The sequence below is a fragment of the Stieleria bergensis genome, from assembly GCA_007745635.1.
Classification (GTDB): Bacteria; Planctomycetota; Planctomycetia; order Pirellulales; family Pirellulaceae; genus Stieleria; species Stieleria bergensis.
This window is the reverse complement of sequence record CP036272.1, coordinates 4798130-4842374: the sequence shown is the minus strand read 5'-3', so window position 1 is coordinate 4842374 and position 44245 is coordinate 4798130. Positions and strand designations below refer to the sequence as shown.

Here is a 44245-nt window from a genome sequence, read left to right as displayed (position 1 = left end):
ACGCCACCCGTATCCAGATCAACGATTTCGCGCCCGAATCAAGGCAGGAGCCGTATGAGACAACACTCAAGTACGGATCTGTGCGGGGGGCGGCCGGAAACGGCCGTTCCTACCGTGACTTCCGTTGTGGCTGTTTGCGGTTGGCGTTGCCAACCACTTCACCCTCACCTCGCTTAGGCTCGACTCTCCCGCAAGCGGGAGAGTTCAATCAACGAATGGCCAACGGCTCTCCGATCAGCAACACTCTCCCGCAAGCGGGAGAGTTCAGTCAACGAATGGCCGACGGTTCTCCGATCAACAACAGCCTCCCGCAAGCGGGAGAGTGCAGTCAACGAATTTTTCCATCAGCAACACCCTCGCGTTTGCGGGAGGGATCGGTGGGCGAGTGATGGGGCGTGGCATTTTTTGGCGCTTCGAAGCGCGCACGAAAAAACCCGCTTTGGAAGGCGACGATCCAAAGCGGGCTTTCGTGATGTTTGGTGGTGAATCTGAAGTAAACTTCGTTGTTGAGTCGAGTTGCGAGATCACTTCCACGGATTCGGAAGACTCTGTCACCAGTGTCTCCCTATTCTAAGAATCCTTAGAAAGGAGGTGATCCAGCCGCAGGTTCCCCTACGGCTACCTTGTTACGACTTAGTCCCAATCGTCGAGCTGACCTTAGGCGCCTGCGTCAGTAAACTGTACGCTCAGCGACTTCGGGCCCTCCCAACTTTCGTGGCTTGACGGGCGGTGTGTACAAGGCTCAGGAACACATTCACCGTAGTATGCTGACCTACGATTACTAGCGATTCCGGCTTCATGCAGGCGAGTTGCAGCCTGCAATCCGAACTGAGGCACGGTTTTTGGGATTTGCTCCACCTCGCGGCTTTGCTTCTCTTTGTCCGTGCCATTGTAGGACGTGTGCAGCCCTAGACATAAAGGCCATGAGGACTTGACGTCATCCCCACCTTCCTCCGGTTTGACACCGGCAGTCTCTCTAGAGTCCCCGGCATTACCCGCTGGCAACTAGAGATAAGGGTTTCGCTCGTTAAGGGACTTAACCCGACATCTCACGACACGAGCTGACGACAGCCATGCAGCACCTGTGCAAGAGCTCCCCGAAGGGCACTCTCTACTTTCATAGAGACTCTCAAGCATGTCAAATCTAGGATAAGGTTCTTCGCGTATCCTCGAATTAAGCCACATCCTCCACCGCTTGTGTGAGCCCCCGTCAATTCCTTTGAGTTTCAGCCTTGCGACCATACTCCCCAGGCGGAACACTTAACGCTTTCGCTACGGCCGAGAGGATGTGGAAGTCCCCTCAACCCAGTGTTCATCGTTTACGGCTAGGACTACCGGGGTATCTAATCCCGTTCGCTACCCTAGCTTTCGTGCCTCAGCGTCAGTAAAGACCCAGTGTCGCGCCTTCGCCACCGGTGTTCCCTATGATATCAACGCATTTCACCGCTCCACCATAAGTTCCCGACACCCCTGTCTTCCTCAAGCCTGACGGTTTGAAACGCAATTCCACGGTTGAGCCGTGGGCTTTCACATCTCACCTGCCAGGCCGCCTACGCACGCTTTAAGCCCAGTGATACCGAATAACGTTTGGACGGTTCGTCTTACCGCGGCTGCTGGCACGAACTTAGCCCGTCCTTCCTCTGAAGATCGGTCAGGGCCTGCTCTTCACAGGCCTTTCCTCCCAACTGACAGCGGTTTACAACCCGAAGGCCTTCATCCCGCACGCGGCGTCGCTCGGTCAGACTTTCGTCCATTGCCGAAGATTCTCGACTGCAGCCACCCGTAGGTGTCTGGGCAGTGTCTCAGTCCCAGTGAGCCGGGCCATGCTCTCACACCCGGTAACCATCGCAGCCTTGGTAGGCCATTACCCCACCAACAAGCTAATAGTACGCGGTCCGATCCACAGGCGGAATCACACCATTTGATCCAAAGATATTATCCAGTATTACTGCCGGTTTCCCAACGCTATCCTGGTCCTCTGGGTACGTAACCACGCGTTACTCTCCCTTTCGCCGCTGTCCGTCTCTTAGCAAGCTAATTGACTTCTCGCACGACTTGCATGCCTAATCCACGCCGCCAACGTTCATTCTGAGCCAGGATCAAACCCTTCAATTTTGTATCGATTCACAACCGCCGCCGAAGCGATGGCTGGAGAAATCAAAGTTAAAACCGAAAGCTTAATTCTGCTCCGGGCCGCATCGGTTACGCGGCCCAGCGATTCGCCATTTTTCGCTGAAGTGAGTTAACACTCCAGCAAAGCGATCTCGCTACTGCTGAACTCAACAAATAATTCACCACCAAATTGTCAATGATCGGTTACACGCGGGACAGAGTTGTTTTGAAGCAACGTTTGTCATTTGTGTGGGCGGGATTGTTGCGGCCATCACGTTCTTCGTCAACTGGCTTTGAGAAGAAATTCCAGAAAACCTTCTGCGAAGCTTCTTCGCTTGCTTGGGGCTGCTGGCTGCTTGCGGTCGAAGTCCCGTGTTTTGCTTGACTTTAGCGCACAAGAGGCGGTTGGAACGCTGGCGGATTTCTTCCTCGGCGTGTCCTGAAACGCTGCCGATTGTCCGGTGAGGTTCGAAAGTGATCCAACCTGTTAGGTGCGTTTGCCGCTTGGTGTCCGCAGTGTTAACAGTGCGACTTGCGGTGGGCAGTTGATTCGCATCAGGTGATTGCCGTGCAAACCGCGTGAGACCTGCATGGTTGTCGGGGCTAGGTAAAACGAACCCGATGCAAAGCGACTGCCGTGAACACTGGGGCTGAGCAGCGGCCCGACCAGCGGCAGTCTCCCCTGGCCGCCGTGAGTGTGTCCGGCCAGCATCAGCGTGAAGGCATGTTGGCGAGCCCAGCGGATTTGGTCCGGGCTATGGCTTAACAGCAGCCGAAACTTTACACGCTCTCGCTGTGCTTGGTCGATCTCGACACGCGGGAACTGGTCGATCTCGACACGCGGGAACCAGGGAGACTCATTGCCAGCCAGCAAACTGGGGACGTCACGCAAGTCAACGCAGGTGGCCGACTTGCCAAGGTCTTGCCAGCCGAGCGTTTCCATTTGTTGACGGACTTCATCAGGATGCGAAACACGTGTGTCGTGGTTGCCAAGGACGAAGTAACACCCATCGCGCGCACTGGCATCGCCAAAGATCTTGGGTAGCCACTGAATCGTTTCTTGGCAGTCAACGATGTCTCCGGTTAAGGCAAACATGTCTGGCGCGGCAGACAGCGCTTGCTCCATCGCTAGCCGCGAATAGGGCCAATCAATGTCACCGGTTAGGTGGATGTCACTGAGATGTGCAATGCGGTAGCCATCGAGTGCCTCTGGCAATCCGGCAACGGGTAGCTCGATTTCTTCGACGGACAGCTTCAGCACTTGATTGAGCGGCAAGCCCGTTACCCAGTTGGCGAACCCATTGCGAGGCAGTTTTTCCGAGCAATGATCGCGCGCATCCAATAGACGTCCCCTGACTTTGATCTTGACGTGGTTGATGCCAAACAGCGGGCGATAGATCAGCCAAGGAATCCCCAGCAGCGGAACACTTGCCAAGCACAGGCTGCCGTAAATTCGAAGAATCACCGGCAGTTGAGCCCAGTCGGTGCTCTGCTGGACGATCCCCAAGAGAGGTTGCCAATAAAGTGCCAGGACCAGCGGTGGCAGCAGGACCGCGTTGGCAAACGCGGCTTTAACCATGCGTTTAATGCGTTTTCGAGGCCAGCCTAAGCAGTTGAGCCGATTGTAGAACGCTAAGTGGATCCCGTAGTGCCCCACCCAGGCAAGCAGCAAGATCGTTAGAGCAGTCGGGTCAATCATCGATGGAATCAGCCATCAGAATCGCTTGTGAATCGGTTGGTGTGACGTTGTTTCAGCAGGCGAGGCTCATGCCGGGAGCCCCCTCCGTTTCAACGTCACAGCGTTTTGGGAGTGATCAAGGCGGAGAGCTGACACTGGCTCATGGGCCCAAATCCAATCAACGGGTTTTGCGGAGCGACTGCGCTGGGCTCCACTCTTTGCACGTCCGGCTGGGGGCCGGCCACCTCGAACACCGCAATGGCTGCTGTCGGCATCCCAATCCGTTGCCCGGCGAGCTGGCTGGCTAAGATGGAGACGCCCGGATTATGGCACAGAATCATCACTTTCAGGGCATCACCAGCATGCGCTTGCAAACACTGTAGCATGGTTTCAGGACTGGATAGGTAAAGTTCGTCCAGATAGATAATCCTGGTTTCATCGGGCCAATGATCGGCCATCCGTTCAATGGTTTGTTGGGTGCGAAGAGCATTGGAGCTTAAGACCAGGTCGGGTTGCAGCTCATTTTCGGCCAGCCAGTTTGCCATTGGCGGACAATCACCTCGGCCGCGAGCATTGAGAGGCCGCTGGTGATCTGACAGCGTGCCGTCGCTATGGTCGCTTTTAGCATGCCGCATCAATATCAAGCGTGATTGCATGGTGTGTGGTTTCTTCACAAGAGGTGGGGCTTGGAACCGGTTGGCTGCATTGTAGGTTGCTGGAAAACGGCTGCAGGAGGCTTGGTCCAATGGAAACACTTGGATTGTCAGATTGGGGGCTGCCTGTTCCGGTGAAGCCTCCGCCAAGCGTCTGGGGTGCAGCCGCATGTCCCTTCATGCGGCCTGTTGGACGCTTTTGAAAACACGCCTTACAAACATCCGGTCGGTCAGGAAATCCATCCCGCTTGGGGTTCAGTCGCCCGGCGAGTCCTTTATGCTAGAAGACGCAGCAGCCCAGCCCCGGAGGCGATGTATACCTGCGAGAATCGAATCTGGGCTCCATTGGCTTGGCTGCGTTTGGTGGCTGGTTTGATCGCGACGGTTAGGTGCTGAGCTTAGAAACCGATCTTGCCAGTGCACAAATCCTGGCGCACGAATCAATCTTTCTCGGTTTAGAGCAGTTGTCTGTGACTCCATCGGATCCCAAATCATTGTCTTCCAAGACTGAACATCAGGCTTCAGCCGCAACGTCCTTGCCGCCTTGGCAGCTGGCCGGACGCGATCATTTGTGGATGCCCTACTGCCAAATGAAGACAGCGCCGCAACCGGTTGCCGTTGAACACGCCCAGGGTGTGCGGTTGCACTTGGCCGACGGGCGAACCTTGATCGATGGTTTGGCTTCCTGGTGGTCGGCTTGCCATGGTTATAGCCACCCGGACATCGTTGCTGCGATGACCGAACAACTGCAGCGGATGTCACATGTCATGTTCGGTGGCGTGCATCACGAGCCTGCTGCGGTATTGGCCGCTGGCCTCGCGGAGTTATTGCCGGGGGACTTGAATCGGGTCTTCCTGATTGATTCGGGATCGGTGGCGGTGGAGCTGGCGATGAAGATGGCCATCCAGTATCACCTCAACCGTGGTCAAACGGGACGCACGCGATTTGTCAGTTTTGCCAATGCCTATCACGGTGACACCACCGGCGCGATGTCGCTTTGCGATCCCAATCGCAGCATGCACGCTCACTTTGCCGGCGGGTTGCTCCAGCAGATCAGTGTCGCATTACCACAAGACGTTGATTCGCTCGGTTCCTTTGAAGACTTACTGCAGCAGCGTGGCCAGCAGATCGCTGCGGTCTTTATCGAACCACTGGTTCAAGGTGCCGGCGGCATGCGGTTTCACTCAGCCGATGTCTTGCGTGGCATTGCTGAACTTTGCAAACGCGATGGAATTCTGCTGGTTGCCGACGAGCTTGCCACCGGGTTTGGTCGAACGGGGACGATGTTTGCGATCGAGCAAGCCGACATTGTTCCAGACATCATTTGTCTAGGGAAAGCGCTGACTGCGGGCATGGTCGGAATGGCGGCTACCGTTGCGACAGAAGAAGTCTTCGCAGCCTTTTGGTGTGATGATCCTGCCGCCGCTCTCATGCACGGGCCAACCTTCATGGCCAACCCACTGGCCTGCGCGGCAGCCAACGCATCGCTGCAGCTCTTCCGAGATGGTGGCGTGCTGCGCCGCGTGACTGAGATCGAACGCACACTGCAGCAGCAGTTGGCTTGTTGTGCTGATCTGGACCCGGTGGTCGAGGTGCGCGTGAAGGGGGCGATCGGTGCGATTCAAGTGGACAAGCTCGTGCATCTCGATCGGTTGCGGCAGGCATTCATCGATCGCGGTGTGTGGCTGCGCCCGTTTGGGGACTGTATCTACACGACGCCGCCCTTGGTGATCGACGATGAAGACCTGCTGACGTTGTGCCGCGTGATCTGCGAGGTCGTCGCTGAGTGGGCAACTTGGCCCCGGTCGTAAGCGATCGCTCTGGCGACTGTAAGCTGGCTGCAGTGATTCGGCTGCAGTGATTCGGCTGCAGTGATTCGGCAGGCGGCCTCTGCAAACTCTCTGCGTCACGCATAGGGCGCTGTGTGCCTGCCTTGTGTCCAGCCAAAGTCTGTCGCATGGTCGGGCAAATTCTCCATTCGCGGCTGGTTTCTTTGGTCGGGTCGTTGTGACGGTGGTCCGCATCAAGGATACTGTGGAGCTCAAGAGAAACAGGTGCTGGAAGAACAGGCCGCTTGATTTGACTGATTTTTGCTGGGTTCGCGCCAGCGGACTGTCTGTTTGGACGCCGTCTTCATCGGACATTACGTTTCTTCTTGTTCCCCCTTCCCGATGGCCTTTTATAAAGTGGACAACTTGATATGAAACTCTCTCAGTCACTGTTGCGATCGGCGTTGGCGCTTGCTGCGCTGGTGACCGCAACCAGTGTTCCTTCCTTTGCGATCGCCGAAACGGGCGTCAACGAATTGAGTGAAGCTGAAAGTCGCAGCGGATGGAAACTGTTGTTTGATGGCAAGACGTTTGACGGCTGGCGTAACTACCAAAAAGACTCAGTCAGCGATGGCTGGAAAGTCGATGACGGTGCGTTGGTGCGTTACAAAGGCGGCGCTGGCGACATCATCAGTAAAGAAACGTTTGGCGCCTTCGAATTGCTGCTGGACTTCAAAATCAGTCCCGAAGGCAATAGTGGCTTGATGTTCCACGTCACCGAGGACAATTCAACTCCGTGGCGAAGCGGGCCAGAGATTCAGATCCAAGACAATGTTGACGGCCATGATCCACAGCTTGCCGGCTGGTTGTATCAGCTGTACAAGCCCGGCAAGAATCCGGATGGTTCGATCGTTGATGCCATCCGTCCTGCCGGTCAATGGAATCAGATCTATCTGCGCATCGCGCCACAAGGCTGCGAAGTTTGTGTCAACGGTGTTCGCTATTACACCTTCAGCAAGGGCAGCAAGGACTGGAAAGAACGTGTCGCGAAGAGCAAGTTCGCCAAGTTCAAAGGCTTTGGTGAAGCCACCGAAGGACACATCTGTCTACAAGATCATGGCAACCTGGTCAGCTTTCGTAACATCAAAGTTCGCCGCATTGCCGAAGACGGCAGCGTTCCACAGCCCATCGATGGCAACCTGGAAATGAACGGGCAGCTCGCGTTTCCTGCTCTTAAGTGGGAAGGCTGGGAAGGGGTCGACGACGAGGGACGCATCCGCAAGTTGCGCTTGATGGAACTGACGTATGCGAACGATGGAACCAATCGCTTGTTTGCCGCCGCGCAATCCGGCGAGATTTGGACGTTCGAAAACAAAGCCGATGTCACCGAAAGCCATCTGTTCTTGGACTTGCAAGAAAAGGTCCAGAACTTTTCGAGTCGCGGTGCGAACGAGGAAGGTTTGCTCGGGCTCGCGATGCACCCTGAATACAAAAAGAACGGCAAGTTCTACGTCTATTACACCGACGCACAGAAAACTCGGTCGATTCTCAGCGAGTTTACCGTCAGTGACGATGATTCGAATGCTGCTGATCCCAGCAGCGAACGGGTCATCATGACCATCGATCAGCCGTATAAAAATCACAACGGTGGCGTGATCGAATTCGGTCCTGATGGTTACTTGTACATCGGTTTAGGGGACGGAGGGTTGCGTAACGACCCTGCGGGCAACGGGCAAAACTTGTCCACCTTGCTCGGTTCGGTCCTCCGGATCGATGTCGATTCTCCAACGGCTGCATTGCCGTATGGGATTCCTGCGGACAACCCGTTTGTTGGTCAGGACAACGCTCGTCCAGAGATCTACGCCTATGGCATTCGCAACCCTTGGCGGATGGCGTTTGACAAAAAGACCGGCAAGCTTTGGTTGGGTGACGTTGGCCAAGAGCTGTGGGAAGAAGTCAATCTGATCACCAAGGGCGGCAACTTTGGCTGGAGCACCCGCGAGGGCACCAACAGCTTTAGCAATGGTACCGCTCCAGAAGGTGTTTCCGATCCGATTGATCCGGTTTGGCAATACGATCATCGCATCGGTCGTTCGATCACCGGTGGCCGGGTCTACCGAAGCTCACGCATCCCAGAGCTCAACGGAGCTTACTTGTACGCTGATTATGTCAGCGGCGTCGTTTGGGCCTTGAAGGTCGACGAGAAGACCGGCAAAGCGGTCAAGAATGTGCAAGTGCTGCCTAAGGGCGTTTCTGTTTTGGCTTTCGGTGAAGACCAATCTGGCGAAGTCTTCTATCTGGTTGAAAGCCCCGCCGGTAAATGCATTTACCGCATCGCTGAATAGTCGGCACCCCTCGCGATCACCGGATCAGCCCACAGTGGCTGATCCGGAAAAGGGAAAATGTCGTCGGTTGGAATCATGGCCTCAGTGTCATTCTGCTTCGATCCAACTGGTCGCCTCTGCCCGCTTGCTGTGATCGAAGTACTGAATCTTGGCGGTGGTGAAGGGCTTGCAAAACGCTGCCATGCCTGCTTCCCATTTCGATTCGCCAACGATCGCTACGCGCTCAATGTCGTGCCAGTGCTTGAAATCGAATTTGATGTCTTGCCAAAGGGCTCCCGCGGTCCAGCCGTGGAAGTCATGCATTTCAAACAGAATGCGAACCTTTCCATGTTCTTTGATCTGTTCGTCGACCAACGGGGAAAACATTTCATATTCGGCCTTGGTCAATTTTCCTGTCACTTTGACGTGAACATTCTTGCCGGCAGAGACGACTTCCAGTGCTTGAACCACGGTATGCTCCTAAATGAATGGCGAGTGAGGGCTGGTTTTAGCGAGATGGCTTGGTGACATGCTTGTCGCCAGATGCTCTCGCGCAGGCAACGAGGCTTTCGTATGCAACATGGCTTGTCGCCATGAATAGGCAATCTGCCAAGTGCCTCTGTAGGGTACACACTCAGCAAGTCGCACCGGATGTGACGGGCAAGCGAGGTCGGGCTCTTGCTTGCACCACTGATTTGCCTGCAATTGCGTTGTTTCTGGGCCATTGGTGCGTGCAAGCACAGCACGCTACGAATTCAGAAGCATGCACGCTACGAATTCAGTACGAGCAAGCGGATCACCGATTCGCTCGGGTGTTGCGGTTGGACTGATCGGGACGACCTGAGAATCAACATACAAGCCACATGGCGGTTATAATGCCGCTTGGAATCCTTTACCGCTGTGTAAAGGAATGTGGTTGTTTTAAGCAACGATTGTTGCTCTCGTGTTTCGTGGTGATGGAGATTTCGATGCGAATGGGTTCCGCTGTTGTTGGCCGTCGCCTGGTGATGCTTGCCGTGGCCTGTGCTTGGATTTTCTGCAGTGCTGCAGTGGGTGTGGCTCAGGATTCCAGCGCCGCCGCCGATCGTGCCGCTCCTGTTAAAGTCATGAGCTTTAACATTCGCTATGGAGCGGCAAACGACGGTGAGAATCGCTGGTCCAAACGATCTTACTTGGTGGCTGAAACCATCACACTGTTTGGTCCAGATTTGCTCGGTGGCCAGGAGGTATTGAAGTTTCAGGCTCAGTTTCTGAAGCAGTTGTTGCCCGAGTTTGGATTCCACGGCGTTGGCCGTGAAGACGGAACTGAGAAAGGCGAGTTTGTTCCGTTGCTCTATCGGAAGTCTCGATTCGATCTCGTTGACGCGGGCCATTTCTGGCTGAGCGAGACTCCGGAAGTCGCTGGCAGCAAGAGCTGGGATTCCTCGCTGCCAAGAATGGCATCATGGGTCAAGCTAAGTGATAAGCAAGACGCTGGGAAGCAACTTGTGTTTATCAATACCCACTTTGATCACCGCGGCAAGCAAGCGCGATTGGAGTCGGCGAAGCTGATTCGAGAACGTGCTGATCAGTTTGTGGCCGACGGCCTGCCAGTGATCATTACCGGCGACTTTAATACGACTGAAGATCTAACACCGTATGAGGCGCTGACCGGTGCTGGAGCGGATGGTTTCGTCGATTCCTACCGTGCAGCTCACCCGGTTCGGCAGAGTGACGAGGCGTCGTCCAGTCGCTGGACGGGTCATCGCGATGGCTCTCGGATCGATTGGGTGCTACACAGCCCTGACTTCGTGACCTTGCAGTCGTCGATCAATTACACCAATGAGGAAGGCCGCTATCCATCGGATCACTATCCCGTCCAGGCGGTGTTGCGTTTGAACCGCTAGACGTTTCTGTAGGATCGGTGGAGATCGCTTTGAACGCTTTGGCCGATTGGGCACTGCCGAGGTCACTTCTGGCCGCTGTAACCTTTGCTCATGGCAGAGGGTGACTGGCAGAGGGTGACTGCGTTGTCCCATCTGTTCGCGAGACAACGCGAAACGTGTGGGGCGAATCTTCAGACCGCCCTGCGTTAGCTCAGCATTAACCCTGCGTTAGCTCAGCATTAGCCCTGCGTTAGCTCAGCATTAGCCCTGCGTTAGCTCAGCATTAGCCCTGCGTTGGGCGTCGTCGCCGGCGGATCTCAGGTCGACCGATTCCGCCTCGGAGCTTACCGTCATCGCCTTCGAAGGCGGTCTTGCCAACGACCATGTCAAAGTCCACGCTCAGTTCCCCCAGCTTGGAATCTTTGATGGGTTTAAAATCGCCCATCACTGATTCAACGGCTTTGGGGTCACGCACACTTCTGAGCACTCCATCTTTGGCGTTGAGTTCATGACCCTTGATGAACAATTGCGTGGTCAGGATGCGGTGGCCGTTGACGCTGACTCCCACGTGAATGTGAGGCGTTCGTCCTGGATAGGGGACAGGTTTGATGGTTCGGAAATAATAGTGCCCCTTGGCGTCCGTCAAGAACCGACCGTATCCCTGAAAGTTCTTGTCTTGATTGGCGCGATTTTTCTTGTCACCTGAATGCAAGTAGACCGCGTTGTTATCGACTTGCCAAATTTCGACAAAGGCATTGCGGATTGGATTGCCGCTGGAGTTCAAGACACGTCCGCTGATGTGAGTGATTTCACCCACCGCCGGCGTCAGGCTTTCGTTGATAATCAGCAGATCGTTGTCCGTGTCCAGCGGCAGCTTGTCCGGGTAAAACGGTCCCTCGGTGAACCGTGGCGTTTCCAGCATTTCTGCAAACACACCCGGAGCCGCCAGCCCGGCGGCTGCGCAGGTGGATCCCGTTTGCAGCAGTTGTCGTCGTGTCAAAATGGACTTGAAGTTGGACATCAGTGGGCGTTCCTAAAAAGGGAAGCGTGGCGAGCCATCACGCCTTCCGCAGCCAAACGCACGGCCCGTCAGGTCAGTTGGACCCGTCAGGTCAGGTAGATTAAATCCTGTGCTGTGTCGTTGCAGTGGAATGACGGTTCGGCTCAAAGTGAAAAGACTTGGCCATGCTGGAAACACAAGCGGTTCCCAATTCCTTCAGTATAGTGCCGCAAGCACCGCCCAGTGTGGGTGATCAACTCAGGCAATTGTCAGTTTCTGGTCGAACGAGTGCATGGGGCCGCGCTAATCAAGTGCCGTGAAAGCCCTGGACGGTCCAGGACTCGCCGCTTTGCGTTGAAATTGCGATTGTGATGCCCAGCGGCCAGCCCGCTGATGCATTGATTCTGAAAGCGTGTTCGGCGGAGAACATTTTCCATGGAGCGGGTGTGGTCGGCCTGAACGGTGCTGTTAGTGAGGTCGCATCTGCAGGCTTCCGCGGGCGAAGTGCGGGTGTCAGTGGGGCGTTGCGTGAAGCGGAGTGCTTAAGACGGCATACAGCTGATCGCAGGTTGCCCGGCGTGGGTTATTGGAAAGTCGCTCGGCGTTGGCGCTTTGTGCAATGCCCATGAAGTCATCGGGCGAGCAGATTTCATGCAGCGCGGGGCAGTGAATTTGTGACAGGAGATTGCTGATCACGGCACAGGCGGTTTGAACATCCTTGGCGCCCAGAATGTTGATCACTCTTGAAATGCGCTGGCTAACGGCAGTTGCGCCGCGCGGATCCATGCAGTCTTCGCTTGTGACTGCCGCGTTGAATGCCAACAGAGGTGCCAGTGTGACTGCGACGGCCAGTCCATGTGGCACGCCAAAGCGAGATGTCAGTGCATAGGACAGCGCGTGTGGAGCGGTGGTCTTGGTGATGTTGATCGCTTTGCCCGCCAGATGAGACGCCCGGCACATCGCTTGTCGAACCTCTGGAGTGGGAGCGTTGGTGGCGGGTACAAGATTCGCAAACGCAAGTGTGGCCGCTTCGCTGGCATCGTGAAGCGATTCCTCTGTTGCGGCGACGGACCAAATGGATTCAATCGCCTGACACAAAGCGTCCAGGCCAGTGGCAGCAGTCATGCCAGGCGGCAGGCTTTCGGTCAGAGTGGGGTCGACGACCGCGTAGTTTGGTAGCAGACTGGGATGCGCCACCGAGTGCTTTTCGCCATCCACATAAACGACCGCAAAGTGTGTCGCTTCGCTGCCCGTTCCAGCGGTCGTTGGAATCGCCATCAAGGGCTGGCCGGTCGCTTGAATCGTCGCCTGCCCGGTGGCAAGCTCACGAGCCGAGTGTGATTGCACAGCGAGCCGTCCAATCAGTTTGGCGAGGTCAATCGCCGTTCCGCCACCAAGGGCGATCACAAAATCGGCATCGCTGTTTCGATACGCTTCAATGCCGCGCTCAACATCCTGCAGTTTCGGATTCACTTCAAACTTCGTCAATCGCGTCGTTGCCCGCTGGCTGAGCAAAGGTTCAAGAACCATGTCCGCGCCGGACGCCGCGTAGGCTGTTTCGTCGAGGACCACAAAGGGGCGTTCGACTCGCAGCGACTCCAGCACCGCGCCAACTTCGCGGAGCGACTCGATCAAGGGCTCTTGGGGGGCGGGCAAGATGATGCTCCGAAAACGTTCGATGGTTTTTGCTGGGGGGACTTCGGGTTGATCAGTTGATGAGGGTACACTAAAGTTGACTCAGAATCAACTTTCGCCTTCAGGCAATCGCTGGCGAAGGCCGTGCACTAAACGCCCGTGTTTTGCCCAGGTAGCTGTTTGGGCAGGTCCCCGGTCGTCACTGGGCCATCACTTGGCCAGTGCCGTTCTCTTTCCATCTCCATCTCGGACCGTCATGAATCTTGTTGAACTTGCTCAGCGGATCCGCGAGTACCGGTTGAATCAGCGACTGACCCTGGAGGATGTGGCAAGTCGAAGTGGATTGACACGAAGTTGGCTTTCCAAGGTCGAAAACTTTCGGATCACACCTTCGTTGCCTGCTCTGGGCCAGATCGCCTCGGCACTTGGGGTGACCGTTTCGGATCTTGTCCAGGGGCTTGATCAGAAGCCACGCTTGGTCAAGGTCGCTAAAGAGGAACGACAAACGGTTCAGCGAGAGAACAGCCCGGCCAACACGACCGTTTATCAGTCGTTGGCGCACAAGCGGCCCAATCGCTCGATGGATCCGTTCCTGCTGACGATTCCTGCTGGAGTTGCTCGCAAGGAAGCTTTGTCTCATCAAGGCGAAGAGTTTTTGATGGTTCAGAAAGGATCTATCGAGTTTGAGTTTGACGGCCAGAGGCACGCGCTACGCAGTGGTGATTGTTTGTATTTTGACAGTCACATTCCTCATCGCATTATCAATCCATTTAAACGCGAAGCCACGGTATTGTGCGTCTTCTTAGAACAGAGAGGCTAAAGGAACTCCAATGATTGAACTTCTAGTGTTAGACATAGCGGGGACCACCGTTGACGAAGACAACGTGGTCTACAAGACGGTCCGAGCGGCGATCAATGCCGCCGGGCATCAGTTCTCCCAGCAGCAGGTTCAGGCAGCCGGGGCAGGGAAGGAAAAGTCCCAGGCGATCCGTGATGTGATGGCTCTCGGTGGTAACGTTCCGGCCGATGAAGAGGTCGCGACGATTTTTGCGGACTTCAAATTGCGGCTGGCGGCTGCCTACGAATCGCTGGATGTCAGGGAGCAGCCAGGTGCATCGGAAGTGTTTGCAAAACTGCGCCAGCAGGGCGTGAAGGTTGTTCTGAACACGGGGTACGACCGTGCGACGGCGGAACAGTTGATCGCGAAAATCGGCTGGGTTGTGGGCCAGGACATCGATGGTTTGGTGACTGCCAGCGATGTCGGAAACGGCCGTCCCGCACCGGATATGATTCACTTGGCAATGCAACAGACCAGCATCGCGTCGGGTGAAAACGTCGCCAAGATTGGTGATTCCGCCATTGATATCGAGGAAGGCAAAAACGCTGGATGCGGCATGACGCTGGGCGTGACCACTGGGGCTCAGACCCGTGAGCAGCTAACTGCCGCTGGGCCAACTCACATTGTCGACAGTCTGGCAGAGATGTGCGATTTAATTTTGCCCACTGAATAAGGTCCGAACAGACTGTGTCAGGTGCGGTCGTTCGCACTCACGTATCGGCGTCTCAGTTGGCAACAGTCCGTTTATGGCTGACGGCTTGTTGGGGAACCACGAAAGGCACCAACGACACGAAATGCGAACCGACCGGCTTTTCGTGTGCTTGGTGGTCCATTCCTCCTCGCAAATTTGCCATCGCACGATTTGTTCATGTTGCAATTTTGGGTAGTGGCCAAAGTTTGCGATGAGTCCGAGACGGTGCCCGCTTGCCTTTAAGTAGTTGTGGACTTGTGCCCGGTGCTCATGAGTAATTTCTTTCACGGCTTTGAGTTCCAGAATGATTTTCTCGTAGCAAATGAAATCCGGGAAGTATCGTGATTTCAGTTTGTGGTGTTTGTCGTTCAGCGTCAGTTGCGTTTGCGGGAGAAACGGGATTTTTTGTTCAGTAAGTTCGCGCTCAACGCATTCCTGTTAGGCCGGTTCAAGGAAGCCACAGCCAATCTCTTTGTAAACCTCAGACATCGCTCCCATCAATTTGTCGCTTTCGTCTTTAAAGAGTCTTTCAGCCATCGACGATGCGTCCCCAATACTGGAACCGAAAAGAACAGCGGACGATGTTCTATTTGTTTTCGAGCGTCTTGTGTCTTTCGTGGTTCAGCGTCTTGAAAAGGCCAACCACCAGCGTTCTCATGTCTTTTGAAACCGTCACTTCATCCGCCGGCCATGCTTTACCCTGCGTTGAGTCCGAAACGTCGGTGGGAGCATGAGGTTCCAGGACCCGGTGCGGTATTGCGGCACGAGAACTGCCTTGGCCACGGCGTTGACGGTTGTGCATTAATGGTGGCATTCAAACGAGAAACGGCTCACGGTAATGGCATGCGACGAGCTAGTTTGATTTTCCAGTCGGGGTGTTGCGTTTTATGGCAACCAAGTGAATCGCCCCCAGTTCCGTTTGCGAGGCACGATTGGCAATTCCCGTTCCCCGGATTTCGTTTCGACCATGACCTTGGGGCCGCCTCGTTGTGGGTCCGGAAAAGCTCGTGTCACAAATCCATCGGGGGACCACGTGGGGTCATCTCCGCGCCCGACCTTGCGTTTGTTTTTTCCATCGCTGCCAACCACCCAGACATGGAACGTCGCAGCGATCTGTTGGTCCCGTTTCGGGTTGTTGAGTCCGGTAAACTGGCTCATGTGAATCATCTCCACGCCCTCCCAGTGAGCAATCCACTTGCCGTCAGGTGACCAGGCAGGAACTTTTTGCTCGAGGGGTAGTTTCAGAATCTCGTCCTGTTCCCTCGGCGTTGGTGAAACCAGTTTGGCGTCACTTCCGTCAAGTTGGCTCACCCAAATTCGAAACGTTCCGCTTCGGTCGGAAACAAAGGCCACCTGTGTGCCGTCAAGAGAGATTGAAGGCATCGCGTTATTGAACCGAATTTGCTCCGGGTCACTGAACAACCTGCGCGATTCACCGGTTTTGGTGTTCATGATGCGGAGCTGGCTGTTGCTGGCAGGGTCTTGATTTTTCTGTCCCGCCCCAGCACTCATCCAAACAATGTGTTTCGAGTCAGGTAACCACGAGGGCAACAGGATTCTCTCGGACCGGATGAGCTCTTTAGCGTGTTTGCCCTCTGTGTCGCAGAGCCAAATCGCCATGCCCTGATGGCTCCGTTGCACGAAAACGATTTTCTGCCCATCCGCTGAGCATGACGGTTGCACACAGTGAGGCTTGCCATCTGTCAATTGCCGGCTGTCCGATCCATCCTCTTTCATGCGATAAAGCTGAAGAACGCCGTTTTCGTCCGTGTGACTGACAATGACTTCACGCAAGTGTGGTTTAGATGCAGTCTCCTCTGAGTTCGCGACTCCAGTGAAGACAAGCAACGCCAAACAACACCATCGCAGGCATGCTGATCTGGTTGCGTCCATGGCTCAATGTTCCTTCATTCAGTCGGAGCTGAATCAGTGGTTGTGAATCGGATTGCCGCAGCTTGCCAGCAAACGTGAACTGTGATCTTGGCAAACAAAACGCGCCGCGTACAGCAGTCATTGTCTCTTCAAGCACTCCCGAATGCAATGTGAGTAGCGGCTGGCCGAGCATGAAGGAACGCTAATTGTCACTGATCGAAAGCGCTGGACATCGCGAATTGGGTGCTGTCAGGTTTTCAAATGACATGACAAGGGTTAGTGTGCGATGAGTGGAGATTAGCGTTCTTACATTCGACCGGGCGAAGCGATGCTAAAACAGCAGGGTTACGATTTGATGGGCGCTGCATTCGAGGTGTACAACGTACTTGGATACGGCATGGCCGAGCAGATCTATCAGGCGGCATTGGAAGTTGAACTTCGACTGAGAGGCATTCCATTTATCGCGCAAGCGGAGCTGGAAGTGTTTTTCAAGGGGCACTTGTTGCCACCGAAATATCGACCTGACCTGGTTGTTTTCGGTGAAGTGGTTGTTGAGATCAAGGCTCTGAAGGAGCTTTGTACTGACCATGAGGCACAACTGTTTAACTATTTGCGAATCACGCGAAAGCAAGTCGGTTACCTGATCAACTTCGGCAAAAAAGGCGAACTGGAATGGAAGCGGTTGATCGTCAACGATCTCCGCAATAAGAAATGAAGGAACGCTAATTGTCACTGATCAAAAGCACTGAACATCGCGAATTCGGCTTTGGATGGCCAGGGAACGTGCAGAAGAACATGCGTGGCAACGCTGACCATCACCACGTCGGGAATGAGATTGACCTCTCGTTGGTCCGATCCAGCTGTTCCTGTGTCGTAGAGCTGGTCGATCGATAGCCTTCTCAAATCGACTGGTCGCCCGTTGTGCGTGTCGCTTCAGCAATCGGTAACGTTGGTCCACGGGTTAGCTCTTGAAATCCTGCTCCGGCCCGGCCAGCACCCATTGTCTGTAGCGTGTGCTAACGGTATTCAAAACCGTTGCTATAGCTGCTGTCTGTGTACTGACGATGCCACTGCAAAAGTACCGAGTGACAATGATGGGGCAGACAATTCGTTGCTTCATCGGTCCTGTCGCATTTGCTGGTAGAATTGGTTAAACCAAGCATTGACCGCGCCAAAGCCAACCGCAGGGTGGTACTCAGCTTCGTTGGTTGGAAGTTGCGAGCGAAATTCGGTGACAATGCTCTTGTGTTGATGGTCAGGCTGGTCGATTAAGTTCGTCCATTCGTTTGGATCATTGCGATGGTCGTAGAGTTCTTCTGATCCATCGTGGTATCGGATGTAGCGAAAACGCTCGCTGCGCAAACTGTTATTCCCACGAGCGTAGGTGGTCAGGATTGATTTCCGCCATTCAACCGTGGGATTGGTTGGTTCGTTCAGCAACGGGGCCAGACTGTTGCCGGAGTTGGCTTGGCGTTCTGGAAGACTGCAGAGTTCAAGCAGCGTCGGGTAAAGATCGATCAGCCCGACGGGACGCGAACACACTTGCGGTTTGTGCTTCCCCGGTTCGACAATGATCAAAGGCACACGCGTCGATTCCTCCCAGAGGCTGTGCTTTGACACGCGAGCTTTCTCGCCAAGGTGATAGCCATGGTCTGAAAGGAGCACGATGATTGTGTTGTCCGCTTGCGGCGATTCTTTAATCGCCTGGATCACTCGTCCAACCTGTGCATCGACAAAGGTCGTGCAGGCCAGGTAGGCTTGGGTGCATTTTCGCAACTGCTCGTTGTTATTTTTGCGCAGCCAGGGCAGCTGCGGATAACGCGGCAATTCGTGAACACGCACTCCCGTTGCGGGAACATCATCCAGGTCGTTGTCCTTGATTTCGGGAAGGATCACCTGGTCCAGCGGGTGCAGGTCAAACCACTTTTGCGGAACGTAGAATGGAACGTGTGGCCGGTGAAATCCGACGGCTAGAAAGAACGGAGTGTTTCGCGGTTGACTCAGTTCCGCAATCGCCCAGTTGGCAGTCTGGTAATCAGGCATCTGCGCATCTTGCTGGGGAAAGGCGGCCCAGTCCGTTTGCGTGCCCGTGAACGGCTGGGAATAGTCAGGGCGAAAATTGAAACGCACATCAGCGGGCGGTTTCGGTCCCTTGGGTTTCGGTCCGGAGGAGCCAGACGGACCGGCCTTGTTCACGGCCGTCGCCAAGGGATAGCCATGTGTGATTTTTCCGGCCGCGAGCGTCTGGTATCCATGTCGCGAGAAGTACTCCGTCAGCAGTTGTCCGCGAAAGTGTTTGGCATCGTCCGTCATCTTCCCCTTGCCGCGAGGCTGATCGTAAAGCCCCGTTTCGTGCGGATAGCGACCCGATAGAAGCGAGGCTCGCGACGGTCCGCAGATCGGAGCTTGGCAGTGTGCATTGGTGAACAAGGTGCCCCGCGCTGCCAAGGAGTCGATGGCCGGTGTTTTGGCCTGCGGATGTCCTCCCATGCAGCCGACCCAATCATTCAGATCGTCGACACAAATCAAGACGACATTCTTGGGGGCCGCCGAAAGGTTGCCGGCGAACAGCAGGAAGGGCAGAAGTGCAATCAGTCGTTGGAGAATCATGTTCTTAAACTTGTTCGCGGCGATCTAAAATTTTGGATGCATCAGTCACGCTATTAAGCACTCAATCATAACCGAATGAAACGCTTTCGTTGGTCCATGAAACGAACCAGCAGCAGCGAAAGGGCCACGCAGGCAACGACGATGCCGCCGACCCCGATGGCATGTTGGCAGTCCGATGCCGTTGATCCATGAAGGCCAACGGTGGCGACGGCCGGGCCCAAGGGGCCAGCTGGTTTCCTGCTCGCCAAGGCTGTCGATCGCCGTGGCGGCTTGCTCGATCGAGTCAGCGAGCGTTTGCGGGGATGACGCCATTCGATCATTTGGTGGCGTCATTCTGGGACGACTGGATTCCGACGGAGGTTTCGTGGGCAATTTGGCAACAGTTTGTCTTTAATCGGCCGTCCTTGGTGCCTAAGCTAGGGGAGCAAAGACTTCACATCCGGCTCGACTCCACCCCTTCAGCCCATCCTTGGTATTCATGAAGAGACAGACAACGCCTCATCTTCGATTCGAACTCTCGCATTTCGTCGCCACGCTCGTTGCCGCACTGGGATTCAACGCACTGGCGTTAACTGAGGGGGCTGTTGCGGCAGAGCCTGCCGTGCCCGTTTTCAAAGACGGCGAAGCCCAGATCGTTCGAGCTTTCCAAGACCCCGATTTCTGGATCCGGGAAGACCTGTGGGTGGAAACGGAATTCGATTCCGACGGTGACAACAAGTTGGATCGAATGCACGTCAGTGTCACGCGTCCGCGACAAACGGAAAGCGAAGGACTGAAGTTGCCAGTGGTTTACGTTTCAAGTCCTTACTTCGCCGGGACGGGCATTAACGGCCAGGAGTATTTCTGGGATCCAAGGCATGAGCTGGGGGACACGCCGCCGGAGCGAAAGCACTTTCCAGCGGTGAAGCTGAAGGGCATGCGTCCGATCATTTCAAAGTCCCACACCAAGGACTGGGTGCCCCGCGGATACGTTGTCGTTCATTCTTCATCACCCGGGACTGGATTGTCACAAGGCTGCCCAACGGTCGGCGGTGACAACGAGTCACTTGCACCCAAGGCCGTGATCGACTGGCTTTGCGGTCGTGGCAAGGGCTTCAAGACACCTGACGGAGACCAGAGAGTGGTCGCGGACTGGTGCACGGGAAAAGTCGGCATGACGGGAACGTCCTATAACGGCACGATTCCTCTTGCCGCAGCAACCACCGGCGTCGAAGGACTCGAAGCAATCATTCCCGTCGCACCCAACACTTCTTATTACCATTACTATCGATCCAATGGCTTGATCCGGCATCCGTATGGGTACATGGGCGAGGACATCGACTTTCTATACGACTTCATCCACAGTGGTAACGAACCGCGGCGCAAGTATTGTGACTGCAACGTCCGTGATCTGGAAATGGCGAAAGGATTTGACCGCGAAAACGGGGACTACAACGACTTCTGGGCAGGCCGCGATTACCTGAACGACATCGAGCCGTTACGCGCCGCTGTTCTGATGGCACACGCCTTCAACGACTGGAACGTCGTTCCAGAGCACAGCGTGCGTATCTACGAAGCAGTGAAAGCGAAAAAGGTTCCAGCTCAGGTCTTCTTTCATCAGGGAGGGCACGGTGGGCCACCCCCGATGAAGATGATGAATCGCTGGTTCACGCGTTATCTGCACGGCGTTGAGAATGACGTCGAGAAGGACCCGCGTGCGTGGATTGTTCGTGAGCAAGATGCGCGTGACAAGCCAACGCCCTATGCCGATTACCCCAATCCCGATGCGTCACCGGTCACGTTCTACCTTTCTTCGGGAGCTCCTCAACGCGGCCAATTGACAACGGTTCCTGCAGAGAACCAAGGGACTGAAACGCTGGTCGATAACTTCTCTTTCAGTGGAGCCTCGCTGGCCAAGGCTGAATGGACGAACCATCGTCTGATTTATGTCACCCCAACGCTCACGCAACCCCTTCATCTCTCCGGCACACCCAGCATCTCGATAAAGCTCTCCAGCAACAAACCCGCAGCCAACCTTTCGGTCTGGCTCGTTTCATTGCCATGGGCTGATGGCAATCGGGCCAAGATCACCGACAACATCATCACTCGCGGGTGGGCCGATCCACAGAACTATCGATCGATTCGCGAAAGCGAGCCGCTTGAGCCTGGTAAGTTCTATGAAATGAAGTTCGATCTTCAGCCCGACGATCAGGTCATTGCAAAGGGCCAGCAAATTGGCCTGATGATTTTCTCCAGCGATCGTGACTTTACGCTTCATCCAAATCCCGGCACTGAACTAACCATCGATTTGGACGCCACCTCGTTTAGCTTGCCAATCGTCGGCGGCAAAAGTCAGTTTGCGAAGGCAATTGCCGAGTCAAAAGACGACGAATGATATCGCGTGCAGGACGGGCAACGCAGATTTTCGTTTACAGCGAACCACCACCGTGGTCGCTACTGTGAACGGGCGGTCGTGATCTTGCGGCCGCGAATCTGTGGTGTGACGAGTGACTCTGGAGGGCGATTCTTGCTCTCGAAATAGCCGAGCTCTTTCGGCGACTGCTCCTTCCACTCAGCATGCGATGCCTCCACGCGAAGGCTTGCTGATTCCGGATCAATCGTGACCGTTGTGAACAGCGACTTGGAGTAGTAAGCCATTCGCGTCTTTCCGCCGACCCAAAAATAGGAGGCCGAATTGAGATGCAAGTAAGAGACCCCATCAATCTGCACAAGCGAATCGACGTGACTGTGCCCATTGAAGCACGCAACCACCTTGGATCGGTGCTTGGCTAGCAGGCTTTGGATTTCTTTGGCGTTGTTAATGGCTGAGGTGCCGGCAAGCGGTTGATGGCTAAGGATCAGCACCGGCCGATCACTACTGCGGAGCTCTCGGTCCAGCCACTGCTTTTGGCGATCACCAATAAAAGACGGATACCCACCACGGTGCGTTGGTGAGCCAGTGTCATTGCCGTCCAAGACCAGGAGCCTGAGCCCTTGAACATCACGACGATAGAAGCTTGCTTGAATCCCCCACGCCGAATAGCAATCTGTGCGACCTAAGCCATGATCAAATTCATGATTACCGATGACATGAATCCGTTGTTCATGGGCGGCGTTAAATTTGTCAGCGAATGGCTGATGTTTCGCATTGGGATATGCGAAGTCACCCATTTGCACCAAGGCGTGGCACGGTTGCTTTTGCATCGCGGATAGAAAAGTATCCAGTCGCGCCATCGCATCAACAGCAAGCCCGCCATGAAGATCGGCAATCATTCCCAGTCTGATCGGCTGGCGCGGGCTCGTGGCAGCGGCTAATGCCTGGGATGCGATCACGGTGGTCGCGCAGGTCGCGCCTAGCGAATTCAACAGGTCACGTCTATCTAGCTTGCTCATCGTCGATGCTCCAACTTCCCAGTTCAAGTCTCCGTCCCTGTTTATCCATTTCAGTCAGTGCGTCGGACATCGTTGCAGGTCAGCCCTGTCATTCTCAGGTCACGCTCGTCACCTTCCCCCGGGGACTCATTCGATGAATGCGCTGTCCATTTCTCTGAGAGATCGTGACAAAAAGACCGTCAAGAGCCTGATTTGACACCGACCAAGATACCACACTGCGGTTTCGATCTCCAACCTCTTTCACCGCCGCATGGCGCGGGACGTCTCGCAAGCAGGCTTGCATCCCTTTGCGAACGAAGCGGCAGATGCCCCATGGCAATCAAGTCGGATTCCTGGATGTTCGCCCTCGGATTCGCCGCATTGCGGGCTAATCCTCGCCGAGTGCACTGGTCGGCCGGGATACACTGATAGACTTGCCGAAACGATCCAGACGCCAACGCAATCGAGACGAGGGCTGGCACTCAAGTGTTTCGGCCGGACTCCCAAGCTGGATTGATGACCGAAACGACGTTGCTCCAATGACTTCGATCGAACAGCTAGCGACCACAACCACGCACCACTGGAATTGTCGATGAACAGATTCTTCTATGCTTTAATCTCATTTGCGTTTGCATTGGCCATGCAGTCTGATGGTTATTCTCAAAATGCCCTCCCCGGGGAAATCACAACGCCAGATCATCTTCAGTCGAATCTTGGCGACCTGGATTTCAACGATGGCTATCCCACTGTCGAGACGGCTCAGAAGGTACACGATGAACTCGATTACCTTCATGGGGTGGAGGCGTTTATGAATTCGATTCAGGGTGTGTCACTCTATGCACTGAGAAAAGGCCTAGGGGATGTGGGAATTAGGGACGGGGATTTCTTCTATACATCGAAGTTGCTGGATTCCAATTCACTGCTTCTAACGGCCAATGCGGACACGGTGTATTTCTGGGGCAATCTGGATCTCAGTTCGGGACCGCTGGTCGTGGAAACGCCTCCGATGGTCCTGGGCATCTTTGATGACTTTTGGTTCCGGTGGGTCGGCGATTTTGGGCTCGCCGGTCCGGACAAGGGGCAGGGGGGAACGTTTCTGCTGGTTGGTCCTGGTTATGACGGGCCTCTCCCTGAAGGTGGCTACTTTGTTCGTAAGTCACGGACGAACCACGTTACAATGTTGTTTCGGGCATTTCTGGAGAACAACGACCCGGGGCCTCCCATCGCGCGGACGAAAGAAGCCTTGAAAATCTATCCCTATCAACCGGGTGGCTTTGGCAACAGCGTTGCGAGTTACTTAGCAGGCGATGCTCCGCTGAGCAAAACGATGCCAGAGCGAACCACGCCGCGCTTCGTCGAAGGATCAGGACTCGTGCTCAATACGGTAGCACCCAACGACTTCGGTCACTTTGAAATGCTTCATGAACTTGTGCAAATGGAACCTGCTGAGGCGTTGGATCCCGAACTTGCTGGTCAGTTTGCGGCGATCGGCATTGTCAAGGGAAAGACGTTTGCCCCCGATGCGCGGATGAGGAAGATTCTGGAGAAGGCGGCCGTGGTTGGCAATGCCGCCTCACGCACCCTTGGTATGGGAGCGCATCCGACCGATCGCTGGCGTTTCTACGAAGATTCATCGGCGTGGTGGAACATGTTATTCGAGGGTGGCTACCAATTTATGAACCCGCCGCCAGAGATCTTGGCCGATGGTAGCGTGAAACAAACGCCTAATCGAGGTGCACGCCGAATCCATTCGCGGACGGGATTCTTTTACACGGCAACCGGGATCACTCCTGCGATGTGCATGTACCTGACCAATGTTGGGTCGCAGTACCTGATCGCCAACCTCGATTCAAAGGGTGTCCCCTTTGATGGTGCGAAGACCTACCGAGTGGAGCTTCCTAAAGACATCCCCGCGGCGCGTTTCTGGTCATTCACCGTGTATGACAACCAGTCCCGATCGATGCTGCAGACGCCGCAAAAGTACCCGCGTGCTGGTAGTCAGAGTTATCCCAGTCCAGCGGCGAAATTGAACGCGGACGGTTCGACAACGATTTACTTCGCACCCAAACAGCCCGCTGGAGTCGACCGAGGCAACTGGATTCAGACTGATCCAGACAAGGGCTGGTTCGTCATCCTCCGACTCTACAGCCCACTGAAATCCTTCTTCGACAAGACCTGGCGCCCCAGTGAGATTGAGCTGGTCAAATAAAGCCTGTGCCGCAACGCCAACGAATCTGACGCTCGCATGCAATTCTACACAACACCGGATCTGACAATGAAGTTTCGATTCTTAGCAATGTTCCGTGCATCGGCAACACTGCTTGTCATGGCAGTTCTTGTAGCGCCGGCGGCGTCTGCGCAAGACACTGCGCTGCCCGCGGGGACAAGCTTTGATCAAACCAACGGCGTTCTGATGCGAGCTCGTGCGGTTGAAGACATTGAATACAAAATCATGGTCCAGCGTGCTACTCAAGCAGCGATCTATTACATGCCAGCGGCTTGCATGGTGGACTTTGTCAAGGGAATCCGGCGTGACTTGGGAGGCGATCTGAACGATGTGGTTTATCTGAACGAGCCGTTGGGCTCAGACGACGGCTTTCTAACCGCCAACGATGTAACGGCCTATTGCTGGTCATCACTGTCTTCAGAGCAGGGGCCGATCGTCGTTGAAGTTCCTGCTGCCACGGATAAGGTGAGCTATTTCGGCAGCATCTTGAATGCATGGTCACAGCCCATCGAAGACGTTGGGCCAGCCGGTCGCGACAAAGGCAACGGCGGGAGGTACCTGCTGTTGCCTCCCGGATACGACGGAGACAAAACGAAAGCCGAGCTAGAAGAAGAAGGTTACTTTGTCTATCAAACGGATACGTACGAGTACGGGTTCTCCTTCCGCCCACGGCTTTACGGTGACGCGACGGATAAGGATGCCGGAGACTACGCCAAACGGGTCAAAATCTACTCTCTGGTCGAGGCCTCTGATCCGCCAGCGACCAAGCATCTTGATGCAACGGAGAAAAGCTACAACTGTCTTCCATACTACAACGACACGTTCTTTGAAGACATTGATCATGTCGTACAAAACAATCCGATTCGCACGCAAGACAAGGCAATGGTCTCGCTTCTCAAAGACCTGGGTATCGAGAAAGGCAAAGCCTTCGAGCCCACTGAACGGCAAAGGAAAGCCATCAATGAAGGTCTGCTGCTTGCCTATGCCTCCATGCAGAACTACTTTGTCACGCCCGGCAAGTGCATGGAGCCTCTGTGGAAGGACAAAGACGGGAATCCAAAAGTCCAGTGGATGTTCTGGTTGTTCGCCCCGGGGCAACCCGAAGCCGGATTCAGCCATGAGACTGAAACGGAAGTGCTGGTCGATGACAGGGCGGCCAAGTACTTCTATGTCACCTATTTGCCAAAATACCTTGGAGGCGGGACCTTCTACCTGACCGGATTGTTCGACTCCGATGGCAATCAACTGGACGGCAAGTCCACCTACAAGCTAAACGTCCCCAAAGACACGCCGGCCAAGGACTTCTGGTCGGTGATTGTTTACAGCATGGAAACCAAGAACTTTGTACGGGACGCTCCACGCGTGGGCCTTTCCTCCCGCAATACAGAGACCATGCAGGCAAACAGCGACGGATCCTATGATGTCTACTTCGCGCCGACGGCGCCCGAGGGCAAGGAGGCCAATTGGATTCCCACCGGAGAAGATTTCTTTCTGCTATTTCGACTTTATGGTCCCCAGAGCAAGACGTTTTACAAGACTTGGATGCTGGGTGACTTGGAAAAGATTCAGTAGTGTCCCTCTGATGATTGAAGCTTGAAAGAAAGTTAGCAAGAGCTGCGCGTTTGCTTCCAAATTTGAAAGCAAACGCGCAAGCAGTGAGAGATCTCTGTCACGTGAAATGCTTCCAGCCCGGTCGGGAGCTGCAAGTCAATTGGTGCGTGCAAGCACGGCAGTGATCGCTCTGCGCGATTTGCTGATCCGTTGCAATGGGCGAAGCGTGTTCATGCTGGGGCTTGATGGGGTTGGCTTGTGATGGTTGGATGGATCGTTCACCTTCACGATCCGTTTCTGATTGCAAGTCTTTCAAATGTTCGCAAGCTGAGCGTTAGCCCTGCATGGTTGGCCGCGTCATGATGGCCTGATTGCTAATCGGAATAATTGGAATTGTCTCTCCGGTCGCGGAGTTTTAACCCCGGGTGGTCGAAGTACAGAGGTATCAAACACAACATTGTGACACGGACGTCCAATTCCTTAGTTGCCACCCAATGCAGTCTTCGCAACATCAACCCTGGCGATCTTCTTCGAAGCAGCGCCAACAAGCGCAAATGGCTCGCGGCTTTCGTCGCACCATGATTGTTGCCGCGCTAGGCTTGCTATCGGTGTTGCTGCTCTTCATGCTGTTTCCACCCTTCTTTTCTCCGGAAACGCATCTCGTTCTGATTGGATCGCGAGCAGATGATGGATTGAACCTGCCGCCTCTTCCTTTTGTCGCCGAAGACTTAGAGGCCTTGGCGGAGATTCCCGAGGTAGTTGCCACTGATCACAGTGAGGCTTGGTCTTCGGCTGCCACTGCCAAGCAGCTTGGTCGTTATCTGGAAGAGTCCGGACTTTCCGCTCGTGAGCAGCTGATCCTTTACGTCAACGCTCACACCATCGCAGTTGATGGCAAAGTCTTCTTGATTTGTGACAACTTTGATCTGCGTTCTCCCGAACTGGGGCGAGTCTCGATTCAGAGTTTCTTGCAGCAAGTGCGCCAAGTGCCCGCGAAACGAAAGTTGATTGTTCTGAACGCCGGTTCGGTGGTCAGTGACTCGCGATTGGGAGTTGTTGACAACGATTTCACCATGGCGTTAAGTGCTGCGGTGCAGGCCACACAGGACGCTTCACTGTGGTTGTACGTGTCGCATCAAGACAACGAGCAATCGTATCCAAGCCCATCCGCAAACCGCAGTGTGTTTGGGATGTTTGTTTCAGCGGGTTTGCAAGGGGCGGCTGATCTAAATGGCGATCGCCAGGTTCAGCTCAGTGAATTGGTGGCCTTTACGTCGGCCAATACATCGAATTGGGTGCGTCAGGCGAGCGATCGGCAGGCCCGACAAACACCTCGACTTTTCTGGGGCGGTGGTGAGAAGCTGACCAGCAATCCAACCTTGATTTCACTCTATGAGACCGATGCGCCACTGACGGTGGCCTCGCTGATCGGCCTCTCTCCCGCCGGCGATGCAGCCGGTTTCCATGGTGCTTCGGGAACGATGCAGGGCGTGCTCAATCGGCACCGATCCGCTCATGCGTCTGGGGCTACCCAAACAGCTGGGGCTAAGCCTACCGGGGCAACGACTACCGCGGCATCGGAATCAGGTGGCGATTCCGATGCCGCGGTTGCCAATGATCAAGAGGGTGAATCAGGAAAGGCGGCGTCTGCCGCCGGTGGCGGAGAGGTCTCTGCCGAGTCACTGGCCGATCAACGATTCAATCAGTATCTCAAAGACCGGCAGCAGGCATTGGCGAACTTGCAGTCCGCTTGGGAGGAACGGGATCAGGCGGAACGGTTGTTCCAGCCTCTGTCACCGATTCATCACCCGATCGAAGCCGCGCCGCACTTGTGGAACGAGTTGCAAGCCGAGCTGCTGAAGCTGGAAGAGGAACTCGCTGGCGGACAGGCTTATCGTCCCGAAAACGTTGATGGCGTCCTCGAGAAAATCACCAAAGCGAAGTCTGCTCCCGCAGACGATCCCGCCGCTGCAAGCAAGCAGCCAGAAAACCAGTTGCCCGCATTGTTGGATGAGCCACTCAATGGATCGCAACTTGCCATGCTGCGCGAGTTGCGTCAATCGGCCTCCAGCATGGCCTTGATCGAGCTGCTGGATGAGATTCCTGGTGTCAAGCAACCCTCAACGCTTAAGCCCGCCGCGCCAGGCGGAGGCAATCGCTTGGAAAGTTTGCGTGTCACGCTTTCGGCTGCTGATGCAAAGCCTCTGCAGCAATGGTTTAAGACCAAGTCCAAGCCGAGTGATGTCGCCCTTCGCGATCTGGTCTATCTGCGCAAGCTTGCGGCAAGCGACATCGACTGGCGATTGATCCAGCGGAGCGCACGCTGCTGTTTATTGGGCGAGCGACTGGCAGCGCTCGATTTGGTTTCTCCCGGCTGGGTGCGTGATCACGTTGAACGTGCGGACCAGTTGCGTTTCTTTGCCGAACAACTGTTGCTGGATCAAATTGGTATCGACTGGGAAATTCGGAGTGAAGAACTCCTGTCTCATGCATCGCGACTTTACCGGGACGCGGAAGCGGAACTGGTAACGATTCGAAACGCGCAGTGGGCCTTGCAGCAAACGCTTAGCAAAGTGCCGAGCTACCTGACTTGGTACACCGAATCATCGGATCACTTGGCCAAGGCGAGAGCGTACCAGCAATTGCAGGCATTGTTGGCCAGCATGAATCAAGCCTCGCAGTTGCTGTCCCATCCCGCCCAGGGACACGCCGATGCCTTGGCTGGTTTGACGCGCGAGCTGAATGAATCCGTGGCGATGATCGAACAGTTCTGTGGAAGCAAGCCACTGCAACGCCTCAACGGTCGGCCGCCTCAACCTGGCGATACCACCAACGCGCTGACACTGTTGGCATCGCCGGTTGGCGATGGCGTTGATCGAACGCGGGTGCGGATGGAGATGCCAACTCGGTCGCACCAGCTGGCGTCAGCCTTTCAATTGGCGAATGTTTCACCGCAGGACGGCTCACTGAAACACCTGCAGGCGAGCACTGAGCTTCAGCCTGGAGCAGCCGATGAGTTGCAACGCTGGCAACAACGCGCCGAATTGATTGCCGCCTGGATGAAATTGGGGATGCCGTATCACGTCCAGCAATCCGATGAATCACCGGTGGTGATTGCAATCAAGGATGCTGAGCAGGCGTTGCAGCGGTTTCACGAAGCCAGGAAAACGTCTGACAAAGAGGCCGGGCGTCGTGAGATCACGCAAATCATGGCAGGCTTTGAACGCGCTGTGGGACAGTTCTACAGTGCCATGATCCCCGGCATCGAGCTGTCCCTGCTGGCGACTTCAGAGGCTGATCGTGTGGCAGCGACGAGGCTGCTGGGCATGCTGGATCCTCGCGACGCGTTTCAATTGTCAGAGCTTGATGTGGATTCGCTGTTGCTTCGGTCCCGAGTGGCGTCGACCAGCCAATGGCAACAGCGACGCACCAATCAATGGCTTGCCTTCCATGCCTTGCCACTGGCGGATCCGAACGACACCGCCGTGGAAACGAAGTTTGCGACGGCCAGTCCGCTGAAGGTCACCGTGAGCGGGAAAATTGATCTGCGCTATCAAGACGATCAGGTCGTTGACGTCAGCCTTTACAATCCATCACAACAGTCTCGCACTGTCAGTGTTTCCGTTGAGTACCAGCAGCAGTTGTTGCGTTTGCAGATGGATTCAACGTTCGCGTGGACAGCGGGAGTTTCGCAGTTCGGTTCGCGTCGCATGACGCAGTTGGACATTCCTGCGGGAGAAACCGTTGAGATTCCGTTGCAAGTTCGTCGCCAGCCCGGGGCTTCCGCATCCAGTACGTTTATCTTTGATGTCTTTGATCAGTCCACATTGGAGTTGTCGTCTGCTGCGCCCACTGTGCTGCTTCATCGCTCACGATTGCCCGTTGAAATGCCGGTCGCTGAATTGGTTGCTGTGCAAGGGCAACGCCAAGCCATGTCGGGCGGGCAGGGGCTGACGTGGAAACCCTATCCCAACCGTGTTGCTGATTTTAAGCTTGGTGTGACCAACCGGTCGGGAATCGAGAAAAACATCAAGGTCGCCTGTTATCCACTTAGCGGTCCGATTAGCCAACAGATGTGGGACGAACCCGTCGACGCGTTCTTGGGCATCAAGCCGCTGACGGAGTTCAAGGTCGTCGCCAGTGGCGATGGTCAAGTGGCATTCGCCAAATTGGCGGAAGCGGAAACGCCGCCGAAGCCTGCCAAGGATGCCAGCGCAGCTAAAGCGGATTCCAGCGCAGCCAAAGCCGAGCCCAGCGACAGCAATGCCCAGCGGCCTCCATCGACAGCAATGCCCAGCGGCATGGCGGTCGTGTTAACCGATCTGGAATCGGGCGAGTCAACCTTGCGGCCGATCACGTTTGCCGTGCAGCGACCAAGACGATTTGTCCGCCCGCGTGTTGGCTATGATGTCATCAATCAGCGGATTCGGGTGGACGTTCAGCCGATCAACGTCAAGCAGCTTCCGCTGGGGAAGCCTGTCGAAGTCTCTTGTGAACTGGCCAATGATTTCGGTGGCAGAGCACAAGGCAAAATGCGTGGTCAGTTGATTGGATCGCCTCAGCGGGCCAGCATGTTCATCAACATGCCTTCGCCACCACCGCAGGTTGCCCGCGTGCACTTGAACGTCGACGGTTATCCTCGCGCGTTCATCTATGATGTGGCTTGCAATGAACCCAGCAACGATGTGCCTGAAGTCAAGTCGTTGATGAGCATCCAAATTGATGGCGCCGCAAAAGGGCGGACGATCAAGTCTGGTTTAATGGGAGCCGCAGACGCAATCGATTTGAACCTGAAGATCGATGCACCGATCGGATCGTTCGAGCATCGCATTGGCGGACTCGATCAGCAGGCTGACGAAGTCGAGCTTGGCTTGGATCTGGAAAAATCAGGTCAGCCCGCCCCGGGGACGATTGTGCGTCTGAATTCAGACCGCCAGGTCCGAGTTGGCTTTGTAAAAGCCAAGCCAGACGGGACGATCACGTTGGACACTGAAGTGGCCGACGCCTCGGTTTCACTGACCACCAAGCGGTTGGAGAACTTGGAAGTCGACGTGACATCGCGGTTGACAGTGAACGGAGTTTCCAAGGCGTTCCCAAATGCAACTGTCATGATTGATACCGCCGCGCCGATCGTCGGGCCAGTCAATCGCACCGATGGTCTGAGCTTTGCCGGTGTCAATCAAGAGCTTGACTTCGAAGTTTGGGCCTGGGACGAAGCTGCATCGGTGACAGAAGTCATTGCAGCGTTTGACGTCGATGGCAGCGGCGAATTTCCCGAAGCGGGACCGACGTTCTCTGCGTCGCAGATCCAAGGTCGTCGTTGGTCACTGAGCGTGCCCGTTGGTGCAAAGTCTGGTACCAAGCGTCTGTTGGTCAAAGGCATCGATGCGGTTGGCAACGAAAGTGATCCCATTGGCGTCGAGATCGAAGTGGTCTCTCTGGAGCAGCAAGAGCAGCTTGTTGAAGGTCAGACGGTGACGTTGATCGGCAAAGTCTTATTGCGTGAAAAGACGGTCTCCGGTGCTCAGTTGTTGTTGGTTGAAGTGGCCGATCCAGCGGTTCCCCCGGCGCAGCCAACCGCACCTGGGAAAGTCTTTCGAGCTGTGTCAGGCCCCGAAGGCAATTTTGCCTTGAACGACGTGCCTCCCGGAGCCTACAAGCTGGCCTCGCGCGGCGTGGTTCGTAATAAGGTCCACCGCACGGAACTGCCGGTGGTTGTTGAAGTCGGGCCGAAACGTCAGCAACGCACTGATGTGGTGTTGCCTTAGACGAATCATCCGTCACTGGTGTTCGTGTTTTGATCGGGCCAACGGCCTGTCTCTTTTGCCGCATCTGATCGCCACAGATGCGTGATCAGGCAACGCTGCTGTCAGCTGGGTTTGCTGTCAGCTGGGTTTGCCTCTGTTCCCTTTGCTGGTTGGGGAATGAGTTTCACGCGTTTCACGGCCTGCTTTCTAAGTGCTCTTCGGTCTGTCATGCCGGAATATGACGGATAACCATTACAGTTTCCGCAGTTTATTTAAGAGGTACGATTGGAATGACCGATACGAAGAACACGGATTGCCCTCGCGCCAGAACCACCGTCTGAGTGCTGCGCGGCATCCAATGGCACATTGATAATCAGAGTCACGCAAACAACTTGCCCCAAACTTAATTAGCCATGAAGTTTCAAGGCCTTCGAATGAACACGTCTCGCTCAACCATCGCAGCATGCTGGATGCCAGCAACTTTGCTGTTGTTGTTTGCAGGGTGTGCTTCCGTCCCCAAGACTCCCGCGGCACCCGCTGCGCCCACTAGCGCTGCGGCGGGGGCGACGACGATTGTCGCTGTCGCGGCTCCAGCTGCTCCGTCGATAACCTTGCCTCAGTTTTTGGGACTGGATAAAGCGCTTGGCGGAGTGTGCACGCTTGCGGATCGCCTTCGCAATCGTTTGGGAACGTATTTCCCAGGGCTAGAGGCCAAGCCACCTGTGCTGGCCCTCACCGACCCGGCAAACAGCGGACCCGATGCTAGCCCCGCGGTCCAGGCGGCAGCCGCTGCCAAAGCTGAAGAAGACCAAGCGGCACAAAAGGCGAAAGCGATCAAGTACTTGGCCAGTAAAGGATGTGGCGAGTGTTTTCCAGACACCGAAGCAGCCTTGCATGCGGCGCTGGATGACTGCGCAGAGGTGATTCGTTACGAAACCGTCAAAGGGCTTCGTGGTTCGACCGGCGGCAAGTGCAATTGTTGCCGCGAGAACAGTTGCTGTAGTCCCAAACTGCTCAAGAAATTGTATGACCTCGCCTATGAGCGAGACGACTCAGGTTGTTTCGTGGAATCTTCCGCACGCGTTCGACGCAATGCACGGCTGGTCATCTGCCAGTGCGGCGGAGTGCCTCCACTGGATCCGCAAAGGGGACCACTGGAAGGTCCTGGCGGTGGACCAGACCCGGTGCCAACGGTTGCAGTGGACGGATCGCTGGACGAGCCGTTCTCGATTAACGCTCTGTATGGCGACGCACCGAGTGAATTGGCGGAAACGCAGATTCCCTTCAACATGAGTGCGTTGCTTGGACCGGGACCGTTCGAGAGTCCATCATCGGCGGACTCTGCCACAGAAAGTGGGACGCTAGGATCGGTTGCCGATCAAGCAGGATTAACCGTTGGGCAAATGGTCCGACAATCCGCTGCCCAGCAGGCTCCCGTCGACGAGGTTAGTTTGCCGTTCGCCAACGCCAGTGTGGCGGGGCAAACCCCAAGCGAATTGAGTCAAGCCAGTGCCTTGACCACTGACAGAGCGGCCGTTCGCCGCGCGTCTGGTTTTGGTGTTCCAACGATGCCCGCCGGCCAGGTCAAAACGATTGGGTTTGTCTTACCCAAAATCAACGAAGAAAACGCCGTCGTCCCCGCTGCCACTGAGGCAGAGATCCCCTTGCCCGTGCTTCCCTAGCCGTCAGCAACGTTTCCAGCAAGTGGATGACGTGACGTCGTCGGAATTCACTTGATTTCGGGCAAGGTCTCCCACGCAGTCATCTCGATCACCGACAGCACAATGTCAACTGCCAAAACAACAGCGAAAACCAATCAAGCAAAGCAACGCAATCTCTGGCGTGGCGAGTCCAGCGCCATTGAGACGATCTTGGCGTTGATCAGTTGGGGCTTTCGCAAATCACTGTGGGGACTGCTAACCATAAGTGCGTTGGGTTTGTTTGCCTGGCTGGTGTGGTTGTTGTTGCTGGCACCCAAGTTGACCAATGTGGTTGTGCTGAGCGCGGCGCCGTATCAGTGGCCGTTGCCACCGAATGCTTACACGGCCGAAGAACTGGCGAATTTTGACACCTTGCATGGGGAGACTGTGGACCTGAGCGGCCTGAATGATGCCATCTTCAGTGCCGATGATTTTCTGCAAGTCTTGCAGCGCCAAATCGAACTGCTCGATCAGGCCAGAAACCCGCCCGCCATGATCGTTTGGATCTCGATGCATGGCGTGGCTCAACCGGGACAGGAAGCGTTTTTGGTCCCGCCAGCGGCTTCGCCGATTGATTCCAAGACTTGGCTGCCGGTCAAATCCGTGATCGAAACACTGCAGTCGGTGCCGTCCAGCCGCAAGGTCATGGTGGTGCTGGATTGCAATCGGATGGACCGAAATTGGAACATCGGATTATTGGAAAATCAATTTTCGAAGCAGGTCAGTCAGCTGGTCAATGACATGCAAGCAGCGTCACAGTGGCCTGACAACGTTTCGGTTGTCTTGTCCGCTGATACGGGCCAAACCAATCATGTCTCGCATGCTCTCAATGGAACTTCGTTTGGTCACTACTTGCAACTGGGGCTGGCGGGAGCCGCTGACCTGTTTGAGAACGGCGGTGACGGCAACGGTTGGGTCAGTCGCGGCGAGCTGCAGACGTTCCTCGGAAGCCAGTTAAATCGCTGGTCGCTACAATCCCGAGGTGTAGAACAGAATTCGGTTTGGTTAGGAAGTGAACGTGATTTTCGGGTGGTTCGTTGCCTGAATGACGAAACCTTGCGCAAGCACTTGATCGATCGCCAAGTCAGCAAACTCTATTCGCCGTCGATTGATTCAGACTCCTTAGATCAGTTGTGGAGTCAATTGGAACGGTTGCGACAACGGCGTCTTTACCAGCAGGATCCGGTCGCATTCCGCTCGCTTGAACATCAGCTGATTTGGCTGGAACAGTTGACCAGCGCCGGGACGGCGTACCGGCGATTGGCAAAGCAAGTCGTTGATGCGACGACACAACAGTTTGATCTGATTGAAGGTCGATACGATGCCCTGTTGTCCCAGCCCGGACTGGTTTCGCAGAGTCAGGTTTTGGGCCAGGAGCCGATTGAACTGCCGGACACGTTGCATGTTCATAGCCTGCCGCTAGCGCAGTATTTAGGGACTCAGTCGTATCGTTCGGCGAATGAGTTGGTCGATCAAGTGGATTCGCTGGCGACATCATCGGACGCCGGGACGCTGGCCAACGCTGTTGGGCAGTTCACTCAGCGAGCCAGTGATCAGTACACCGTTGGCCACTGGTTGCGTATGTGGAAACGATACAATTCACCGGCACTGATTGCCGATGGCGGTCCAATGGCTCGTCTTAGCCAAGCGACTTTGCAGAGCCAGCGTTTGTCGGTGCCAAAGTCAACGGACGTTGGGCACGCACCTTTTCGCCTTCATCGTTGGGCGAACGCGGGCTTGGACTTGACCGATCCAAAACGCCGGCAGACTCAGGACGCGATCTGGAAATGGCAGGCGATTGATGTTGATCGAGTCCGTCAGTATGAAGCGGAACTGAGCACCGTAAGCGAGACGTTGGATTCGCTGGTCGAGTCATTGGCTCAGTGTGATGCGGGACTGGCCGGACTGCCGTACCATGCACAATGGGAAACTGATCCGCGTCGGTATTTGAGTCCGACCGAACAAGTTTCCATTGAAGCCGATGTCCTGAAAGGATCATTGCAGCAGGTGCTTGCTGTTAGCGATCAGCTGAACGGCCCCTCGTTGAAACAGGTGGAATCGTTGCAGCAGTTCGAAGCGACGGTGGACTCGATCGCCGACCAAGTGGCGAATCAGGTGCAGCCTGGTGTCGAGAAACGCCAACGCGACCTGGAAACCCAGGCGATGCGGTTCTTGAGGCTTTCCCAAGGCAATGACAATCGGGTCATCGGGGAACTCCAAGCCTTGCTAGATCACCCTTTGTTGCGTTGGAATCTACGTCGCGACGTGCGTGAGGCTCTGCCCAGTCTGCAAGCTCGGATTGAAGCCAGCGAAACAATCGATCAGGAAGATGGCGATGCGACTCCGCAAAGGCCCGACCGTTCACAATGGGTGCAAGTTGAACAGGCACTGCTGGTTGAAATCCTGGGCGTTGCGAATGAGCCCGCAGAGAGTCAGCAGGCAACCAATCCCCTGCTGACACACATTCAACAGGTGAATGAACAGTTGGCCATGATCGCCCAGGCGGATCGTTTGGAACGACGGCAAGAGCTTGGCGATGCGATGATCAAACGTGTTCGCACCGCCGCTGCGATCACCACCAGCGGCTACCAACGTGATCCCGTGCGGACACAGTTAATGTGTGAGTTACAGGCCAGCCTGATTTGGAACGCCGATCGAGCGAAAGACGATTTTTGGGGAGCAGCAGGTCAGTCGGAACCCTTCTACTTGTTGGCGTCCCGAGATTACCTGAACGCAGCAACGTTGCTGGACTCATTCTCTGGGACTTCGGTGCAAGAAATTGTGCAGCGACAACAGGCGTTGCAAGAGCTCCCCTCGCGACAGGATCAGTTGGTCCAGACCGCGGTGGATTCCGTCGTGCAGTTGGACCCCAAGGATCCGATCGCCTCGCAGATGAAGATGTCTGCTAGTGGGACGTGGTTGGAATCTGATGGGGCCAGCGAACAGTCCAGCGGTGATGCAACGATGATGTTGTTCGATGGACGAAGCCGGTTGCCGTTCGTCTCGGTGCTGCCTAGTGAACAGGTTTCGGCCGCCAGCAAAGATGTATCGGCGGACCTGTTGTTGGCTTCCGACCTGCCGTCGCTGGCGGGGCCCGTGTCAACGCTGTGGATGTATCGCGGACATGAATCGCAGCTAATCATTGATCCTCAGGTACTGGGCGGTCGCACCATTGTCTCGGACTACGATCGACGCACCTACAGTGACGTTTCGGTGGCCGGGCCTCATGACAAATTGTCCGTCGTCTTTGTGCTGGATTGTTCGCAGAGCATGAAGGAAATGATTGTCGGGATGATGTCCGAGGAGGCACCGAATGGAGACGCTCCAGCAGGCGGTCCCCCAGCAGGCAGTGAAGCACAGGCGCCACCGACCAAGATGGAAATCGCCAAGAGTGCTTTGGAGGAACTGTTGTTCACTCTCGCCCTGCGCCAGAAAACTCGGGTCGGCGTGCTTGCGTTTGGGCATCGCATTGGCTGGTCAGTCAGGGACCCCGGTCAACGGATGATCCGTCCCGGATTCAGTGGCGTTTTGGATCCGGCCATTGTTCCCAGTCAGGACGTGGATCAGATCCTGCGATTGAATGACTACAACCTAGAGCTTGCGAAGTCGATTCTTCCCACGGTTTCCAAAGTGGAACCCTGGGGGCAATCACCGCTGTACTTGTCCGTCGCCGAGGCGTTGAAGCAATTTTCAGCGGCGGACAAACGATCAGACTGCCATGTGATCGTGATCACTGATGGTGCCAATTACCAATACATTCCCGACGGCAGCACCGGTGTTCAACAGACGACAGCGGTGGACGCAATGAACGTCTGGAAACAGGCTCAGGTTCCCGTTCATATCCTGGGGCTGGAGATGAATCGTGCAGCCACCGGTGACGCGCAATTGCGAGAGCTGATTGCCGAGTTCGATCAATTCAGTCAAGCCACCGGCGGTCGTTTTCAAGCCTTGCAAAAGGCAACGGATCTCAATCAAGCGCTGCGGCAATTGCTGTTGCCCGGTGAATATCAAATCAGCTCGGCGACCAATGCTGCCGTTCCCGATTTGACTGGTGTGCTGGGGAATATGTTGCGAGTGTCACCCATTGATGTCCCACGCAGCCCGTTTGACGTTCGCTATCTGGGCAAGTCTTACGTGGATCAGTCACAGCCTTCGAACCTGTTGCGACTAGCCGATGAACGGATTGAGCTCGATGGCGGCGAGATGTTGCAGTTGTATCTGAATGCCAGCGGTGACGAGGTCTTTGCGTTCCCGTACGATCAAAACGTTGCGGGACAGGATTGGCTGGTGGATCTGGATGGCAATCGAACCACTGTCTTGACTCGAATCCATCAGGCTCAGCGTGACGCCGCCGGAGACGTCTTGGTGCCGATTTCTTGGCAACAAGCCGATGCCGTTGAACGCACCGAGCGAGATGCCAAGGCCCAGCAATTCCGGTTTACGTTTCGGCCGAAACGTGTTTGGATCGAAGTCCAGCCATTGGATAATAACGAGCGTCCCGTGGGACAGCCTTACACCTACGTTGACAGCGCATTTGTCGCACAGCAGCCCGTGCCGTTGCTGCATCTGCATGCACCCGCTTGGCCAGAGCAAGGCAGCGCTGCAGAGGTCAAAGTGTGGTCCATGGCCGAACCATTTGGCGATGTGTTTTCTCTGCTGCCCCCGAATTCGGCGCCACAAGACGAGCCATTGCCGCCGCCGGTTGATCCTGAGTCCGCTCCGGAATCATGGCGTTATTCCGTTGATGAACAACTGGCAAAACCGGTCACCGTCAGCGAAGGCATTCAGCTGTGGCAAGACAAAACAGCCAACGAGCCCTTGGAGACCGAAGATGGCAAGTTGCTTCATCGTCAGCGGTTTGTGTTGAAGGTGTTTGGTCGTGATGACGTAAACGTCAACGAATTCAAGGTTGATGTTGACAGTGATGAATCCGTCCAGCCGGTTCGCGTTGATCGTCGCTATGACCAGCAAAAGGGGCTGGCAACGCATACGTTCTACTTTGATTCACCGACGGGCAAAGTCGCCTCAAGCGTTGAACTGACCAACAAAGCCTATCAGATCAAGGGCACGCGACGACTCTCCGGGACGGGCATTCGAGTGCCTGTACCAAGTGTTGGCGGGTTATTGCCTGCGAGCAACTGACGAAGCTGCCGTCCGCGTTTGCTTATTGTACTGTGGGGGCGGGCTGGCGCTCAGCGAGTTTCTGTGAGAGCGTGACGTGGCAATCATAGGTCACACGACTGCGTGAATGCAGTCGCAGGTGCCAGGGCAGATTTTGTTCATCAATCAGCTTTAGAGGAATGCTTGGTTCTGTCCCAGAAAGCAGACGTCTCAGCATCGGTTCCGCGGCACCGCCATCGACGCTGCGTTGTGAATGGCCACCGATCCACTGCTCGACGGTGGTAGCAGACGGTGTCCAGTCGTAAGGGCAGCTCAGTACGACGGAGGAGTTAGGCTGCAGAACTCGGCTGATTTCGAAAAGCAGTTGTGTCGGTGAATGAATGCTGTCCAAGATGTTCATTCCGCAAATGCCAGCGACGCTGTTTTCCGCAAACGGCAACGCTTGAGCATCACAGGCCCAAAAGTCCACGAACTCCGCCGCAGAGAATTTCAGTTCATGTTCGATGCGATCATAGACCATGCCAACCCGCCGGCGATCATAGCGAACCAAGCCATCGCGGAGGATCTTTGCCGCGATTCGCAACATGCCCAGGTTGATGTCGATGCCAAGCACCGGTTGTTGATACCTCGCGGCCAGTTCGAAGGCGGCTCGGCCAACGGAGCAGCCCACATCTAGCAACGGTCCTGGGCCTAAATCAGCGCCAGACGCTATGGTTTCAGAGCAGCGATCGAGTGCTGCATGAAGCACGCGTGTCATGCTTCCAGAGCACTCCTGGTCGGTTTGGGAAACGAACGCGCTGTGTGGCGGTTCTCTCAGGTCGACCGGCAACAGGTCACCGTAATGGTCCCAGCAATAGGTGCTCAATTGCTGGCGTTTGGCGTCGAACTCACTGCCCGGGCCGCAGCAATCGCCAATCAAACTGAGCGTGTCAGCTGGCAAATCCGTTCGATACAGTAAATCGGCAAGCTGTTGAGGCAGGTAGGTGCGAAGCGACTCGACGATGATGGGGATCCCGTCGATGATTGGATACTCGTGCTGGCAACTGGCTTCGCTGCAATGCAGCATCCCGTGTTGGATGACTTGATCGTCCCCGTCAAAGACATTAGCGATGACCAATGCGTTGTCGCTGCCTCGTTGCGTTCGACACACCGGGCAGACAGGGGCGAACGTCTGGAAATGCGATAGTTTCACTCTGACAATCAGCCTCCGATCTGTACCGTCGCCACCCCTGGACCAATCACCTTGCCAACGGGGCTGGGAATCGGCGCAACACAGCTGGCATGAGCGGTCATGTCGTTGACCCGTGCTGCAGGCATGCCGCCGATCATCACTGTGGCAGAGCCTTTGCTGATGATCCCAGGTCCAGCGGGGACACAGCTGGGCAACATGCACGGTGTTGATTGGTCACTGACTCGGGCGGCCGGTTTGTTTGATATCATCACCGTTGGTGCACCCTTGATGATCGTTAATGGCAAGGCTGGATGAGCAACCGGCGTCGGTGTGGGGGCAGCCGGGTGGATCGGTGCATGGCAATGAGGTGCATCCTGTTTGATTGAATCGCCAAGTGTCGCAGCGGATGGCATGGCAGGGGCCTCAAGGAAATGAAGGTGTGTCGGATGAACTCGCCGCAGAGGCGATCGTAAGTGAGTGCGAATCCGTGATGGATTCAATGTGATGTTGTCTTTCGGTGATTCGTTTAGTCTTCGTCATCCAGCAGAGCCAGATGAACAGAATCGGTCAAACTTCTGCTCGTTCGATGACTTCTACCAGATGAATGCCATGGGCCGTTTGGATGGGACCATACACACCGCCCGGTTCTCCACGCATGCAAACCGCATCGATCTCGGGGCTCATTTGTCCGGGACCGAAGTGCCCCAAGCTGCCTCCCTGGACAGCGGTTGAGCATTCTGAATAACGTTTGGCAAGGTCAGCAAAGTTCTCACCGGCCTGCCAAAGCTGCATGACCTGGTTGGCAACGTCAGGACTGGACAGCTGAATGTGTCTGGCTCGGATTCGCAACATGGAATAACGACTCGGTGGAACAACGAACGGGCTGAAGTGACTGTTAGGCCGAGCAAAAAATATTGGGGCAAGGGACGCTGGAAAGCAACGAGGGAGCGCTGCCTTCAAAGCTAGCCGCCATCGCAGCGGCCACTTGCATGTCGCCCATACTTGGCAAGCCACCGAGTTCCGGTGCCGCCATGGCCAATGCGAACTCCATGGGCGCCGCTTCGATTGCGGGCATTCCCGCGGCCAGGCTCATGCTGGGACTGACGCTTAGGTCCATGCTGGCGGCGATCTCGGCGGCGGCCTCCAGGTTCGCGGCGAGCTCGGCAGCGGTGGCTTCCATGGCCGGGATCGCTGGGAGCGAGGGCATGCCACCGGCAACTGGAGCAACCAGCCCCAAGTCAACCATACCTGCACTGACCTGTCCCATTTCAGCAGGCGTCATGTCTAACGGGGGCATTGTAAGTTCAGCCGTCGCCGCGAGTTCCGCAGCCATCGCCGGCGGATCACCCAGCGGTAAACCCAAGGCAAGTGCAGCGTTCAACGCGCGGGCGGCGAGCGGCAATCCCATTGCAAGCTCTGCAGAAACACCGGCGGCTGGACTGGCTTCTAAGGCGACGGCGGCTTCCATGGCTGCGTCCATCGCGGCTTCAAAACTGGCCGCCGCGCCTGGCAAGGCCATGTTGATTCCTAAGCTGGCTTCGATGGCTGCGCTCAATGCCAGCATTTCGGGCAGGGCACCCATCGGTTCGGCGGCAGGCCCCAGAGCTGCGCCTAGTTCTCCTAAGGTTGGAGCCGCCAGGTTTAACGAGCCAGCGGCGAGTGAGAGTTCTGCCTGTGCTGAAGGGGCGGTCATGCCAATGCCGAGTTCGCCTTCCACACTGGCCATGGCTTCTAAAGCTGCAACCCCTTCGGCAGACAAAGCTGGAATCGGCAATCCGAGCATGGCTTCCAGGCTAGCAGCCATCGATAATGCTGCGCTCATCGCCGCTGCCATCGAAGCGGCAGCGGCAGCTGAACCTGCACCAGCGGGCAACGCTGGGATCTCCATGGCAGGCAACGCCGGAAGTGCGGCAAGCATTTGGGCTGCCTGGGGCTGGCAAAAGCATGGCATCGAAGGTCTCTTCTGTGATGGCGGATCAAATGGCCAAACGGCCTCACGCGAATTCACCGCTGCGGTCTAAGCAAATATACCGCAAAACCCGTCCATGCGCCGCGTGCCTTGTCTTTTAGGGCGGTTCAAGCAGATTAATTCACGCTACCTGCCCGTATAGACGTTACGAATCTGTAAAATCAAGCTCGGTTGGATGCCCATTGCGTGGCAACTTACATTGCAAGTGGAGTGCACTGATGAATGATGACCAAGAAACGTATCGTGTGGTTGCGAAGGAACAGCAATACGATGTCGTCTCAGCCAGTGATCGGGTGGTCATGTTGGCGTGCTCCCCAAAAACTAATCCATCTGTTATGAAGGTTTACCGGCCGAGCTGGCCAAAGGAGACTTTTTATGACTAAGAAACGCAAACGACGGAAACCCGAGCAGATCGTGAAGGCGATTCAAGAAGGCGATGCGATGATGGCGGCGGGCAAGACAGAGGCCGAGGTGTTTCAAACGCTTGAAATCAGCGTAACGACCTGGGAGCGTTGGAAGAAACTGTATGGCGGAATGAAGTCGGATGAAGCAAAACGACTTCGTGAGCTTGAAGTCGAGAATCAACGACTCAAAGAGCTTCTCGCCGAGGCCGAGCTAGACAAGAAGATCCTCAAGATGGCTGCAGAGGGAAACTTCTGAGCCCGACGCGACGACGTGAGGCTGTTGCAAAGGCTCAGAAATCCTTTGCAGTGTCAGAACGTCGGGCATGCAAAACGCTTGGCCAACCGCGGAGTACTCATCGGTACCAAGCGAAATCCAAGAGCGACGAAGAGCGATTGCTTCGCCGCATTTACGAACTGGTTCGAGAATTCCCCCGCTACGGCTACCGGATGATCACGCGGATGTTACGCCGCGAAGGATGGACAGTGAATTACAAACGAATCTATCGGCTTTGGAAACGAGAAGGTCTTCGAGTGCCACGAAGAAAGACGAAGAAACGCAGGCTTGGAAGCGTTTCAGGAGGGATCTGCCGTCGCCGCGCCGAACGCATCAATCACGTTTGGTCGATTGACTTTATCTTTGATCGAACAATCAATGGGCGGTCAGTGAAGATCCTTTCGTTGATCGATGAGTACTCACGAGAATGCATCGCCTTGGAGGTCTCACGCCGGTTCACCGGCGATGACTTGGTTGCCCTTCTAGTGGATGTGTTTGCAATTCGAGGCATTCCGGCATTTATCCGAAGTGACAACGGACCAGAGTTCATCAGTCGCCGCGTCCGCGATTTCCTTGGACGCATTGATGTCGGCACATCGTTCATTGAACCAGGTAGCCCCTGGGAGAACGGCTATGTCGAGAGCTTCCACAGCCGGTTTCGTGACGAGTGCTTGTCCTGCGAAGCGTTCAGCACGCTTGCCGAAGCGCAACAGGTAATCGGGCAATGGAGATCGACGTACAACCATCGACGTCCCCACAGCTCGCTGAGCGGGCTTACTCCTGCGGAGTTCGCGACCCGTTGTGCCGCTTCAACTCCAGTCGCTGCGCTCCTTACGTCGAAGCGGCACAACGAATGTGATTCAGTAACCCAATCCCTACCTTCATAACCCTGGACCAAGTTTCGGGGGCATTCCAATGTCGTGCCGAGATCCGCGTAGCGCCAACCACTATGCAACGTTGCTTAATCAAGCGTTCCGAGCAGGTTACAAAGCAGGCTTCCGTGATGCGAAGCAAGCTTCTTAATTCACTGCACTCTTTCTTGTTCCCCCCCAAACCATCCGTACCCCTGAGTCAATTGTGTCAAATCTTGTTGGTTCTGATTTTGGATTTGGTTCAGCCCCTGATCGTCCCCGTCGCGATCCCGAATCCCCGCTGAAGATCCTGCTGATTGCTGATTTGTCCGGCGATAAGACGGGGTCGCCGATCGATCAACGGAAACCCGTTCGAGTGGACATCGATAACTTTGACGATGTGATGGGGAAGATGAATCCCTTGGTCAAAGTCCCGTTCACCGAAGATTCAACACAGATGATTGAGATTCCATTCGAGGAACTGGAGTCGTTTGAACCGGACTTTCTGTACCAACACCTGGATGTGTTCAAGCGTTTGCGCGACTTGCGTTCTCGGTTAGGTGATGTGAGCACCTTTGAAAGTGCCGCGACTGAATTGCGCCAGCTCTCGCAGACAATGGCTGACTCTGAACAGGATTCGCCCGCGAGCGAGGCCACTGCGGACAGCGCTTCAACAGACGAAAACGATACAGAGACTTTGCAGCGTTTGCTTGGGGCGACGACCGGCGCAACGCAAGCCACCGGCGCAGCCTCCGCGAGCATCGATCAGCTGATTCATCAGATCGTTGCCCCGCATGTGCAGCCCGCCGCTGACCCTCGCCAAGATCAGTAC

General features: G+C 55.5%; 27 protein-coding genes, 1 rRNA gene and 2 pseudogenes (1 of these 30 only partly in view). 14 read left to right on the top strand and 16 right to left on the bottom strand.

Annotation, left to right across the window (positions count from 1 at the left end; all coding sequences use genetic code 11):
- Positions 1 to 584: 584 nt before the first annotated feature.
- From SV7mr_RS17125 to SV7mr_RS17115, 3 genes are all read right to left on the bottom strand, one after another.
- Positions 585 to 2115, bottom strand: a 16S ribosomal RNA gene (locus SV7mr_RS17125).
- A 484-nt stretch (positions 2116 to 2599) separates the two neighbouring features.
- Complete coding sequence (locus SV7mr_RS17120) at positions 2600 to 3811, bottom strand: metallophosphoesterase (RefSeq protein WP_145274884.1); 1212 nt, start codon at positions 3809 to 3811, stop codon at positions 2600 to 2602.
- 95 nt (positions 3812 to 3906) lie between these two features.
- On the bottom strand, positions 3907 to 4614 hold the full coding sequence (locus tag SV7mr_RS17115; protein ID WP_145274881.1) for a SixA phosphatase family protein: 708 nt from the start codon (positions 4612 to 4614) through the stop codon (positions 3907 to 3909).
- Between the two features lie 218 nt (positions 4615 to 4832).
- Here SV7mr_RS17115 and SV7mr_RS17110 point away from each other — a divergent pair, with 218 nt between their 5' ends.
- Entirely contained in the window at positions 4833 to 6254 is a 1422-nt protein-coding gene (locus tag SV7mr_RS17110) for an adenosylmethionine--8-amino-7-oxononanoate transaminase (protein ID WP_473163648.1), read from the top strand.
- A gap of 389 nt (positions 6255 to 6643) precedes the next feature.
- The gene (locus SV7mr_RS17105) at positions 6644 to 8557 is read left to right on the top strand and encodes a PQQ-dependent sugar dehydrogenase (protein WP_145274878.1); all 1914 of its coding nucleotides are present in this window, start codon (positions 6644 to 6646) and stop codon (positions 8555 to 8557) included.
- An 87-nt stretch (positions 8558 to 8644) separates the two neighbouring features.
- Here SV7mr_RS17105 and SV7mr_RS17100 read toward each other — a convergent pair whose 3' ends face one another.
- Entirely contained in the window at positions 8645 to 9007 is a 363-nt protein-coding gene (locus tag SV7mr_RS17100) for a SpoIIAA family protein (RefSeq protein WP_145274875.1), read from the bottom strand.
- A 497-nt stretch (positions 9008 to 9504) separates the two neighbouring features.
- Between SV7mr_RS17100 and SV7mr_RS17095 the strand changes: the two genes are divergently transcribed.
- Positions 9505 to 10422, top strand: coding sequence for an endonuclease/exonuclease/phosphatase family protein (locus SV7mr_RS17095; RefSeq protein WP_419187519.1), 918 nt, complete (start codon positions 9505 to 9507; stop codon positions 10420 to 10422).
- A 262-nt stretch (positions 10423 to 10684) separates the two neighbouring features.
- On the opposite strand, the gene SV7mr_RS17090 is transcribed toward SV7mr_RS17095, so the two are convergent.
- Both SV7mr_RS17090 and SV7mr_RS17085 read right to left on the bottom strand, forming a co-directional pair.
- The gene (locus SV7mr_RS17090) at positions 10685 to 11422 is read right to left on the bottom strand and encodes a dioxygenase family protein (RefSeq protein WP_145274872.1); all 738 of its coding nucleotides are present in this window, start codon (positions 11420 to 11422) and stop codon (positions 10685 to 10687) included.
- A gap of 492 nt (positions 11423 to 11914) precedes the next feature.
- Complete coding sequence (locus tag SV7mr_RS17085) at positions 11915 to 13057, bottom strand: phosphonoacetaldehyde reductase (RefSeq protein WP_419187518.1); 1143 nt, start codon at positions 13055 to 13057, stop codon at positions 11915 to 11917.
- Between the two features lie 235 nt (positions 13058 to 13292).
- Between SV7mr_RS17085 and SV7mr_RS17080 the strand changes: the two genes are divergently transcribed.
- Both SV7mr_RS17080 and SV7mr_RS17075 read left to right on the top strand, forming a co-directional pair.
- Positions 13293 to 13856 carry a helix-turn-helix domain-containing protein gene (locus SV7mr_RS17080; protein WP_145274866.1) on the top strand — a complete coding sequence of 188 codons (564 nt, stop codon included), beginning with the start codon at positions 13293 to 13295 and terminating at the stop codon, positions 13854 to 13856.
- A gap of 10 nt (positions 13857 to 13866) precedes the next feature.
- Positions 13867 to 14547: a phosphonatase-like hydrolase gene (locus tag SV7mr_RS17075; RefSeq protein ID WP_145274863.1), complete on the top strand. Its 681-nt coding sequence runs from the start codon at positions 13867 to 13869 to the stop codon at positions 14545 to 14547.
- Here the strand turns inward: SV7mr_RS17075 and SV7mr_RS17070 are convergent.
- The 3 genes and pseudogenes from SV7mr_RS17070 to SV7mr_RS25535 form a co-directional block, all read right to left on the bottom strand.
- A pseudogene (locus tag SV7mr_RS17070) lies at positions 14527 to 14991 on the bottom strand (GxxExxY protein); the annotation flags it as partial. The gene SV7mr_RS17075 and the pseudogene SV7mr_RS17070 sit on opposite strands and share 21 nt — an antisense overlap.
- Positions 14992 to 15450: 459 nt before the next feature.
- Positions 15451 to 16302, bottom strand: coding sequence for a TolB family protein (locus tag SV7mr_RS17065; RefSeq protein ID WP_419188480.1), 852 nt, complete (start codon positions 16300 to 16302; stop codon positions 15451 to 15453).
- A 64-nt stretch (positions 16303 to 16366) separates the two neighbouring features.
- Positions 16367 to 16579, bottom strand: coding sequence for a hypothetical protein (locus tag SV7mr_RS25535; protein WP_419188514.1), 213 nt, complete (start codon positions 16577 to 16579; stop codon positions 16367 to 16369).
- 186 nt (positions 16580 to 16765) lie between these two features.
- On the opposite strand from SV7mr_RS25535, the gene SV7mr_RS17060 reads away from it, so the two are divergent.
- On the top strand, positions 16766 to 17152 hold the full coding sequence (locus SV7mr_RS17060; RefSeq protein WP_145274857.1) for a GxxExxY protein: 387 nt from the start codon (positions 16766 to 16768) through the stop codon (positions 17150 to 17152).
- Positions 17153 to 17398: 246 nt separating this feature from the next.
- Here the strand turns inward: SV7mr_RS17060 and SV7mr_RS25530 are convergent, their stop codons facing one another.
- Together SV7mr_RS25530 and SV7mr_RS17055 are read right to left on the bottom strand one after the other, a co-directional pair.
- Positions 17399 to 17557 carry a hypothetical protein gene (locus tag SV7mr_RS25530; RefSeq protein WP_419187517.1) on the bottom strand — a complete coding sequence of 53 codons (159 nt, stop codon included), beginning with the start codon at positions 17555 to 17557 and terminating at the stop codon, positions 17399 to 17401.
- On the bottom strand, positions 17554 to 19047 hold the full coding sequence (locus tag SV7mr_RS17055; RefSeq protein WP_145274855.1) for a sulfatase: 1494 nt from the start codon (positions 19045 to 19047) through the stop codon (positions 17554 to 17556). The genes SV7mr_RS25530 and SV7mr_RS17055 overlap by 4 nt, the downstream gene beginning before the upstream one ends.
- Positions 19048 to 19525: 478 nt before the next feature.
- Between SV7mr_RS17055 and SV7mr_RS17050 the strand changes: the two genes are divergently transcribed.
- Complete coding sequence (locus tag SV7mr_RS17050) at positions 19526 to 21421, top strand: Xaa-Pro dipeptidyl-peptidase (protein ID WP_145274852.1); 1896 nt, start codon at positions 19526 to 19528, stop codon at positions 21419 to 21421.
- A gap of 59 nt (positions 21422 to 21480) precedes the next feature.
- Here the strand turns inward: SV7mr_RS17050 and SV7mr_RS17045 are convergent, their stop codons facing one another.
- On the bottom strand, positions 21481 to 22419 hold the full coding sequence (locus SV7mr_RS17045) for a metallophosphoesterase family protein (RefSeq protein ID WP_145274849.1): 939 nt from the start codon (positions 22417 to 22419) through the stop codon (positions 21481 to 21483).
- Positions 22420 to 22990: 571 nt separating this feature from the next.
- Between SV7mr_RS17045 and SV7mr_RS17040 the strand changes: the two genes are divergently transcribed.
- The 5 genes from SV7mr_RS17040 (at position 22991) to SV7mr_RS17020 (ending at position 38765) form a co-directional block, all read left to right on the top strand.
- Positions 22991 to 24607: a DUF1254 domain-containing protein gene (locus tag SV7mr_RS17040; protein WP_145274846.1), complete on the top strand. Its 1617-nt coding sequence runs from the start codon at positions 22991 to 22993 to the stop codon at positions 24605 to 24607.
- Positions 24608 to 24673: 66 nt separating this feature from the next.
- On the top strand, positions 24674 to 26197 hold the full coding sequence (locus tag SV7mr_RS17035) for a DUF1214 domain-containing protein (RefSeq protein WP_419187516.1): 1524 nt from the start codon (positions 24674 to 24676) through the stop codon (positions 26195 to 26197).
- 473 nt (positions 26198 to 26670) lie between these two features.
- On the top strand, positions 26671 to 31944 hold the full coding sequence (locus SV7mr_RS17030; RefSeq protein ID WP_419187515.1) for a hypothetical protein: 5274 nt from the start codon (positions 26671 to 26673) through the stop codon (positions 31942 to 31944).
- Positions 31945 to 32336: 392 nt separating this feature from the next.
- A complete protein-coding gene (locus tag SV7mr_RS17025; RefSeq protein WP_419187514.1) occupies positions 32337 to 33605 on the top strand; it encodes a hypothetical protein in 1269 nt (422 codons plus the stop codon).
- 102 nt (positions 33606 to 33707) lie between these two features.
- Positions 33708 to 38765 carry a vWA domain-containing protein gene (locus tag SV7mr_RS17020; protein WP_145274835.1) on the top strand — a complete coding sequence of 1686 codons (5058 nt, stop codon included), beginning with the start codon at positions 33708 to 33710 and terminating at the stop codon, positions 38763 to 38765.
- A 22-nt stretch (positions 38766 to 38787) separates the two neighbouring features.
- On the opposite strand, the gene SV7mr_RS17015 is transcribed toward SV7mr_RS17020, so the two are convergent.
- The 4 genes from SV7mr_RS17015 to SV7mr_RS17000 all read right to left on the bottom strand — a co-directional run bounded on the left by SV7mr_RS17015 (position 38788) and on the right by SV7mr_RS17000 (position 41866).
- Positions 38788 to 39894: a methyltransferase domain-containing protein gene (locus SV7mr_RS17015; protein ID WP_419187513.1), complete on the bottom strand. Its 1107-nt coding sequence runs from the start codon at positions 39892 to 39894 to the stop codon at positions 38788 to 38790.
- 50 nt (positions 39895 to 39944) lie between these two features.
- The gene (locus SV7mr_RS17010; protein ID WP_145274829.1) at positions 39945 to 40328 is read right to left on the bottom strand and encodes a PAAR domain-containing protein; all 384 of its coding nucleotides are present in this window, start codon (positions 40326 to 40328) and stop codon (positions 39945 to 39947) included.
- A gap of 154 nt (positions 40329 to 40482) precedes the next feature.
- Positions 40483 to 40767 (bottom strand): peptidylprolyl isomerase, encoded by a 285-nt coding sequence (locus tag SV7mr_RS17005; protein WP_145274827.1) that lies wholly within the window; start codon positions 40765 to 40767, stop codon positions 40483 to 40485.
- 43 nt (positions 40768 to 40810) lie between these two features.
- A complete protein-coding gene (locus SV7mr_RS17000; RefSeq protein WP_419187512.1) occupies positions 40811 to 41866 on the bottom strand; it encodes a hypothetical protein in 1056 nt (351 codons plus the stop codon).
- A 393-nt stretch (positions 41867 to 42259) separates the two neighbouring features.
- Between SV7mr_RS17000 and SV7mr_RS16995 the strand changes: the two are divergent.
- Positions 42260 to 43347, top strand: a pseudogene (locus tag SV7mr_RS16995) (IS3 family transposase); the annotation flags it as partial.
- A gap of 292 nt (positions 43348 to 43639) precedes the next feature.
- Positions 43640 to 44245, top strand: partial view of a type VI secretion system contractile sheath domain-containing protein gene (locus SV7mr_RS16990; protein WP_145274821.1) — the beginning only. It continues 903 nt past the right edge of the window; only the first 606 of its 1509 coding nucleotides appear in the window; it begins with the start codon at positions 43640 to 43642; its stop codon lies off the right edge, out of view.

Bases quoted from the DNA above. Each gene is read 5' to 3' on its own strand.
- SV7mr_RS17120 (WP_145274884.1), bottom strand. From the start codon at position 3,811: ATGATTGACCCGACTGCTCTAACGATCTTGCTGCTTGCCTGGGTGGGG.
- SV7mr_RS17115 (WP_145274881.1), bottom strand. From the start codon at position 4,614: ATGCGGCTGCACCCCAGACGCTTGGCGGAGGCTTCACCGGAACAGGCA.
- SV7mr_RS17105 (WP_145274878.1), top strand. From the start codon at position 6,644: ATGAAACTCTCTCAGTCACTGTTGCGATCGGCGTTGGCGCTTGCTGCG.
- SV7mr_RS17095 (WP_419187519.1), top strand. From the start codon at position 9,505: ATGCGAATGGGTTCCGCTGTTGTTGGCCGTCGCCTGGTGATGCTTGCC.
- SV7mr_RS17090 (WP_145274872.1), bottom strand. From the start codon at position 11,422: ATGTCCAACTTCAAGTCCATTTTGACACGACGACAACTGCTGCAAACG.
- SV7mr_RS17080 (WP_145274866.1), top strand. From the start codon at position 13,293: ATGAATCTTGTTGAACTTGCTCAGCGGATCCGCGAGTACCGGTTGAAT.
- SV7mr_RS17075 (WP_145274863.1), top strand. From the start codon at position 13,867: ATGATTGAACTTCTAGTGTTAGACATAGCGGGGACCACCGTTGACGAA.
- SV7mr_RS17065 (WP_419188480.1), bottom strand. From the start codon at position 16,302: ATGAAAGAGGATGGATCGGACAGCCGGCAATTGACAGATGGCAAGCCT.
- SV7mr_RS25535 (WP_419188514.1), bottom strand. From the start codon at position 16,579: ATGACTGCTGTACGCGGCGCGTTTTGTTTGCCAAGATCACAGTTCACG.
- SV7mr_RS17060 (WP_145274857.1), top strand. From the start codon at position 16,766: ATGCTAAAACAGCAGGGTTACGATTTGATGGGCGCTGCATTCGAGGTG.
- SV7mr_RS25530 (WP_419187517.1), bottom strand. From the start codon at position 17,557: ATGAAGCAACGAATTGTCTGCCCCATCATTGTCACTCGGTACTTTTGC.
- SV7mr_RS17055 (WP_145274855.1), bottom strand. From the start codon at position 19,047: ATGATTCTCCAACGACTGATTGCACTTCTGCCCTTCCTGCTGTTCGCC.
- SV7mr_RS17050 (WP_145274852.1), top strand. From the start codon at position 19,526: ATGAAGAGACAGACAACGCCTCATCTTCGATTCGAACTCTCGCATTTC.
- SV7mr_RS17045 (WP_145274849.1), bottom strand. From the start codon at position 22,419: ATGAGCAAGCTAGATAGACGTGACCTGTTGAATTCGCTAGGCGCGACC.
- SV7mr_RS17040 (WP_145274846.1), top strand. From the start codon at position 22,991: ATGAACAGATTCTTCTATGCTTTAATCTCATTTGCGTTTGCATTGGCC.
- SV7mr_RS17035 (WP_419187516.1), top strand. From the start codon at position 24,674: ATGAAGTTTCGATTCTTAGCAATGTTCCGTGCATCGGCAACACTGCTT.
- SV7mr_RS17030 (WP_419187515.1), top strand. From the start codon at position 26,671: ATGCAGTCTTCGCAACATCAACCCTGGCGATCTTCTTCGAAGCAGCGC.
- SV7mr_RS17025 (WP_419187514.1), top strand. From the start codon at position 32,337: ATGAAGTTTCAAGGCCTTCGAATGAACACGTCTCGCTCAACCATCGCA.
- SV7mr_RS17020 (WP_145274835.1), top strand. From the start codon at position 33,708: ATGTCAACTGCCAAAACAACAGCGAAAACCAATCAAGCAAAGCAACGC.
- SV7mr_RS17010 (WP_145274829.1), bottom strand. From the start codon at position 40,328: ATGCCATCCGCTGCGACACTTGGCGATTCAATCAAACAGGATGCACCT.
- SV7mr_RS17005 (WP_145274827.1), bottom strand. From the start codon at position 40,767: ATGTTGCGAATCCGAGCCAGACACATTCAGCTGTCCAGTCCTGACGTT.
- SV7mr_RS17000 (WP_419187512.1), bottom strand. From the start codon at position 41,866: ATGCCATGCTTTTGCCAGCCCCAGGCAGCCCAAATGCTTGCCGCACTT.